Source organism: Nocardiopsis sp. CA-288880 (assembly GCF_050955985.1).
Lineage (GTDB): Bacteria > Actinomycetota > Actinomycetes > Streptosporangiales > Streptosporangiaceae > Nocardiopsis > Nocardiopsis tropica.
In genome coordinates this window covers 230687-285379 of the sequence record NZ_CP192105.1, presented here as the reverse complement: position 1 = coordinate 285379, position 54693 = coordinate 230687, and the positions used below count along the sequence as shown (strand labels likewise).

Sequence of the window (54693 nt, the reverse complement as noted above, 5' to 3'; positions counted from 1 at the left end):
GCATGATGGTCTGGTTGACGCCGAGCAGGATGGTGCGCCTGGCCAGGGGCAGCTGCACCTTGGTGAGGACCTGCCACGGCGTGGACCCCAGCGACGTGGTCGCCTCGACCGCGCCCCCGGGCACCTCGCGGATCGCCAGCGCCGTGATCCGGACCACGGGCGGGAACGCGTACACGGCGGTCACCACGGCCGCGGCCGGGTTGCCGATGCCGAACAGCAGCACGAACGGCAGCAGGTACGCGAACGCGGGCATGATCTGCATGAAGTCCAGCACCGGGCGCACGCCCCGGTGGAACCGGTCGCTGCGGCCCGCGAGGATGCCGAGCGGGATGCCGAACAGCAGGGCGATGAACACCGACGTGATGATCAGCGCCAGGGTGGTCATCGACTCGTTCCACAGCCCGGTCAGCGCGAACACCCCGAAGGCGGCGAGCACCAGGAGCGCCACGCGCCACCCGGCGACCCGCCAGGCGGTGAGCACCCCGAGGACGGTCACGCCCGGCCAGGTGAGGAAGTCGAGGAACTGGTCGATCAGCACGACGGCCGACCCCAGTCCCACGGACACGTAGTTGAAGAAGTACAGGAACAGCGGGCTGTCGTTGCGGTTGACGACGATCCACCCGTACACGCCGTCGAGCCACGCCATGAAGGCGTCCCCGACGGCGGTCGGGAAGGGGCCCGCCCACGCGGGGCCGCCCAGCGCGCGGGTCGCCCAGTACCCGGCCACGAGGACGGCGACGACCGCGGCGGCCTGCGCCCACGTGTTCCGCAGGAGGGAGGGGCCTCCTCCCCCGGCTCCACCCGGGGCGGCCTTCCCGGCGGCGGCGGGTCGGGTCACAGCGGCCATGTCACCCACCGCTCCCGGCCGTGGCGGACCCGCCGGGCCCGCCCTCGTCTCCGAGGTCCGCGACGTGGCTCGCCGACGCCGGGTCGGTGGCCCCGTCGGACAGCTCCTCCGACGTCTCCCCCTCGATGGCGGCGGCCGCCTCGGCGTTCTCCAGCTGGTCCTCCGCGATGGCGCGCAGCACGTCGTCCCGGCCCACGTAGCCCAGGAGGGTGCCGCCCTCCACGACCCGGACCGGCGCGGTGCTCGCGGCGAGCATCGGCAGGACCTCCGACAGGACCGTGCCGGGCTCGGTGGTCGGTCCGTCCGTGCGCTCCCCCGGGAAGGGCTCGCGCACCAGCCACCGGGCGGTCAGCACGGTGGTGCGGGCGACGTCGGAGGTGAAGTCGGCGACGTAGGCGTTGGCGGGGCGCCCCACCACCTCCTCCGGGGTGCCGACCTGGACGAGCTCGCCGTCGCGCATGATGGCGATGCGGTCGCCCAGCTTGAGCGCCTCCTGGAGGTCGTGGGTGATGAACACGGAGGTCTTGTTCAGCTCCCGCTGGAGCCGCACGACCTCGTTCTGCATATCCCGGCGGATCAGCGGGTCCAGCGCGCTGAAGGGCTCGTCGAACAGCAGGACCTGCGGGTCGACGGCGAGCGCGCGGGCCAGGCCGACCCGCTGCTGCATACCGCCGGAGAGTTCGCCGGGCCGGGAGTTCTCGTAGCCCCCCAGGCCGACCATGTCGATCATCTCGCGGGCCCGCGCGTAGCGGTCGGGGCGCGGCATACCCCGCACCTCCAGGCCGTAGGCCACGTTGTCGATGATCCTGCGGTTGGGCAGCAGCCCGAAGTGCTGGAAGACCATCGCCATCCTGTGGCGGCGCAGCTCGCGCAGCCTCTGCGGCCCCGCTTCCCCGATGTCCTCGCCGTCGAGGAGCACCTGCCCGGAGGTGGGCTCGATCAGCCGGGTCAGGCACCGGATCAGCGTGGACTTGCCGGAGCCGGACAGGCCCATGACCACGAAGGTCTCCCCGGTCCGCACGTCGAAGGAGACGTCGCGCACCGCCACGGTGCAGCCGGTCTCGTCCTTGATGCGGTCGCGGTCCGCGTGCTCCAGGTCCGTGCCGATGACGCTGTCGGCGTTCTTTCCGAAGATCTTCCACAGGTGGCGCACCGAGAAGGTCGTGTCGGAGGCGCCCTCCTGCGGGACGGCCTCCCCCTCCGCCCGCGTGCTCATCGGCTCTCCCCGTCCACGGCCCGCACGTCCTGCCGGATCAGGTCGGCGGCCCGCTCCCCGAGCGCCAGGACCATGACCATGGGGTTGGGGGTGGGGAGGGTCGGGAACACCGAGGCGTCGGCGACGCGCAGTCCGCGCAGTCCCCGGACGCGCAGGCGCGGGTCGACCACGGCGGTGTCGTCGGAGACCGCTCCCATGCGGCACGTTCCCGCGGGGTGGTAGACGGTGTGGGCCGCGCGGCGGCCGTACTCGGACAGCTCCTCGTCGGTCGTGACCGCGGGGCCGGGGGCGACCTCGCGTCTGATCCAGGAGCGGAACGGCTCCGCGGCGGCGACCTCGCGTGCGATCCTCAGGCCGTCCACGATGGTCTTCTCGTCGTAACCCTCGGGGTCGGTGAAGTACCGGAAGTCCAGGGCGGGCGGGACCGAGGGGTCCGCGCTGGTGAGGGAGAGCTTGCCGCGCGAGCGGGAGCGGGGGATGTTCGGCGTCATGCACACCGCCCAGCCGTCGGGCGGCGACTCGTAGCCCAGCCGCTTCGTGTTGTCGTCGAAGGGGACCTGGTAGATGTGGAACATCAGGTCCGGCCGCGGGTCGCTGTCGTCGCGCCGTACGAACAGGGCCGCGTCCGAGTGCATCACCGTGTTCTGCGGGACCGGCCGGTCGGTCTCCCACATGATGATCGACTCGGGGTGGTCGAGGAGGTTCTCGCCCACGCCGGGCAGGTGGTGGACGGGTTCGACCCCGACGGCGCGCAGCTCCTCGGCGTTGCCGATCCCGGAGAGCATGAGCAGGCGGGGGGTGTCGACCGCCCCGGCGCACAGGACGACCTCGCGGCGGGCGTTCACCGTGAGGCGCGTGCCGTCCGCGGCGGTGGCGCGGACCCCGGTGGCGCGGTCGCCGTCGAGGAGCAGCCGGTCGACCCAGGTCTGCAGCATGACGGTGAGGTTCTCCCGCACGTCCATGATCGGGTGCAGGTAGGCCACCGACGCCGACGAGCGGTGGCCGGTGTAGGGGTCGTAGGCGATGGACAGGAACCCCGCGCCCTCGGCGAAGCCGCCCCCGTGGGAGGTGAGCGCGTTGAAGTCCTCGACGACCGGGACGTCCGCGGCCTCGGCGGCCGAGGCGACCCAGTCCCGGACCATGGCGTTGCGGTCCTTCTCGGCGATCGGGACGATGTTGCACCTGATGCGGTCGGCGTAGGACTGCACGGTGGCGTTGTCCCAGCCCTCGGCGCCCGCCGCGACCCAGTCGTCCAGGTCCTCGGCGAAGGGCCGGAAGCTGATGAGCGTGTTGTGCGAGGAGCACCCGCCGAGCACGCGGGCCCGGGAGTGCAGGATGTCGGAGTTGCCGCGCGGCTGCTCGACGGTCGTGTACTGCATGTCGAGGTCGCCGCCGAGGACGCTCAGCCAGTCGCGGAGCCGGAGCACGTGCTCCAGGTCGCGGTCGTCGGGGCCGCCCTCGATGAGGCACACGGTGGTGCCGGGATCCTCGGTGAGGCGGTTGGCGATCACCGAGCCCGCTGTGCCTCCGCCGACGATCACGTAGTCGTAGGTGGTCTCTGTGGCCACGGTCCGATTCCTCTCGTTGTCTCTGGCCCGGGGGGATGCCGGGGAAACCGACCCGTGCGGGTTCTGTTGTCGTGCGGATGCGGAGCGGAAGCGCTCCGCGGTCGTGGGAGCGGGGCCCGCCGGCGCGGAGGACGGAACCGCGCCGGCGGGCGTCGGGCGCCCCGAGGGGGCGGGGCAGGGGCCTCAGCCGAACCAGCGCTGCGGTTCGGGCGCCAGGTTGCGGTAGATGTGCTTGGCCTCGCGGTACTCGTCCAGACCGGCCGGCCCCAGCTCCCGGCCGACGCCGCTGCGGCCGAAACCGCCCCACTCCGCTCCGGGGAAGTAGGGGCCGTAGTCGTTGATCCAGACGGTGCCGTGGCGCAGGGCCGCGGCGACGCGCTCGCCGCGGGCGGTGTCACCGGTCCACACGCCCCCGGAGAGCCCGTAGTCGGTGTCGTTGCCGAGCTCGACCGCCTGGGCCTCCGTCTCGAACCGCTCCACGGTGACGACCGGGCCGAACACCTCGTTCTGGACGATGTCCATGGACCGGTCGCAGTCCACGAACACGGTGGGCCGGTAGAAGTAGCCGTCGGCGAGCCCGGGGTCCTCGGGCCGCCTGCCCCCGGCGATGATGCGGGCGCCCTCCTCGACACCGCGCGCGACGGCGGCCTCGACCTTGGCGCGGTGCTCCGCCGACACCAGCGGTCCGCAGCGCACCCCCTCGTCCTGCCCCCGGCCGATGCGGATGGCCTCGGCCCGGCGGGCCAGCTCGGCGGTGAAGGCGTCGTGGATCGCGTTGTGCACGATGAGCCGCGCGCCGGCGGAGCACACCTGCCCGGAGTGGAAGAACGCGGCGCTGAGCGCGTAGTCCACGGCGGTGTCGAGGTCGACGTCCGGGAAGACGATGTTGGGGTTCTTGCCGCCCAGCTCCAGGGCGATCTTCTTGACGGTCCGGGAGGCCGCCGCCATGATCCGCCTGCCGGTGGCCAGACCGCCGGTGAAGGAGACCAGGTCCACATCCGGGTGCTCGGAGAGCGGTGCGCCCGCGTCGGGGCCGCTCCCCGTGACCAGGTTGACCACACCCGCGGGGATGCCCGCCTCGGTCGTGAGCTCGACCAGCTTGGCGGTGGTGACGGGCGTGATCTCGCTGGGCTTGACCACCATGGTGTTGCCCGCGGCGATGGCGGGGGCCATCTTCCAGGCCAGCTGGAGCAGCGGGTAGTTCCAGGGGGTGATCATGCCGCAGACCCCGACGGGCTCGTGGACGACCTTGCTGTGCACCCCCTCGGGGGCGGAGACGAGGCGGCCCGCGTCCTTGTCCGCGAGTCCGGCGTAGTAGCGGAAGACGTCGGTGACGTCGTCGACGTCGATCCCGCCCTCCTCGATGGTCTTGCCGGTGTCGAGCGACTCCATGACCGCGATCTCCGCGCGGTCGCGCTGGAGGAGGTCGGCGATGCGGTCGAGGACGCGTCCCCGCTCCCCGGCCGTGGTGCGGCGCCACTCCCCCGTGTCGAAGGCGCGCCGCGCGGCGGCGATGGCGTCCTCGGCGTCGGCGCGGCCCGCCTCGCTGACGATGGTCAGGACGGAGGCGTCCGCCGGGTCCAGGATCTCCCGGACACGGCCGTTCCGGGCCGCGCGCCACTCGCCGTCGATGTACAGGCTGGTGGCCGTCGCCGAGCCCGGCCCGGACAGGTACGGCACGGACGGCAAGGTTACGTAGGGTTCGTTCACGGGTCCGGTTTGCCCAAGATGCGTACTCACAAACTGCCTCGTCTCATAAGACGCACACGTCACAGCGCCCCCACAACCCCGACTGGGCTGGAGGAACTCCCCAGCCTTCGGGGACAGCCGTCGGCACGCCTCGCGCCGCACACAGGCAAATAACTACGCTGCGTGACGGCAGCCCTCGCGACGAACACCCGTACCTGGGGAATACCGGCCACAGTCTTTGACGTACATTGAGGTGTACCTAAGTGGGTTCGTCCGCACTTCGGCGCTCTCACGACACGGCCCGCACCGGAGCCGCGCCCGACCGCGCAACCCGTGAGGAAGCATGCTGCTCGAACAGGAACGCCGCGACGTCTGCCTGACCGCCCGCGCCCTCGCCGGCGGTCCCGGCACCGCCCCCGGGGAGGCGGGAACCGTCAGCGTCCGCAGCGGCGACCTCGTCGTGGTCACCCCCCACGGAGTCCCCCTCGACCGGATCCAGCCCGCCGACTGCCCGGTGATGTCGCTCGACGACCGGGTCCTGGAGGGGCGCCGCGACCCCGCGGCCGAGGCCACCCTGCACATCGCCGTCCACCGCCGCGCCGCCGAGGGCGGGCGTGACGTGACGGCCGTCGTGAACGCGTTCACCGCCGACACCGTCGCCGTGTCCTCCGTGCTCGCCGAACTGCCGCCGATCCACCACCGCGCCGCCGGCCTGGGCGGGGCGATCACCGTGACCCCCTACACGACCTACGGCAGCGGCGAGATCGGCGACCTCGCGGCCAAGGCCCTCAAGGGCCGCGACGCCGCCCTCCTGGCCGACCACGGCGGGCTCGCCCTGGGCCGCGACCTGGCGCACGCCCTGGAGAACCTCCGCCTCCTCGACTGGCTGTGCGCCGCCTACGTCAGGGCCCGCCGGATCGGTGAGCCCCGCGTGCTCTCCGAGGACGAGCTGGCCCAGGTGCGCCGGCGCGACGCCTACGGGTGGGCCGGCCCCGACGTCTGGTAGCCGCCGCGCCCCTCGGAGCGCCGTGCCGCCGCCCCGGGGCCGGGGTCCCGCGGGAGACGGACCGGATGCGCGCATCCGCCGTCGCAGGGGAGCCGTTCGCCGCCCCGGCGGGGCCGCGCCGTGACCGGGCCCACGCGAACCCGGCACGGATACCCGGTGACATGCCGCCCGGAAACGCCACAATGGTGGGGACGACCAACCCCGGCCGGTGGGAGGCTCCATGCGCTGCAGCTACATCAGGCTCCTCGTCAACGACTACGAGGCCTGTTTCCACTTCTACTCCGAGGTCCTCAGACTCCCCGTCCTCCGAGGGGACGAGACGAGCCGCTACGCCGAGTTCGACGTGGAATCGGGGACCCGGCTCGCCATCAACCAGCGTGAGGTGATGGCCGAGGCCCTGGAGACCGACACCGCCGACCCCGCGCTCCCCCACCAGGACCGGATCGCGGTGATCTTCGAGGTGGACGACGTCGACGTGACCGCCGCCAAGCTGGTCGCGGACGGCGCCCGACAGGCGATGGAGCCGCGTGACTGGACGGCCTGGGGCGTCCGCGCGGCGCACTTCCGCGACCCCGACGGCTACCTGCTGGAGATCAACCAGCCGCTGCTGCCCGACCTGGCGCTCTGACCCCGGGCGCCCTGCGCCGGTCCTCCGGGGACGACGGCCGCCGGAACCGGCTGCCGGAGCCGGGCCCCGCAGCCGGCGTGCGGCGCCGGACCGGGCCCCGGGGCTCCCGGTCCGCCCCTCAGCGGACGATGTGCTCCATCAGCAGCTCGTTGACCCGGTCCGCGCGCTCCACCCCTAGGAGGTGCGCGGCTCCGGGGACCACCTCGAACCGGGCGTCGGGGAGCCCGTCGGCGAGCCTGCGCCCGTGGCCCGGGGGCAGCAGCGGGTCGTGGGCGGCCGACGCGACCAGGGTGGGCACCCGTACTTCGGCGGCCAGGTGGCGCTGGTCCAGCTTCGCGACCGCGTCGCACACCGAGGCGTACCCGCCCGGGTCGAGCCGGCCGAAGTCCTCGGTGAACCTGGCCACGACCTCGGGTCGGTCCTCGGCCATGTCGGGGGTGAACCACGGCCGCATGACGTCGGCGGCCACCGACTCCAGGCCGACCTCCCGCACCCGCGAGGCGATCCGGTCCCACCTGTGGACGGCGGGCGTGCGCGGGGCCGCGGCGAGCAGCGCCAGGCGGTCCAGGCTCCGGGGTGAGTTCGCCGCGATCCACACCAGCAGCGCGGACCCCAGCCCCGCGCCGACGGCCGACACCCGTGAGAAGCCCCGGTCCTCGAGGACGCCGAGCAGGTCCAGGGCGAGGTCCGCCACCGTGCAGGGCCCCGCCGGGGCCGGTGAGGAGCCGTGGCCGCGGTGGTTGACCCGCAGGACCTGGAGGTCGCGGGTGAGCTCCGGCATCTGCGGCTCCCAGACCGACATCGTCGTGCCGAAGGGCGGCACGAGCAGGACGACGGGCGCGTGCCTGGGGCCGTCGATTCGGTACTGGAGCGGGATCAGGGCCATGGAACCTCCGGGTCGCCAGAACGCCAGGTTATCCGTTGTCCTCTCGGGGGTTCCAGGAAAGCCCCTGCCTACCGCGGCAAGTGGAGGACAGTGCTTGACCTCCACGGTTCCTAGGGTGGTGACCACGAGCTTCGGTGCGACGGAAAGCGGTGGTCATGACGGTGACGGCGACGGAGAAGGTCCTGGACGCGGAGCGCGCGTCCCTCCTCCGCTCCCTGGGGGAGCAGCGCGACTTCCTGCGCTTCACCCTCCGGGGGCTGGACGACGAGCAGGCGGCGCGGCGCACCACGGTGAGCGAGCTGACCCTCGGGGGACTGCTCAAGCACGTGGTGTCGACGGAGCGCAGCTGGGCCGACTTCATCCGGAACGGCCCCGCGCCGACGGCGGTGGACTACGAGGACCCGTCCACCTGGCAGGAGCACGCGGACAGCTTCCGGCTGCTGGACGGGGAGACCCTCGCCGGCGTCCTGGAGGACTACGAGCTGGCGGCCGGGGAGACGGAGCGGCTGGTGGCCGAACTGCCCGACCTGGAGGTCTCGCACCCGCTCCCGAGCGCGCCGTGGTTCCCGGAGGGGGGATCCTGGACGGCCCGCGACGTGCTGCTGCACATCATCCGCGAGACCGCGCAGCACTGCGGCCACGCCGACATCGTCCGCGAGGGCCTGGACGGCCAGAAGACCATGGGCTGACCCCGGCCCCCGACCGATCGCGGACACGCGACACGCTGTTTCATGGTGATGTACATGGCATATGCTCAACATGTACATCACCATGAAACGGAGTCCGACATGAGCCTGACCCAGGTCGACATCGACGACGAGGCCCTTCGTGAGGCCATGAGACTCTCCGGCGCCTCGACCAAGAAGGAGACGGTCAACCTCGCCCTCAGGGAATACGCGGCCAGACACCGTCGCATAGCCGCCCTGGAACACTTCTCCGCCCTCTCCCAGGACTGGGATTACGAGAGCTGGCAGAAGAGGCGCTCCGCAGAGAAGGGGGGCGGGGAGTGATCAGGTATCTGATCGACTCGTCCGCCCTGTGGCGGATCCTGAGGGACCCGAAACACAGGGACGCCTGGCGCGACGTCGTCGTCGAGGGGGCGGTGGGGTCCTGTGCCGTCCAACGTACGGAATTCCGCCGCTCCGCACGCAATCTCGACGAGTACGAGCAGTTCAACGAGATGTTCGGGATCCTGCACCCGGACGTGCCCACACCGAAGAGCGCCTGGCAGTGGGTGGAGTCCGCGCAATACCGGCTCCTCCGGGGCGGCGCGCACCGGGCGATGTCCTCGGTGGACCTGCTCATCGCCGCGACGGCGGCACACCACGGTCTTGTCGTCCTGCACGACGACAACGACTTCGCGACGGCGGCACACCACCTCACCGACCTGCGCGAGCGATCCGTCCGGAACACACCCTGAGACCGGCCGCGGACACGCGACGGGGCGGGCCCACCGACCGATGGGCCCGCCCCGGAAGAAAGGCGGCGAGGGTCGCTCCCGCATCCCCCCTCAAAGTACGGAAGCAACCCTCGCCTGGGAAGCGGCCAGCGACTCCTCCCCCCGGGAGTCGCGGCCTGTAAGGTCTGCCGCGGATCGACCCTGTCGTTCCGCGTTGATGACGACACTACCCACCCCAACCTCGAAGAACAACCCTCAGTCACGAGAAACTACTTAAAGTGATCGTCATTGCTGGGCAGGCCGCAGCCCAAGGGCTTCGGGGCATCGTCAACCAGGGGTCATGACGGCCCGCCCGGAGGCCGCGCATAGCCTGGACCGGTGAGATCTCCGCTCCTCAGCCCTCGCTGGCTCGGCATCCACCTGGTCGCCCTGCTGGTCGTCCTGGTGTGCGCCACCGGCACCTCGTGGCAGTTCGTCCGCGCCTTCGAGCCCGACCGGGAGGTGATCACCAACCCGGTCGAGGACCTGGCCTCCGCCCGCCCCGTCGAGGACCTGCTGGAACCCGGCGCGTACATGCACCCGGACTCCTTCGCGAACCAGGCGGTCGAGGCCACGGGCCGCTACGACACCGCCGAGCAGCTCCTGGTGCCCCGGGTCGTGGACGGGGTCCTGGGGCACGACGTCATCCTGCCGCTGGTCACCGAGGACGGCAGCGCCGTCACCGTCAACCGCGGCTGGGCCGAGGAGGGGCAGGACATCCCCGGGGCCCCCGGCGGCGAGGTCACCGTCACGGGCTGGCTGCTGCCGCCCGTCGGGGCCGAGGGGGTCGTCCCCGTCGAGGTGTCCGAGGGACAGGTCGAGCGCATCGCGGCGTCCGTCCTGGTCCAGGAGTGGGACCACCCCCTCTACGAGGGCTACGTCACCCTGCCCGGGCAGGACCCGGCCACGGACTCCCTCGTCCCGGTGCCGCCGCCCGAGCCGCCCACCGAGGTCGAGGTCAACTGGCGCAGCCTCAGCTACACGGTGCAGTGGGCGATGTTCGGCGTCTCAGCGGTGGTCTTCTGGATCATCCTCATGCGCCGGGAACTGGCGGAGGCCCGCTCCCGGCGGGAGCGGGCCTCCGACGGGGAGGGGCAGGAGGGTCAGCCCGCGGTCGCGGGCTCCTGAGCCCGCTCGCCCGCGGCAGCCTCCTTGGCCTGCTCGGACCTGACGATCCGGTGCTCGACGACGAACCCGACCACGGGGACGGTGCCGGCCAGGGCCACGCCGAGGGTGCGGGCGGCGCTCCAGCGCCGGTCCAGCGCGACCCACAGCACCGCGAAGACGTACACCATGTAGATGTAGCCGTGCGGCATGGCGATGAAGAGCATCAGCGGCGACTCGGGGCCGAACCAGTGCTCCAGCCCCTGCGGCGCCGGCATGAGGGAGAAGCGGGCCGTCTCACCGACCAGGTACTTGGCGGGCATGGCCACGAAGGTCAGCCCGATCAGGAAAACGCCGGTCACGTACGCGAGCACCCTGTACAGCCCGAACGACACACGCCTCTTGTCCACCGCTACCTCACACGCTTCGTCAGACTTCCGCCCCGAGGAGGGTCGGGGTCCCTCCTCGAGGCTAAACGCTGTCCGCGGCCACGGCCCCCCGGGGTGGACGAGGCCGGACAATCTCACATCGCCGCAGTTCAGCTCTTGTTGGACGTGCGGTCCGGGCTGCTCCACCGCCCGTCGGAGTCGGTGGTCCACGCCTTGGAGATCATGCGCAGCGACAGGTAGGCGTCCACCAGCCTGATCGGGAAGAAGAACAGGCCGTACAGCAGGTAGGACGGCCGCCGCCGGACCACGGTCAGCAGGCAGGTGAGCATGTAGTCCGGGATGAACAGGCCGATCGCGATCGCCGTCAGCGGCAGGAGCGCCGACACCGCCGTGAAGGCCCCTCCGAAGAACGGCAGCGTCCCGAAGGGCTCGCCGCCGAGCGTTCCCACGAGCACGAACACCCCGAGGAGCGCGGTGAGCAGCAGGACCGCGGAGACCAGCACGACCTCGACGACGTAGAGCGCGAGGAACGCCCAGAAGACGCTCGGCCAGATCCCGTGCCTGCGGATGGTCTGCCAGAAGCCGAGCGTCCACCGGCCGACCTGCTTGTAGTAGTCCCCGAACGTGAAGGGGTCCTGACTGTAGGCCTTGGTGTCGGGGTTCATCGAGATGCGCCCGAGGCGCTTGTGGTGCACCTCGAAGGTCATGTTGAAGTCCTCGATCACCAGCCCCGGGGGGTTGACGTCGATCTCCCGCAGAGCCTCGCTGCGGTAGACGCTGGCGAAGCCCGGCACGATGAACGCCGTGTTGGCGTGCCGCCAGGTCTGCCCGAACCGCATGAGGTACTGGAGCATGAAGTACAGGCGGTCCCGGTAGGCGGAGATGGTCCTGCCGACGAGGGTCCGCTCCCGCGGCTTCCACTCCGAGACGACGAAGCCCGCGACGGCGGCGACCGAAGGGTCCTCCAGCTGGCGCCTGGCCCCCTCCACGTACCCCGGGTCGAGTTCGGTGTCGGCGTCCAGGATGAGGACACCGCCGTAGTTCTCGGTCAGGGAGAACTCCTCGATGACCGCCTCGATGGCGCCGGCCTTGCCGCGGTTGGTGAGCAGTTCGAGCACGTTGACGCCGGTCCTGGCGGCGATCTCCGCCGTGGCGTCCTTGGAGGAGTCCGAGACCACGTAGACGTCCCAGCGGTCGAACAGGCTCAGCGCCGACCCGATGGCCGCGTGGATGACGGGTTCCTCGTTGTGCGCGGGGATGACGACCGCCAGGGAGATACCGGGGTCGTCGCCCCGCGCGCCCCCGGGCCGCCCGGAAGCGTGACGCCCCGCCGGCCGGACGGGACCGCCCGCTCCGGGGGGACCGGCTTCGGAGGCGCCGGCTTCGGAGGCGCCCGCGGCGACCAGGACCCGCTCCGGCGGGGCGGCCCCGACCGCCCGGCCCCGGCGGGCGCGCGGCCGCACCACCGCGCGGACCGAGTCCTCGCCCAGGCGCAGGAGGCCGGCGGCGGTCCACAGGAGGAGGTTGGCGCCGAACGCCAGCCACAGGAACACGTAGCCGAACGCGCCCAGTCCCGCGGCGGCCGCCATGTCCGCGGCGAAGGCGAACCAGTAGACGAAGAGTGCGACGGCAAGGACCAGGGCGATCAACCCGGTCAACAGGCCACCGATGAAACGCGCGATACGCACAGCCCTAGGACCTCTCCGAAAGATATCGGTTTTCGGACCGACATGAACCCGCAAATCCAGCGTTAGGTTGACGCCCTACGGCACTGAGTGGTTGACCCTGGTTCGCGTCCTATGTAGGCCACGCAAATCGTATACACGGGCTTGCGTGAGGTGGTACCCATTAGAAGATATTTGTGAGGAGGGCCGGGGTAGCGCGGTACGCACTTCGGTTTATACCGGGCTGCCCGAAAACTCGGACAATCCTCACCAAAGGTGCCCCACGGAGAGAAGGAGAACGCTCGGCGTGATCGGCGGCTTACCCTCCCCCTCGCCTGATCCGACCCGCGGCAAGCAGAACAGCAGGCCCATGAGCAACACTGCCACCAGTAACAACATCGGGGCACCCGACTCGGTCACGCGGGTGGCACTCCACCAGCCGCACTACCTGCCCTGGCTGGGCCTCATCGACAAGATCGACCGATCCGACCTTTTCGTCGTATTGGACACGGTGCAGTTTGAACGGCGCGGTTGGCAGAACCGCAACTATGTCGCGGGGCGTGACAAGCCCGTCCTGCTCACCGTGCCGGTCAACCAGGGCAACCGCGATGATCGCATACTGGACAAGCGCATTGACAACGGGCGCCGATGGAGGATCAGGCACTACAAGGCACTCTCGGAACACTGTTACCGCAGAGCGCCGTACTGGCGCGAATACCGCGACGAGATCGCCCATCTGTACGAAACGGAGTGGGACGGCCTCGCGGAGCTCGCCACGGAGACGACCCGCATGCTGATGCGCTGCTTCGGGATCGACACCCCGGTGCTGCTCGCCAGCGAGATCGGGGACTTCCCGGGGCGCAAGAGCGAGCTGCTCGCCCAGATCTGCGCCAAGACCGGCGCGGACATCATGCTCTCGGGGGACGGCGCCAGGGACTACCTGGACACCGGGGCCCTGCGCCGCTACGGGATCGGCGTCGAATGGCAGGACTTCCGGCATCCGGTGTACCCGCAGCACCTGCCCGCCGGCCCCGGCTTCGTGCCGCGCCTGTCGGCGATCGACCTCCTCCTCAACGCCGGGCCGGACGCGCTCCACGTGCTCCGGCAGGCACGGACACGGAGCTGACCGCGTGTCGGCACCCCTCCCGCGACCGCGGGCACGGGACCGCTCCACGGGTTCGGGACAACCACGATCGCCCCCACCTCGGCAAAGGACGGCACACCGGCATGACGACGGACTGGTCCCAGGAACGGATCCTGGTCTACGCCCCCCACCCGGACGACGAGACGCTCGGTTGCGGCGGCCTCATGAGCAAGGCCAAGAGCGCCGGAGCCGAGGTGTTCGTCCAGTTCCTCACCGTCGGGGACACCGCCGACCAGTCGCCGAAGGGCTTCTCCACCGCCGAGGAGCGCTACGCGGAGATCAAGAAGGTCTCCGACCACTTCCGCTGGGACGACTGGCACATGGCCCTCCCCGGCGACGCCCACCACCTGCGGCTCGACACCGTCGCCCGGGTGGACCTGACCCGGCTGATCGAGCGGGAGAGCCCCCTGTCGGTCGAACGGCTCCGGCCGACCGTGGTGCTCGCGCCGCACCGCACCAGCTACAACCAGGACCACCAGGCCACCGCGGAGGCCGTGCACACCGCCCTGCGCCCCTCCGACACCGCCCTGCGCCACCACCCGCGCCTGGTGCTGGCCTACGAGGAGGCCGCCGACCAGTGGCGGTCGGAGCCGGTGGCGCCGCCGAACCTCGTCGTCGAACTCGACGAGTCCCAACTGGCGGACAAGCTCCACGCCATGGAGCTGTACGGCTCGCAGAGCCACAGGCACCCGCACACGCGCTCCGAACCGACCCTGCGCAGCCTCGCCGTGCTCCGCGGCATGCAGGCCGGGGTCGCGCTCGGGGAGGGGTTCCACGTGCTCCGCTGCCTGGCCTGAACGACCGGGCCCCGTCCCGGTCCACCTACTTCTCCGACACGCGCCCCGCTCGCGCAACGCTGGAAGCACCTCAACGCACACCGCTCAGTGGAGGGGAAACCATGAAGGCTGTAGTGACCGGAGGAGCCGGGTTCATCGGCTCTCACCTGTGCGACCACCTGGTCGCGCAGGGACACCGGGTGACGGTCCTGGACGACCTGTCGACCGGTTCCGCCGCGAACCTCTCCCGGGTGGAGGGCTCACCCGGATTCCGCTTCGTGCGCGGGGACGTCCTGGACAGGGAGCTGGTCGACGCGCTGGTCGCGGAGGCGGACACCGTGTTCCACCTCGCCGCGGCCGTCGGCGTCTACAACATCGTCGACAACCCGCTGCGCTCCCTGCGGATCAACCTGCACGGGACGGAGAACGTGGTGGAGTCGGCGGTCGCGCACCGCGTGCCGTACATGATCGCGTCCACCAGCGAGGTCTACGGCAAGAACGACGCCGACGGGCTCAAGGAGGGCGACGACCGGATCTACGGGTCCGCGACCAAGAGCCGGTGGTCCTACGCCGCGGCCAAGGGGCTGGACGAGCTGATCGCCTACGTGCACGGGACCGAGTCCGGGGTCCCGTGCGTCATCGCCCGCTTCTTCAACGTGGTCGGCCCCCGGCAGACCGGCCGCTACGGCATGGTCGTCCCCCGGTTCGTCGACCAGGCGATGGCCGGGGAGCCGATCACCGTGTACGGCACCGGGACGCAGCGCCGCTGCTTCGGCTCGGTGTTCGACGTGGTGCCCGGCCTCCTGAGACTGATGGAGACCCCCGAGGCCTACAACCAGGCCGTCAACCTGGGGGGCCACGAGGAGATCTCGATCAAGGGCCTGGCCGACCGGGTCGTCGAGCTCACCGGTTCCGCGAGCCCGATCACCTACATCGACTACGAGGAGGCGTACGGGGAGGGCTACGAGGACATGCAGCGCCGCTACCCCGACACCTCCCTGGCCGGGCGCCTGGTCGGCTACCGGCCCGAGCGCGACCTCAACGACATCATCCGGTCGATCGTGGAGCACCGGAGCACGGCGCCGCCCGTGCCCGCCCCCGCGTAGGAACCCGGCCGGTCCGGCACGGGGCGCCTCCCCGCCCCAGCCGGCTCCGACGCAGGGACCCCGGACACCGCGCCCGGGAGGGGTTGCCGCCCGCTCCGGCGGACCCCCGGCGCGCGCCGCGCCCGCGGAGGGACAGGAGTGACGGCGCCGGACCCCGCCGACCAGCCCGACCAGGGCATAGGGGCAGGACGCCACGGGACGCCGGGACCGGCCCCTCAGGAGCCCGCCAGCACCGTCAGCACCAGGACCGCGCTCAGCGCGAGCACAGTCGAGCACAGGAGCGCCATGGCCCACGGCCTGGCGACGGACAGCGGGGGCCCGCCCGTCCCCGGGTCCCGGGTGCCGTAGCCGATCCGGCGCCAGCGCCACCACAGGTGGAAGCCGAGCACGGAGCACATGACCAGCAGCGCGGCCGCCGTGGCCACGCGCACCGGCGGGGACGCCTGGAGGACGCTGTCGACGTCGTTCGTGAGCGAGCCGCGCATGAACAGCAGGCCCACCACGGCGAGGAGGATGAGCGTCCGCTGCCACGACATCAGGGTGCGTTCGGGCTGCAGCCCGGGGTCGTCGCGGTCGACGGGCGCGTTCACAGGAGGTTGCCCAGCAGGACGAGGGCGCACACCAGCCCCACCGCGAACGTGGTGACCAGGGGGAGCAGGCTCAGCCGCAGGGTCCCGCCCCGGCTCATGATCCTCTGCACGCGGTACCAGCGCAGCGGCGCGTAGACCGTGATGACACCGGCGAGCGCCGCGAGCAGCAGGCCGACCGCGGTGCGGGGCCACTCCGCCCATCCCAGGGGGAGCAGGTGCAGCACCGCGACGGCTCCGGCGAGGAGGGCCAGGGACGTCCTGACCCAGGCGAGGAAGGTGCGCTCGTTCGCGAGGGTGAACCGGTAGTCGACGTCCCACTCCCGGGCGCCGTCCCCGGGCGCCGCATCGTCCTTCACGGCCACCCCCGTCCACCTGGCGCTCTGCGCGCTCCGTCCCGTCCGGCCACGGTTCCCCACGAGGAACCCGAGCCCCTCCGACCGACCCTAGTCGCCAGGCTCCTTTCCTCCCAAACAGGTATGCAACACGTGTTGTGTCGGAAACCTCTTGTCCTGGACACGGGTCCGTGGCCCCGGGAACGCATGCGGAACAAACGAGTGGGCACGACCGCTGTAGGACTGAGAGATGGCGGTTGGCCGACGGTCGACACCAACCAACGAAGAGATCAGGAGACCACGTGCCCACGGTCGAGCTCACCAAGGACAACTTCGCGGAGACGCTGAAGGACAACGACTTCGTCCTCATCGACTTCTGGGCGGACTGGTGCGGTCCCTGCCGGCAGTTCGCCCCGGTCTTCGAGAAGTCCGCGGACACCCACACCGACATCGTGCACGCCAAGGTGGACACCGAGGCGCAGCGCGAGCTGGCTTTCGAGTTCAAGATCCAGTCCATCCCGACGCTGATGATCGTGCGCGAGCGCACCGTCATCTACAACGAGCCCGGCGCTCTGCCCTCCGAGGCGTTGGAGAGCCTGATCACCCAGGCCAAGGAGCTGGACATGGACGAGGTGCGCCAGAAGATCACCGAGCAGGGCGGCGACGCCCCGGAGTAACCGGGCGGCGCCGGGAAGACCCCGCGCCCGGCCCTCCCGCGACGGCGGGAGGGCCGGGCGTCCGCGTGTCCGGGCACGGGACCGCCACGCCCGCGCCCGCCTTCGGTGACGGAAGGGCAACGTTCCGCGTTCGGAACGCCTCCGAGTTCACCGCCCACGTTCACCTTCGCCACGAGGATCGTTCACTCGGCCTTCATGTGGACGGATTTGCATGGTATTCGACCGCGCTCCGCCGGTTCTGCCCCCCATGACCGCGCAAGCACCGTCCGACCCGGAAGTGGACCCATGTCTGTCAGCAACACCGCGTCCCCTCGCGGCACCGATCGCGGCACCGAGTCCGGTCGCGGCGTCGCACCCGACACCGTCCGGTACAACCGCGAGGTCCCCGACCTCGGAGACCCCGTCTTCGACGTCTCCGGCCTCTCGATCCACTACGGGTCCAACAAGGCCGTGCGCGACGTGAACCTCAAGGTCGGACCGCGCCAGATCACCGCGATGATCGGCCCGTCCGGCTGCGGCAAGAGCACCGTCCTGCGGACCCTCAACCGGATGAACGACCTCATCCCGGGCGCCCGCATCGAGGGGCGGGTGACCTACCACGGCGAGGACCTGTACGCCTCGGAGGTCGACCCGATCGAGGTGCGCCGCCGGATCGGCATGGTCTTCCAGAAGCCCAACCCGTTCCCGAAGTCGATCTACGACAACGTGGCCTACGGCCCGCGCATCAACGGCGCCCGCGGCAACATGGACGACCTGGTCGAGGAGACGCTGACCAAGGCCGCCCTGTGGGACGAGGTCAAGGACAAGCTCAAGGAGAGCGCGTTCGCCCTCTCCGGCGGCCAGCAGCAGCGCCTGTGCATCGCGCGCACGATCGCGGTGAACCCCGAGGTGATCCTGATGGACGAGCCGTGCTCCGCGCTCGACCCCATCGCGACCCTCAAGATCGAGGACCTGATGTACCAGCTGGCCAGCGAGTACACCATCGTCATCGTGACCCACAACATGCAGCAGGCCGCGCGCGTGTCCGACCGGACCGCGTTCTTCACCGCCGGGGTGGACGACGCGGGCGACCGCTACGGCAGCCTCGTCGAGTACGACGAGACCACCACGATCTTCAGCAAGCCGTCCGACCAGAGGACCGAGGACTATATCGCTGGTCGTTTCGGCTGATCGGCCTGAGCCGTCCCCGCCGGGGCGACCAGCGATGGTGGGCCGCTTCGGCTGATCGGCTCTGCGGTCCTGACAGCCCCACCGGGGCGACCAGCGATGGTGGGCCGCTTCGGCTGATCGGCCCAAGCCGTCCCCAACGGGGCGACCAGCGATGGTGGGCCGCTTCGGCCGATCGGCCCGGGCGCCCGGCGACGGGACGGTCTGCCGGACCGGCCGCGACGGGGCCGCCCCTCTCACGCACCTTCGACGAAGTGGACCCCCATGCCCGCGCTCACGCCCTCCGCGTCCGTCCCCTCTCCCACCCCGGGCGCCCTGGGCGACGCGGACCCGGTCGAGCGCCCGGACCGGTGGGAGGGCCCGCTGCGGGTCCTGCTGGTCGAACCGGAGTCGGAGCAGTCCCACCAGCTGGTGCTGTCGCTGAGCGGCCACGACGTGGACATCACGGTGTGCGTGGACGGCGCGGAGGCGCTGCTGCGGGTGGGGATGATGCGTCCGGACACGCTGGTGACCAGCGCGAACCCGCCCGAGGTGGACCTGGAGACGCTGGTGCGGGTCACCCGCCGGGCGACCGAGATCCCGATACTCATCGGGGTGGGGCCGGGCGACTCCCAGCGGGCGATGAGGGCGCTGGCGGCCGGCGCGACGGCGTGCGTGAGCCGCCCCTACCGGATCCCGGAACTGGCGGCCCTGCTGCGCGGTTCGCTCCCCGGCGCGGACGGGGGCGGACCGGACGGCGGGGCGTCGCCGTCCGCGCTCCGCTCGGGGGCACTGGAGCTCGACGCCCTGGGACACCGGCTGTTCGTGGACGGCAACCCGGTCAACCTGGCCCTGCGCGAGTTCGGGATCATGGACTTCCTGCTGCGCAACAACGGACGGGTGGTCAGCCGCGAGGAGCTGTGGACCGAGGTGTGGCACAAGCCCCTGCCTCCGGTGAACAACACGATCGCCGTGCACATCCGCCGCCTGAGACACAAGCTGGGCGACTCCGAGGCCCAGCCCCGGTTCATCCACACGGTGCGCGGAATCGGCTACCGGCTCGATACCGCGAATGGTGGCTGACCACATACGAAAAGCTGCCGACGAACATCCAGGGTCCTCCAGCGGGCGCCGGAGCGACCCATTGTTCATGTAGGCGTCACTTCGCCGATCGACACACGTGAAGGTGAACCGAAGGGCAACCGGACACGTCACCTTCCTTGCCGGTCGGTCACGGCGAAAACCGCGCAGGAGTCGGCATACCCGCAGGTCATCACAGCGAGTCCCGGGCACATGACAGAAGTCGACAACCGCGGAAACGCCCGGCCGTTATTGAATGGTTACCCCCATTCACTTCGCATTCACCCGCCTTCTACCAACCGGCCTCCATTTCGATGTCAGCGCGACTTTCTGCACGCTTACTGTCGTTTTACGTCAGCCCCGACAGCGGTGATTCAACGAGGAGAACTACGACATGCGCAACGGGCGTTCCAAGCTCGCCGTCCTGGCAGCCATCCCCCTGCTCGCCACGGCGTGCGGTGGCGGCGGCGACGCGGCAGGCGACGGTGCAGACGGTGGTGGCGGCGGCGATCTCAGCGCGCAGCTGACCGGCGCCGGCGCCAGCTTCCCCGACCCCCTGTTCCAGGACTGGATCTACGAGTACTCCAACGGCGTGCAGCCCGGGGTCAGCGTCAACTACCAGAGCGTCGGCTCCGGTGCGGGCGTCGAGCAGTTCCTGGAGCAGACCGTCGACTTCGGCTCCTCCGAGGAGTTCCTGGGCGAGGAGGACCTCGCGGCCGCCGCCGAGGCCCGCGGCTGTGAGGCCGTGCAGTTCCCCGTCGTGTTCGGCGCGGTCGTCATCGCCCTGAGCAACCCCGACCTGGACGGCCTCGTCCTGGACGCGGAGACCCTCGCGGGGATCTACTCCACCGAGATCACCACGTTCGACGACCCGGCGATCGCCGAGCTCAACCCGGACATGGACCTGCCGAGCGACGAGATCATCCCGGTCCACCGCTCCGACAGCTCCGGCACCACCTACGTGTTCTCGCACTACCTGACCACCGAGGTCGAGTCGTGGGCGGACGAGTACGGCGAGGGCAAGGAGCTGGACTGGGCCGACGGCCTGGTCGGCGGCCAGCAGAACGACGGCGTCGCGCAGGGCATCACCCAGAACCCGGGCGGCCTGGGCTACGTGAACCAGTCCTTCGCCCAGGAGGCCGACCTGGCCGTCGCCCACATCGTCAACGAGGACGGCACCCCGATCGAGCCGACCCTGGAGTCGACGATCGCCGCCACCGGCGAGGCCGAGATCCCGGACAACTTCCAGTTCTCGATCGACAACATCGGCGGCGAGGGCTACCCGATCGCCGGATCCAACTGGATCTTCACCTACACCTGCGGCTACGACCAGGCCAACGCCGACGCGATCATCGACTTCTGGACCTGGGCCCTGACCGACCAGGGCGCCCAGGACCTGGCCGGCGAGCTGGGCTACGCCCCGCTCAACGAGGAGCTGACCGAGCGCGTCATCACCGAGCTGGAGCGGACCAACGCCGAGAACGGCGGCGGCGACGCCGAGGCCGGCGCCGAAGAGGACGCCGAAGCGACGGAGTAACCCTCCAGCGGGGCCGGGGCGCCCGTCGCCCCGGCCCCGCCCCCATCCCCTCCGTCCCGAGGCGCCGGGGCGGGCCGCTCTCCACTCCCACGAAAGCCACAGAGGAGAAGCACATGTCCACCGAGGCCCCCGAGGCCCCGCAGGCCCCCGAGGCCCCCCGGCGGGGGACGCTCACGTCCGGCAAGGGGCGCCTGGCAGACCCGATCTTCAAGTGGGTCGTCGCGGCCTGCGGCACCATCGTGCTGGTCATCCTGGCGCTGATGGTCATCCGGACCACGACCGAGGCCTGGCCCGTCTTCGCGAAGGAGGGGTTCTTCGGCTTCCTCATCGGGGAGGAGTGGACGGCCGGCGGCTCCCGCACGGAGATCACCGGCACCTACGGCGCCTGGCCGTTCATCTACGGCACCCTGATCACGTCGGTGATCGCGATCGCCATCGCGCTGCCGCTGGCGATCATGGTCGCCGTCTACCTCACCCACCTGGCGCCGCGCCGCATCGCCAAGCCGCTCTCCTACACGGTCGAGCTGCTCGCCGCGGTGCCCAGCGTCATCTTCGGCCTGTGGGGCCTGCACTGGTTCCTGCCCAACGTCATGCGGCCGTTCTTCGAATGGCTCGAAGGCGCGATGGGCTGGTTCTTCCTCTTCGAGGGCCCGGTGCGCGGCGTCGGCTACCTGCCCGCCGGCATCGTCCTCGCCATCATGATCCTGCCGATCATGACCGCCATCATCCGCGAGGTCGTCGCCGTCCAGCCGCTGGAGCAGCAGATGGCGGCCTACGCGCTGGGGTCGACCCGGTGGGAGGTCATCACCAAGGTGGTCCTGCCCGCCAGCTTCTCGGGCATCGTGGCCGCCGCGATGCTGGGCCTGGGCCGCGCCCTGGGCGAGACCATCGCCGTGCTGATGCTGATCGGCGGGTCCCAGGGATGGGGCGCGAGCCTGTTCGGCACCGGCAGCAGCATGGCGTCGCACATCGCCGCGACCTTCGGCGAGTCCTCGCCGGAGACCAGGACCGGGCTGATGGCGATCGGTGTCGCCCTGTTCCTCGTCACGATGATCGTCAACATCCTGGCCCGCGTCATCGTGTGGCGCCTGGGACAGTTCACGGGAGACGCCGCCGTATGAGCACCACGACCACCACCCCTCCGGCCGCACGGCCCGCCCCGCTGAGCCAGCGTCCCCCCGGCTCCGGGTTCCGCAGGTTCAAGAACCGCTCCGCGACGGTGGTCCTGACCGCCGCGATGGTCCTCGCCATGATCCCGCTGGTCCTCATCATCTTCGAGGTCACCCGGCGCGGCATCGGCGTGGTCAACCTGGACTTCTTCACCCAGACCGAGCCCCCGCCCCGCCGCGAGGGCGGCGGCTACGCGGCCGGCTTCGTCGGCACGCTGTACATCATGGCTCTGGCGGTCCTGATGTCGATCCCGTTCGGCATCGCGACGGCGGTGTACATCGTGGAGTACGGCCCGAACAGGCTGACCTCCTCGATCCGCTTCTTCACCGACGTGATGACGGGCATCCCCTCGATCTTCGTCGGCCTCTTCGTGTACGGCCTGCTGGTGATCGGCTGGGGCGGCATGGGCTTCGGCACGTTCGTGGGCGCCGTGGCGATCGCGGTGATGATGCTGCCGATCGTGACGCGCTCGGCGGAGGAGATGCTCCGCCTGGTGCCCAACGAGCTCCGCAACGCCAGCTACGGCCTCGGCGCGCGCAAGTGGCAGACCATCGTGCACACGGTGCTGCCCGCCGCCGCTCCCGGCCTGACCACCGGCTCGATGCTGGCGATCGCCCGCGGCATCGGCGAGACGGCTCCGCTGCTGCTGACGGCCTTCGGTTCGGGCCTGATCGTCACGGCCATGCAGGGCTCGCCGCAGGGCGCCGTGCCGATGCAGCTGTACCGGGGCGCCGCCCAGCCGTTCGAGGCCGGCGTCGACCGCGCCTGGGGCGCGGCCCTGTGCCTGTTCGTCCTGGTCGTGCTGTTCACCATCGTCGCGCGGTGGATCGGCTCGCGGGCGTCCGTGGGCTCCCGGTAGGAAGCAGCCGGGGAACACGGATCCAGGGGCCGCGCCGGTGCGCGCGGCCCCTTCCCGTGTCCGGGGCGTCCGGCGCTTCCCCGGAGCGCCGGGCCCCCGGTAGCCTTTCGCCGAACACACCCCGACCCCTGGAGCCACAGATGCCCACCACCGAGTACGCGGCCACGTTCGCCCTCGTCGACACCGACGGCGACGGGCGCATCTCCGCCCAGGAGCTGGCGTCCCTCATGCACAACCTCGGCGACGAGTGCACCGAGGAGCAGGCCGCCGAGGTGGTCCGCTCCATGGACGGCGACGGCGACTCCCGCATCTCCCTGGAGGAGTTCGCCCGCTACATGGCGCGGAACAGGGCCTGAGCCCGCCCGCCGCCGGGGGCCGGCGCGGCCGGGTCGGCCCCCGGCGGACCGGTCACGGGGCCTTGGGCCCGCTGACCAGGTAGACCACGTCCGGCACGCTGTGCGAGACCGTCACCTCCATGACCTCGACCTCCGCGAAGTGCCCGCGCAGCAGGACCTCGAAGCTCTCCACCTCGTTGGCGCTCCAGAAGGCCAGGACCCCGCCGGGCGCCATCAGGCGGGCGAGCTGCTCCAGCCCCGCCGCCTCGTAGAGGCGGTTGTTGTTCTCCACCACCGTCCAGTCGGGTCCGTTGTCGGTGTCCAGGCAGATCACGTCGTAGCGGGGAGGCTTCTCCTTCGCCGACGCCGCCGCCAGCCACGCGACGATGTCGGCGTTGTGCACGCGGCACCGCGGGTCCCGGTGCACGTACTCGGCGGCCTCCCCCAGTTCGCCGTCGTGCCAGGCGATCACCTGGGGTTCGAGTTCGACGACGTCCACGAGGGACACCTTGGGGTTCTCCAGGGCCTCCCTCGCCGAGAAGCCCACGCCCAGCCCCCCGATGAGGACGCGGGCACGGGAGCGGCCGTCCGGGAGGGCCGCCAGGCCGGCGCGCACCATCTCCCTCTCGGAGGTGCCGTCGCGGGTGTCCATGAGGAACACCCCGTTGCTGTAGATCTCGTAGTGGGCCCCCACGCGGCGGAGCACGAGGTCGCCCCCGGTCTCGCCGGTCACCCTCGCGAGGGTGACGGCACCGTCTTCCAGTGCGGAGAAGTCCGTGGAGGGGGCGGTGTCCGGGATTCGCTGGTTCATCTCCACATTGTGCCCGTGCCGCCCCTCGGCGCCGTACTCCTCCGCACCGGCGAGGGCCCCGGGCGCCCGGAAACACGTGTTACGGGAAAGTTCCCCCGGTGTTGAATCCGTGATCCAATCGGTGTCTTTGTGACGCCGGCTACAACGCCTCGCCTGGGCACGATGGTCGCTACCAGACCACCGGATCCTCCCTGGTGGTTGCCAGTAAGAAGAGGAGAATGATCGGATGTCCTCTGTTCCGATCAGTAGGCAGGCGGCGCAGCCGCCCAAGCCGAAGTGGACACCCCGGAGCATCGCCCTCTGGATCGCCGTCGCCCTGGTGGGAGCACTCGCGTGGGGCGTCATCGCGATCAACCGCGGCGAGGAGATCTCGGCCGCCTGGCTGATCTTCGCCGCGCTCTCGTCCTACGCGATCGGGTACCGGTTCTACGCGCGGTTCATCCAGTACAAGGTGCTGCTGACCGACGACACCCGGGCCACCCCCGCGGAGCGCCTCAACAACGGGGCGGACTTCCACCCGACCGACCGCCGGGTCCTGTTCGGCCACCACTTCGCGGCCATCGCGGGCGCCGGTCCCCTGGTCGGCCCCGTCCTGGCCGCCCAGATGGGCTACCTGCCGGGCACGATCTGGATCATCCTCGGCGTCATCTTCGCCGGCGCCGTGCAGGACATGGTGGTGCTGTTCTTCTCCACCCGGCGCAACGGCCGCTCGCTCGGCCAGATGGCCCGCGAGGAGATCGGCCCGGTCGGCGGCATCGCCGCGCTGATCGCCGTCATGGCGATCATGGTCATCCTGCTCGCCGTGCTCGCCATGGTCGTGGTCAACGCGCTCGCGGACTCCCCGTGGGGCTCGTTCTCCTTGATCATGACGATCCCGATCGCCCTGTTCATGGGGGTGTACCTCCGCTATCTGCGGCCGGGCAAGGTCATGGAGACCTCCGCCATCGGCGTGGTGCTGCTCCTGCTCGCCATCGTCGGCGGCGGCTGGGTGGCCGAGCACGCGGTGCTGCGCGAGGTCTTCCTGTTCACGCCGAACGAGCTGACCTTCGGCCTGATCGTCTACGGCTTCGTCGCCTCGGTCCTGCCGGTGTGGCTGCTGCTGGCCCCGCGCGACTACCTGTCGACCTTCATGAAGGTCGGCGTGGTCGTGCTGCTCGCGGTCTCGATCCTCGTGGCGATGCCGAAGCTCCAGCTCCCGCAGTTCACCGAGTTCGCGTTCAACGGCCAGGGCCCGGTGTTCGCCGGTTCGCTGTTCCCGTTCGTGTTCATCACCATCGCCTGCGGCGCCCTGTCAGGCTTCCACGCCCTCATCTCGTCGGGGACCACCCCGAAGCTCATCGAGAAGGAGGGCCAGGTCCGGATGATCGGCTACGGCTCGATGCTGACCGAGTCGTTCGTGGCGATCATGGCCCTGATCGCGGCCTGCATCATCGACCCGGGCGTGTACTTCTCGATGAACATGCCCGCGACCGCCCTGGGCGACAGCGTGGAGAGCGCCGCGCAGGCGGTGAGCCAGCTCGGCTTCACCATCGACGCCGCGACGCTCCAGCACACGGCCGACCTGATCGAGGAGGACTCGATCCTCGCGCGCACCGGCGGTGCGCCGACGTTCGCCCTCGGCGCCGCGTACATCTTCTCGGAGGTGTTCGGCGGGGACGCCATGATGGCGTTCTGGTACCACTTCGCGGTCATGTTCGAGGCGCTGTTCATCCTCACCACCGTGGACGCCGGCACCCGGGTGGGCCGCTTCATGCTCCAGGACACCCTGGGCAACGTGTACAAGCCCATGCGCGACCCGAGCTGGAAGCCCGGGGCGTGGTTCTGCAGCGCGGTGATCGTGGCCGCGTGGGGCTACTTCCTGTGGGCGGGCGTCAACGACCCGCTCGGCGGCATCAACCAGCTGTTCCCGCTGTTCGGCATCGCCAACCAGCTGCTGGCGGCGGTCGCCCTGGCGGTGTGCACGACGCTGCTGATCAAGTCGGGCCGCGCCAAGTACGCGTGGGTGACGCTGGTGCCGCTGGCGTGGGACGCGGTGGTCACGCTGACCGCCAGCTACCAGAAGGTGTTCTCGGCCGACCCGAAGATCGGCTTCTTCGCCCAGCGCCAGCAGTTCTCCGACGCCCTCGCCGACGGCGAGACCGGCGTCGGCGCCATCCAGGGCGAGGAGGCGATGCGCCAGGTCGTGGTGAACACGACCGTGGACGGCGTCCTGTCGGCCCTGTTCGCGCTGCTGATCGTCATCATCCTGGTCGACTCGGTCCGGGTGTGGATCAAGGCGCTGCGGGCCCCCGACGGTACGCTGCCCCTCACCGAGGCCCCCTACGAGGAGTCGAAGATCTGGGCGCCGTCCGGTCTCGTCCCCACCAGGGCGGAGAAGGAGTTCTCCGAGCGGCTCGCCGCCGTGGGCGCCGAGGGCGCGCGGGGCACGGACGGAGAAGCCGGGGGCGGGACCCCGGAAGCGAAGAAGGAGTAGGGCATGCGGGCACGCCCGGAGTTCGGGGCGAACCTGGCGCGCGGCCTCCGGGAGGCGTGGCAGATCGCCCGGGGCGTCGTGGGCGCGAGGGCCTACGAGATCTACCTGGAGCACCACGCCCGGGAGCACCCGGGCGAGGAGCCGATGACCGAGCGCGTCTTCTGGCGCCACCACACGGACAAGGGAGACACCGACCCCGGTGCGCGCTGCTGCTGAGGCGCCGGTCCCGTGAGGGCCCGGAACCCCCTTCGTGGGTTCTGGCGGTCCCCGCAACACCCTGGATTCCAGGGAGTTGCGGGGATCGTGGCTTTCGAGGGGGTGAAGGCGGGGTTCTCCGAGGCGCTGGACCGGGAGGACGGCGGTGTCCCGGGGCTGCCCGGGCAGCCGGGGTCCGGGCGGTGAGGCGGACCGGGCCCCGCGGGTCGCACGCGCGCCCCGGGGCGGAGCGGACCCCGGAGGCTACCAGCGAGTAGTTTGAGGCTGACCGGCGCGGACCCCAGCTCAGAAGGAGAGACCATGAACCCCTCGAAGCGGACCGGCCGCCTGCTGTCCACGGTGCGCGGAGCCGCCCCGTACGCGCTCGGCGGCCTGTTCGCGGCGTCGGGCGTGCTGCACTTCGCCGCGCCCGGGCCCTTCCGGGCGATCATGCCCCGGAGCCTGCCGAAGCCGACGGCGTGGGTGTACGGCAGCGGCGCCGCCGAGCTGGTCTGCGGGGCGGGCCTGCTCACGCGCAGGCGGTGGGCCGGTCCGGCGAGCGCCGCGCTGCTGCTCGCCGTGTGGCCCGCCAACGTGCGCATGGCCCTGGACGCGGGGTCGGGCAGGCTGCCCGGCCCCGCCGACGGCAAGCTGGTCGCCTGGGGACGGGTGCCGCTCCAGGTCCCGTTGATCTGGGCCGCGCTCCAGTCACGGCCGACCCCTCACCGGGCCGACGGCCCGCGGGGCTGAGGGCCCGCGGGCGCCGGGGTCAGTCCTTCCAGGAGGGGCCCCAGCCGGAGCTGTCCGAGACGCCCTCGGGGAGCGGGTCCATGTGGACGGCGCCCGGGGGCGTGGTCACCGCGTGCGCGGGGGCCGGACGGGCGCTCCGGTCCTCGGCCCCCGCGCCCGGCGGAGGCGGCGGAACGGACGCCGGGGACTCCCCCGCGAAGTCCTCACCCGGTCCCTGGGGGGACCCCCAGGACCCGTGCGGGGCGGGGACCGTGCGCTCGTCCGCCGGCGCGTCCCAGGTCTGCGACGGCACAGGCGTGTCCCACGGCTCCGGCGCCCCTGCCCGGTGACCGGGCTCGGCGCCGGGGACCCCGTGCCCCGGGGCGCCCCCGCCGTGGGCGGACGGCTCGCCCCAGGACCCGTGCGAGGCGGGGACCGTGCGCTCGCCCGCCGGCGCGGCCTCCCCCCGCCCGTCGTCCCGCGAGTGCCGCGCGACGCGGGCCGGGGCGGCCGTGTCCGGGGACCCGGCCCCCGGTGCGCGGTCGGTCCCCCCGTGGTCCGGGAGGGGCGGGGGCACGAAGTCGTGCCGGTACGCCTGGGGCACGCCCCACGGCTCCGCCGGGGCCAGCGGGGCCCCCGGTCCCGGTTCGGGCGCGGGCGGCGGGGCGGGGAGCATCGGGTGCACCACGGCGCCGGGCGGATGGGCCCGGTTCCACCACTCCGCCCCCTCCTCCGGGGACAGCTCCTCCTCGACCCGCAGCCAGCCGTCGATGTGCGGGTGGCGGCGACCGGTCCGCCAGCTGTGCGGGAGCGAGATCGGCTCCAGCACCACGGCGCGCTCGCCGTCCACGACGGGGACCGCGCCCGGGGCCGCCTCGCGGTCGACCCAGGTACCGCCGACGCCGACCAGGTCCCACTGGCCCTCGACGATCGACGTGCGCGGGTCGTCGCGGAGGTCGGTGGCGGAGGCCACCCACTCCGGGAGCGGGCGGCGTCCGGGGACGGCGAGCCCCTGGTCCCCGATCAGCGCGTCCTCCAGCAGGGTGTGCAGCTGGAAGTTGTCCGAGACCCCGTCGAACCGGACCCGGAAGACGCGGGCGGACTGCCGGTGGAGGACCACCATGCGGTCGGCCTCGGCCATGCGCAGCAGTTCGGCGATCTCGCCGTACTCCTCGACGTGCGGACCCAGCTGCCCGGCGATGACGACCAGCTCCCCCAGCGTCCGGGGGTCCTCGCGCAGGGCGGCGCGCACGCCGGGGTCGCACAGCATCGTCTTGGCGGCCAGGCCGTAGCGGTGCGACACCCACCAGCCGGTGGTGGCGAGAGGCGCCAGCTGTTCGAGCTCGGGCGTGACGCGCTCCTCCGAGGCCTCGCTGACCTCGCCGGGGTGGGGCGGGGCGTCGTCCCCGGTCTTCTGCCACACGTGCAGGAAGACCCCTGCCAGCTTGCCGTACTCGGCGAGCTGGCGCATGACCTCGACCCCGGCGGGCCCGGCGGGGACGCCGCTCTCCACCAGCGCCCCGCAGAGCAGGGCGATGTCGGCTGCGACGCCCGCCGACCACTGGTGGGCGCGCAGGGTCTCGGTCAGCACGGCGAGGCCCTCGACCCGGGCGTCGGCGGGAACCCGGTCGGCCAGCCGGAAGACCGCGCTGACGGCGGCGCGCAGCTGGGAGGGCTCGTTCTCGGCGGCTTCGGCCACGGCGCTGACGGCACCGCGGAAGTCTTCGATCATTCGGGCATCCTGACACAGACCACCGTCAAGCGGACTCGGCGGCCTCCACCGTCGCGCCCGCGCGGCGCCCCGCCGCCGCTCAGGGGTCCGGCCCGCGCACCGGGCCCCGCGACGGTCGTCGCGGGGCCCGTGTCAGGCGTGTGCCGCCGGAGGGGTCAGAGCCGGCAGGCGTATATGTCCGTGACCAGGATGGCGCGGGCGCCGAGCGTCCACAGGTCGTCCATGATCTGCTGGGCGGCCTTGCGCGGCACCATCGACCGGACGGCGACCCAGCCCTCCCGGTGCAGCGGGGAGACCGTCGGCCCCTCCATGCCCGGGGTGAGCGCGACCGCGGCCTCCAGGTGCTCGGCGTGCACGTCGTAGTCCATCATCACGTAGTCGCGGGCGACCAGGACGCCCTTCAGGCGGCGGATCAGCGTCTCGATCTTGGGGTCGTCCCCGGCGCCGGTCGGCCGGATGACGACCGCCTCGGACACCAGGATCGGCTCGCCGAAGGTCTCCATGCCGGCCTGGCGCAGGGTGGTCCCGGTGGAGACCACGTCCGCGACGGCGTCCGCCACGCCCAGCTGGACGGAGCTCTCGACCGCGCCGTCCAGGTGGATGACGCGGGCGTCGACGCCCTTCTCCGCCAGGTGGGCGCGCAGCAGCTCGTCGAAGGAGGTCGCGATGCGCTTGCCGTTGAGGTCGGCCAGCGTCATGCCCGCGCCGTTGGGGGCGGCGAACCGGAACGTGGAGCCGCCGAAGCCCAGCGCCAGGACCTCGTCCACGGGCGCGCCGGAGTCCAGCAGCATGTCGCGGCCGGTGATCCCGGCCTGGAGGATGCCCTCGCCGACGTAGACGGCGATGTCCTTGGGGCGCAGGAAGAAGAACTCGGTGTCGTTCTCCGGGTCGACCATGACCAGGTCGCGGCTGCTCTTGCGCTGCCGGTACCCGGCCTCGCGGAGCATCTCGACGGCGGGTTCGGAGAGCTGGCCCTTGTTGGGCACGGCGATTCTCAACATGTCGGGCATGTTCATGGCTTTCTGTGGGCTGTGCGTACGGGTGCGGAGACGTCCGGGCCGGTACGCGCCGCGGCGGGCGCGAGGACCGACCTACAGATGCTTGTAGACGTCCTCGAGCCGCAGGCCACGGGCCAGCATCAGAACCTGGAGGTGGTAGAGGAGCTGGGAGATCTCTTCGGCGGCCTGCTCGTCCGATTCGTACTCGGCGGCCATCCAGACCTCTGCGGCCTCCTCGACGACCTTCTTGCCGATGGCGTGGACGCCGGCGTCGAGCTGGGCGACGGTCCCGGACCCCTCGGGGCGGGAGCGCGCCTTCTCGGACAGCTCGGCGAACAGCTCTTCGAAGGTCTTCATGGTGTCTTTCCTCGACCGACAGATGCTGTACCAGGGTAGGCGCTCCGGAGCCCCGGCGCCGCACCGGCCCGGGGATGTCTCAGCATGTGGGCGGCGGTTTTCACCACACCGCACGCCGACCGGCCCGCGAACCTCCTCACCGGACGCGGCGGGCGGTGGCGCGCACGAGCGTTCGGGGCAGGAACCGGAGGATGCCGCTCGCGGCCTTGTACTGTCCGCCGGGGACCACGCTGGGACGGCCCGCCGCCCAGGCGACGAGCGACTCGCGGACGACCTGGTCCTTGGGGACGAACGCGAACGCGGGCAGACCGCTCTTCTGGACGCCCAGGGTCATGTCGGTGCGGACGAAGCCCGGCAGGACGACGGTGACGTGCACGTCGTGCCGCGAGACCTCGGCCGCGACGCTCTCGCTCCACAGGGTGACGAACTTCTTGCCCGCGCCGTAGACGGAGCCGCCGGGGTTCGCGGCGATCTCGCCCGCGAGGGAGGACACGTTGATGACGCCGAGCTTGGTCCGGGTGTCGCCCGCCTCGCGGCGGGCGATCTGCACCGGCAGGACCGCGCGGGCCAGGTGGAGGACGGCTCGCACGTTGAGGTCGAGCATGGAGTCGATCTCGTCGGGCTCCTGCTCGGCGAAGGTCCCGCCGTCCCCGCGCCCGGCGTTGTTGACCAGCAGGTCGACGGGGGGCTCGGCTCCGCTGCCGTCGGCCCGGAGCCGCTCGACGACGGGGGCGAGCCCCTCGTCGGTGCCGAGGTCGGCGGCGAGCGGCCGGACGTCCACGCCGTAGCGGTCGGCGATCTCCTCGGCGAGCGCGTCGAGGACGTCCCCGCGCCTGGCCACCAGGACGAGGGAGTAGCCGCGTTCGGCCAGCCTGCGGGCGTACTCCTCCCCGATACCGGTGGAGGCTCCGGTCACCAGGGCGGTCCGGGTGCGGGCGGGGGGCTCGGGGGACTTCGCCGGTTCGCTCATATCCCCAGGGTAGGGCGTTGCCGTGCGGGCGGCCGGGGCGCGGTCCGGGTCGCGCGCGCACGTGCGGAGGCGAGGGGCCGGGGGGTTCCCGATTCCCCCGTGTGGTTCTGCACACCCTGCCCTGACCTGGTATTCCGCCGGAAGGCGGTCGCGTCGCCTCCCCCTCCGGCAGCCGGAGGCGTTAGCGTTCGGGTATGTCCGAGATCCAGAGCCCCGCCGGACCCCTTTCCTCTCTCAGACTGGAGGAGCGCCTGCGCGACACCAGGCTGTTCTTCAGCCAAGCGCTACGCACGTTCCACGCGACCGGTTCCATCCTCCCCAGCAGTGCCGCGCTGGCGCACTCGATGGCGGAGTACGTCCGCAGCCGCCCCGTCCCCGACAAGCCCGTGCGCATCCTGGAGGCGGGCGCCGGGACCGGTGCGATCAGCCGGGGCATCGCGGCCGCGATGATCCCCGGCGACACCCTGGACCTGGTCGAGTCCAACCCCGAGTTCGCCGCCCATGTCGAGGAGCTGCTGAGGAGCGACCCGGCCATGGCGCCGGTCGCCGACTCCGCGACGGTGCACGCCAAGCTCGTCAACGACATGGGGAGGGACCGCAGGTACGACGTGATCGTGTCGGGCCTGCCCTTCGCCAACTTCACGGCGGACGCGGTCCGGGACATCCTCGACTACTACTTCGAGGTCCTCGAACCGGGCGGCACCCTCTCCTTCTACGGCTACCTGTACACGAAGGAGGTCAAGGCGGTCATCGCCCGGCGCGAGGACTACCTCCGCCAGGCCCGCACGAGCTGGCTGGTCCAGGACTGGATCGACCGGTACGGCATCCGCTCCGACAAGGTGTTCGCGAACGTCCCGCCCGCGTGGGTGCACCACCTGCGCAAGCCCGGGAAGACCGGCTGACCCCTCCCCGACCGCTCCGTCCACCGGGCCCGCCGCAGCCGCGGCGGGCCCGCTCACGTGTCCGGGCCCGCCGCGCGCCCCCGGCGGGGGCCGCACGGGGATCCGGGGCGCGGCGGGGCGGTTCCGCCGCGTCCCCGCGCCGGTCACCCGGCCCCGATCCGCCCGATCGCCTCCCGCACGTCGTCCACGAGCCGCCGGTCCCTCAGGGCGTCGCGCCAGCCCGCGTCGGTCCAGTTCGGCAGGGCCCTGCGGCCGGAGTCCCGGAGCGCGCGCAGCTGCGGCAGGGCCTCGGCCGCCTCCGGCCCGATCCGGCCCAGCAGCCGCACCGCCGGAGGGCCGACGCGGGTGGCCGCCCACGTGGTCAGGACACGGTTGCGCGGGGAGAGCAGGCACCGGAGGACGAACGGGGTGTCCCCGGCGGTGCTCCACAGGGCGCTCAGGGCGCGCGTCTCCCCCAGGCGGCCCGATGCCGGGTGGTCCTCCAGGTGGTCGCGCAGGAGGGGGGCGAAGCGGTCCGCCGGAGGGCCGATCCCGTCCAGGAGCACCTGGACCCGCTCGTCCCGCACGAGCCGCCGGCTCGGGGGCCCGAGAAGGTCGAGGGCGGTTCCCGCGTCGCCCGTGATCCGGTGGTGGGCGTGCGCCGCCTCCACCCCGCCCGAGGCCCGGACCCGGTCGGCGTGGGCGGCTGCGGCCGGACCGATCCCGGCCAGCACCCGCAGGGCCGCGCCGGCGAGCGCGCGGTCGTCGAGGAGGGCGGCCACGTCGTCGGCCAGCGGCGCCGCGGCCGGCCCCCACCCCGCCAGGGAGCGGAGCAGGACCTCCGTGTCCGGGTCCGCGCCGCGGAGCCGCTCGCGCAGGTGCGGCAGCAGGACGTCCGCGTGCGCGGGCAGCAGGCCGAGGACGTCCTCCGGGCCGGGCCCGGAGGTGTGGTGGGGGCCGCCCCGGCCGAACCCGAGGCGGGGCCGGTCGGCGCGCGCCAGGAGCAGCGTGGCGGCGCGGGCGTCGCCGACGAGCGCGAGGGTGAGCAGCGCCGTGTCGGAGCCCTCCCCGTCCGCCTCGGCGAGCGCGGCCAGGCGGTCCGCGCAGGGCCCGGCCGCACCGCCGGCCACGGCCAGGAGCTGGAGGCTCCAGGCGCGGACGCCGGGGTCGGGATCGTCGAGCAGCGCGCCCGCCGGCCCCGCCCACCGCTCCCCGGCCGAGCGGTACTCGGCGACGAGGTCGCGTGCGAGCCGCACGGCGCCGAGGCGCACGGGGGCGCGCGGGTGGTCGATCAGGGCGTCGGCGATCCGCTCCCTGCCCGGCCGGTCCCCGGCGAGGGCACGCGCGACGAGGAGGAGCCCGTGCCTGACCCGGAGGGCGTCGCCCGCCGGGGCGAGGGCGGCGACCTCCAGCCACAGCGGCCTCACGGCTGCGGGGCCGTCCCCCTCCGCGGCGATGCCCTCCAGGACCAGGGGCAGGGGGTCCTCCGGGACGAGGGCCGGGGAAGCGAACGCCACCACCATGCGCTCGTCCAGGTCCCCGCGCCTTCCGCGGTCGAGGAGCCAGGACCTGGCGTCCGGCGGGGTCGGCCCGGGTGCGGAGCCCAGCAGCCGGACGGCGCGGGTCAGCAGCCGGAGACGGGTCCGCCGGTCGGCCGCCTCCCCCGCCCCGGCGCCCGCGCCGTCGCGCCGCGGGGGCGCCCCGGCGCCCCCGGAGGCGTCCTGCGCGCCGTCCGCGCCGTGCCCGCCCTCCCCGACGGCCTCCCAGCGGTCGCGCAGCACTCCGAGCAGGCGGGGCGCCGTCCGGGGCTCGCGGGCGAGCGCGTCCACGGCGAGCAGGAGCACGGACGGGTGGGGGTCCCCGAGGAGGGCTTCGACACGCGGCCTCTGGTCGGCCCACGCCCCCGGCCACGCGGCGTCCAGGTGCTCCGGCCGGACCCTGTGGGCCAGGTCGGCCAGGTCGGCCACCAGGTTCAGCGCGGCCACACGGGCCTCGTCCGGGCGGTCGCGGTCGGAGGCGATCCGGACGAGGAAGGGCAGCAGCGCGGGGACGGACGAGGTGAGCACGTCGGGTTCGGGTACGGGGACCCACAGCCGCACCGTGGTGTCGACGCGGTCCGCGATCTCCTCGACCGCGTCGACGGCCTCCTGCGGGGAGGGGTCGAACGCCTGGACCAGCAGGCCCGGGATCCCGGTCGCGGGCCCGTCCAGGTCCTCCAACGTGTCCCAGGGCACGTCGTGCACGTCGGCGGCCCAGGTGAGGGGGTCGGTCATGGCGGATTCCTCCGTGGCGGCGGCTGATCGGGGGAGCGCGAGACCCGGTCGCGCGGCGTCCCGCACGACAGAGTGACACATTTGTGACCTGCCCCACTTAATCGTCATGCGCACAGACCCTTGGGGCGCGGGTAGTCTCGCGTTGACTTCCCAAGGGGCGGATCTTTGCGACTGGCATGACCAGATTGCCCGCACACAGGCTAAAAGTTCCTGAAATCCGGCTAAAGACCCTTGAAGTTCATCCCGCGCCACAAGCCCCGGATCTACCTTCATCACACCAGTCACGTGTGAACCGGAAGCATGCTCGCGGAACACTACATTTCACCCATTTCCCCAGGTCATCGTGGACCGATGGAGGAGGCAGCGTGACGCTCACCCAGGCGGTGGAGACGGCCCAGGAGACGCCGGAGGGCGGCATCGTCCCCGCAGGCATGTCCGTGGACGTCCGGCAACGCGTCTCAGCCCTGGCCAGAACCTCACGCCTCCTGGTCGCCTGCGACTACGACGGCGCCCTGGCCCCGTTCGACCCCTCCGACGGCGCGGGCGCCGCCAGGCGCCGCCCCGTCCCCGAGGCCGTCCGCGCGCTGCGCGACCTCGCCGACCTGCCCGGCACGGTGTGCGCGGTCATCTCCGCCCGCCCACTGCGCGACCTCGCCGCCCTGTCCCGGCTGCCCGCCGAGATCCGCCTGGTGGGCGCCTACGGCACCGAGTTCGACACCGACCTCACCATCGAGCCCGACAGCATGGAGACCGGCCCCGGCGCCCCTCCGGCCGACAAGGCCGCCGCCCTCGGCCTGCTCCGCGAGCAGGTCGAGGCCACCGCCACCCTGTACATCGGGGGCGGCGAGGGCGAGGAGCCCGTGTTCATGCAGCTGACCGGCGCCGACGCGGGCGTGCGGGTCGGCGAGGAGCCCACCGTGGCCTCCCACCGGGTGGCCGACACCCCGGCCGCCGCGTCCCTGCTGTCCGCGCTCGCGGCCGAGCGCCGCTCCTGGGTGTTCGGCGAGCGACCCACGCCCATCGAGCGCATGTCGATGCTGTCCAACCAGGCCTCCGTCGCCCTGGTCGGCCCGGACGCGCGCCTGCTGTGGTTCTGCCACCCCGAGCCCGACTCCAACGCCCTGTTCGCGGAGGTCCTGGGCGGCCGGTCCGCGGGGGTGTTCGCCATCGCGCCCGCCCACGGCGGACGCCCGCTCGGCCAGCGCTACCTGCCCGGAACCATGACGGTGCGCACCCGCTGGTCGCGGATGGACGTCACCGACTACCTCGCGCACGGCGCCCCCCGAGGCCGCACCGACCTGGTCCGGGTGATCAGCGGCGTCACCCCTGCCACCGTGGAGTTCGCGCCCCGCCCCGACTTCGGCAGGGCGCCGGTGAGCATGTCCGTCCAGGAGAACGGCCTCCTCGTGGAGGGCGCCAACTTCCCCATGGCGCTGTACTCCCCCGGCGTCGAGTGGGAGATCGACCAGGACGACGCGGGCGACATCGCCCGGGCGGTCGTGCACCCCCGCTCGGAGAGCCCCGTGGTGCTGGAGCTGCGCTGCGGCACCGACTCGCTCGTGCCGGGCACCCTGCCCGAGTCCGAGCTCCAGCGCACGTCCGGCGAGCACTGGTCCTCGTGGCTCGACGGCCTCAGCCTCCCCGAGACCGCCCGGCAGCTGTCGGCGCGCTCCGCCCTGACGCTGCGCGGCCTGTGCACGCCCTCCGGCGGCGTGATGGCCGCGGCGACCACGTCGCTGCCGGAGGAGATCGGCGGCGTCCGCAACTGGGACTACCGGTACTGCTGGCTGCGCGACGGCGCGCTGACCGTGCAGGCGCTGGTGTCCCTGGGCTCGACCGCCGAGGCGGAGGGCTTCCTGGACTGGGTGCACGGTGTCGTGGACTCGCTGCCGAGCCCCGAACTGCTCGCGCCCCTGTACTCGCTGCGCGGCACCTCGCTGGGGCCGGAGGAGGTCATCGAGTCGCTGTCCGGCTACGCGGGATCGCGGCCGGTCCGGATCGGCAACCTCGCCGACCGGCAGGTGCAGCTGGACGTGTTCGGCCCCGTCGTGGAGCTCATCACGCGGCTGTCGGCGGTGCGCGGCACCCTCGCGGACCGGGACTGGAACCTGGTGCGGGCGATGGCCGAGGCGGTGGCCCGGCGCTGGTTCGAGCCCGACCACGGCATCTGGGAGGAGCGGGACGAGCCCCGCCAGCGCGTGTACTCCAAGGTGATGTGCTGGGTGACGCTGGACCGCGCCGTCTCCCTGGCCGGTTCGTACGGCCGCGAGGCGGACCCCTCCTGGCGCGGGCTGCGCGACGAGATCGCGGCCGAGGTGCTGGAGAAGGGCTGGAACGAGGAGGCGGAGTCCTTCACGACCGCCTACGACGGCACCGACCTCGACGCGGCGTCTCTGCACATCGGCCTGTCGGGGCTGATCGACCCGGCCGACGAGCGGTTCCAGGCGACCGTGACGGCGATCGAGGCGGAGCTGCGCAGCGGCCCGACCGTGTACCGGTACCACCGCGAGGACGGCCTGCCCGGCGGCGAGGGCGGCTTCCACCTGTGCACCACGTGGCTCATCGAGGCCTACCTGCTGACCGGGCGGCGCGCCGAGGCCGAGGAGCTGTTCAAGCACCTCGTGGACGCCGCCGGTCCGACGGGGCTGATCCCGGAGGAGTTCGACCCGGTCACCGAGAGGGCCCTGGGGAACCACCCGCAGGCGTACTCGCACCTGGGCCTGATCCGCTGCGCCCAGCTGCTCGACCGCCTGTAGGCGGACGACGCGCGTACGAGGGGGCCCGACGACCGACTGTCGGGCCCCCTCGCTATGTTCCGGCCATGGCGGAATGCGTGTTGGCGGCAGGGGCGTGGCCGGGCTCGCGGGCGCGGGGCGGGCTCCTCCCGGGGTTGCGCCCGGCCGGGCACGGTGCGCCCCCGACGGCCCCGGCCGGACCCCCGGGGAACCGCGGCGGGAGGCCCGGACGGAGCGTCCGCGCCCAGGACGCCGTGAGCGGGGCCGGACGCCCGGACCCGCGCCGCGTGGTCCCGGCCGGCGCGGCTCCCGGCGCCTGAGGGGCGTCCGCTCCCGCCCGCCCCGGCGCCGGGCGCCGTACGGGTCGCACCCGCGCCCCCGCCCCCGGGGAACGCGGTGGAGCGGCGGGGCCCGCCGACAGGAGCGCCCCCGGCTTCGCGCGGGCCGCATGAGCGGACGCGCCCGTGGGAGCCGCCCGCTCCGCCCCGATCCCTTCCCGCACCCATCCCACCCCGGCTCCGCGCGCACCTGTCGCGCGGACGGAGAACCTGGAGGACCACGATGTACGCGATTTCCCTGGATGACGAGGGCTCGGAACTGCGCCCGCTGGAGCCGTGGCGGGCCGAGGAGTTCCTGGAGCACATGGACCGGGGCCGGGAGTTCATCGGCCGCTTCGTCGGGCTGGCGGACGCCGTCACGGACCTGGATTCGAGCCGGAGGTTCCTCCAGGGATACGCCCACAAGGCCGCCAACGACACCGGGCGCCTCTACGGCATCTGGACCGGCGGCGAGCTGGCCGGCGGGGTGCTCTTCCGAACGTTCGACACGAGGTTCGGCGTGGCCGAGGCCGGCTGCTGGCTGGAGCCGTCGGCGGCGGGCCGTGGGCTGGTGACCCGCGCCTGCCGCGTGATCATCGACTGGGCGATCGAGGAGCGCGGCATCCACCGCGTGGAGTGGCACGCCGCCTCGGGGAACGCGGCCAGCATCGCCGTGGCCCGCCGGCTCGGGATGACGAGGGACGGCGTGCTCCGGGAGAGCTACCCGTACAGGGGCGAGCGGCACGACATGGAGGTGTGGTCCGTGCTCGCCCCGGAGTGGCGCGCGGCCGACCGGACCCCCTGAGCGGCTCACGGCGTGGTCCGGGCCGCGGCGGAGCCTCCGTCGGGGGGCACGGCGCGGCCGGGGACCGGCCGGCCCCCACCGGCGCCGGGACCGGGGCGGGCGCGGATCAGACGAGGAGCACCGCGAGCAGGGCCACGGCCAGGAGCACGACGTAGGCCACCGCGTGGACGCGGTCGGGGATGCGGCCCACGACCCGCCGCGCGAGGGCGATGGTCGGCAGCGACCCGGCCAGGAGCGCGGCGGCGGCCACCGCGTCCACGTAGCCGACCTGCCCGGACGCGCCCCCCGCCGCGTCCGGGCCGCCCGCCAGGGCGTACACGGCCGTGCCGACGACGGCGACCGGGAGGCTGAGCGGGTTGGCCATCGCGGTGGCGTAGGCCATGGGCAGCCCCCGGCGGCGCAGGAGCGGGACCGTCAGCACGCTTCCGCCCACGCCCAGACAGCCGGCCGCGGCGCCGATGCCGACCCCGCCGACCGTGGTGGTGACCGGCCCCAGGCCGCGCGGCTCGGTGCCCGGACCCGTGAGGAAGCCCTTCCGGACCACGCTGTCCACGATCGTCGCGGCGAGGTAGGCGGCGAAGAGGAACCGCTGCACGGTGTCGCCGACGGCGAGGGCCCCGGCCGCGCCGAGGAGCGCCCCGAGGCCCACGTAGAGCACCAGCGGCCACAGGTACTCGCGCCTGAGGCGGCCCGCCCGGTACTGGGCCGCGGTCGCGCCGAGGGAGTTCACGACCATGACCGCGGTCGAGGTGGCGACGGCGACGTGCATGGGATCGCCGCCCGGCCCGCTCTGCGCCTGGGCGAACGCGTACACGACCGGCACGGTGACGAAGCCGCCGCCGAACCCGAAGAGCACGGTGGTCAGGCCGGTCAGGACGCCGAACGCGAGGAGGGGGAGGACGTGGTCGATCACCCGCTCCACGCTAGGGGCGCGGGCGCTGTCCGGCATTCGACGGAACGACGTGTTCCTTCGCGGAACGGACAGCGCGGGTAGACTCGCCCGCGTGCGGAACACCCCTGTGGACGAGGTGGACGGGATCGACCGCCCCGTCCTGGCCCTGGGCACCGACTACCCCACCGGCCACGTGCTGGAGTTCCACCGGCACCGCCGTGTCCAGTTCCTGTACGGGGCGACGGGGGTCATGCGGGTGGAGACGGCGGACGGCTCCTGGACGGTTCCGCCCCACCGCGCCGTCCTCATCCCCGCGGGGACCTGGCACCGGGTCGCCATGACGGGGGTCAGCACCCGGAGCCTGTACGCGGAGCCGGAGGCCGTGCCGTGGTTCCCCCGGACGTGCCGGGTCGTGGACGTCTCGCCGCTGCTCCGGGCGCTGCTCCTGTCGGCGGTGGACATGCCGCCGAGGTACGACCCGCACGGCCGCGACGGGGCCCTGGCGGCGCTGCTGCTGCACGAGATCAGAGGTCTCGTGCCGCTTCCGCTGGACCTGCCGCTCCCGGGGCACGCGGGGCTCAGGTCGCTCTGCGAGCGGTTCGCGGCGGCCCCGGCGGTCCACGAGCCGCCCGCCCGCTGGGCGGAACTGCTGCACGTGAGCGAGCGCACCCTGCACCGGATGTTCCTGGCCGGGACGGGGATGGGGTTCGCGCGGTGGCGGCAGCGCGCCTGCGTGCTGCACGCCCTGCCGCTCCTGGCGCGGGGCGTGCCGGTCGCCAGGGTCGCCTCCGACCTGGGGTACGCGAGCCCGGCGGCGTTCGCGACGATGTTCTCGCGCGTTCTCGGTGCGCCTCCGCGGGACTTCCGTCCCGCACCCGGGTGAGCGGGGCGCTCCACACCTCCCGGACCTGCGCGTGGCGGGCTTTCCGCCCCCGCCCGGGCGAGGGCCCGCCTCCCGCCTCCGAAGCCCTGCTCCGGTGACGCCCTTCGGTACCGGGACGCCCGGGCCCGCTCGCCGTCCCTGCGGGTCCGGCGCTCCCGCAGGGAAGAAACCTGGTCGGCCAGGTGCGGAAATGCGGAGGCACGAGGGTTCCGGGGCGTCCGGAGAGGAAACATCCTAGGCGGCCACGTCGAGTGATGACCGTGGCACTCACGGTTCCCCCCTCCTCGGAAGGAAACCCCCCATGCCCCCTCCTGTCCACGACGCGCGGCTTCGGCGGTCGCCGCCGTCCTCACGGGCACGCTGCTCGCCCCCGCACCGGCGTCCACCGCGGCGCCCGACTGCGACACGTACACACACGCGGACGACCCGGACCTCGGGATCGCCGCCTGTCGCGACCCCGTCGGCCAGGGGCAGACCTTCCGCGCCGCCCTCACCTGCGGCCGGGATCCGGACGTGAACGGCGCGCGGGCCGCGGTGGGCCGGGGCGGTCACGAGGCGTCCCGGGCCAGGTGCGCCCGGTTCGGCAGCGGTGTCGGCGCGATCGGTGTGAACGGGCGCACGGTCTGAGAGACAGGGCCGCGCCACCCGACGGGGCAGCCTGGCCGACCACCTGACCAGTGAGGCGCCAGCCGCCCGGAGGACGTTCGGAGTGCGGTCCGGCGGGTCGGCCCCTACTGGGGCGGGGGCCGACCCGCCACCCCGGCGCCGCCCGTGCCCGACCGTCCCCGGTCGGGCGCCGGCGGGGCACCGACACCGCCCGGCCGTGGCCGGGAGGGCCCCGCGCAGGCGGCACGCCACAGGGTGCGGGGCCGGTACGTGGTCGGCGCCAAGCCGACGCGAGGCCGATGGAACACCACCGGACGAGGCCGCATATAGGGTGCGGCCATGCATCAATGGTCCCCTCATCACCAGTACCAGCACGGCTACCACCAGGGGCCGCCGCCCCCGGCCGGACTCGCGGGGACACCGGTCTGGTTCGACACCCGCCCGTTCCAGCAGGTCAAGGAGAACGTGTGGATCGACGCCGCGGGCGACGCCGTCGTCCTCGACCGCTTCGACATGGCGCCGAACCTCCCCGCGCCCCTGGAGGACGTGGCGGCCCTGCGCGCACGGACGAGCGCCAACACGGCGGAGGCCGGGATGGGCCTGGTGGACCTCGACGTGATCGGGCTGGACGGGATGGCCGTCATCCGGCAGATGGTCAAGGGCGACCACCCCCACCAGGAGCGGGGCACTGCCTACCTCGGGACGTACACGATCCCGAGGGTGGGCTCCAGTGTCGTCGTGAAGGTCCAGTGCCTGGAGGGGCAGCCCACGGGCGTGCGGGAGGCGTCCGTGCTGCCGGGGTTCCTCCAGCGGTACAGGGGCGGCCAGGCCTCGCCGGACGAGGCGATGGCGGCCTGGGCCCAGCACCCCTACGCCTACGGGATCACGGGCGGAGTCCCGCGCAACCACGCCGACGACCCCGCGTGGGACCCCCACTTCCCGGACCACCCGCTCTCGCGCGCCCGGCGGCTCCTGGGGTCGCTGGCGTACTCGATCAGGATCGACGCGGCCTTCAAGGCCCAGCCCGCGTTCTGGCCCCGGTACTGACGGACGTCCGGCCGGCGCCGGGCACGGGGACCGGCCCGTCGCACGAAGGCACGAAGGCACGAAGGCACGAAGGCACGAAGGCACGAAGGCACGAAGGCACGAAGGCACGAAGGCACCGACGGATGATCACTCATCGGAACCTTCTGGACACACCGGGTGGTCTACAGTGCTGTGCGCCCCCTGCCGCGGTGGAGCGTCCGGCGACCCGCCCCCGCACGCCCCCGGCGCCGCGCCCGGCGCACGGGCGGCCCGTCCGCCGTACCGAACCGGTGTGCCCGCGGGTGCCCGGCGCGCCGAACGCGCCCGGTCCGCGGGGTGGCCGGGGCCGCCCCGTCCGGCCGCCGGGGCCGCGGAACGATCGAGGAGGACGAGGATGCACGTGATCGGGGCGGGTCTCCCGCGCACCGGGACGACGTCGATGAAGGCCGCGCTGGAGCAGCTCGGCCTCGGCCCCTGCCACCACATGTTCGAGGTACTGGCCTCACCGGACCTGGCCCGGCGCTGGGCCGGCACCGTGCCGCCGGTCCCGGGGGGCGTCGACTGGGGGCACGTGCTGGAGGGGTGGCCGTCCGGGGTGGACTGGCCGCTGTCGTTCTTCTGGCGCGAACTGGCGGAGGCCTACCCCGGCGCGAAGTTCGTGCTCACCGTCCGCGACCCGCACCGGTGGTACACGAGCATGCTCACCACCATCTTCGAGCTGACGCGCAAGGCCTGCGCGGAGGACGCCGACGCCCGGGTCCCCCTGGAGTTCCGGCGGATCCGGCCCCTGCTGGACCACATGTGGCAGGCGTCCTTCGGCGTTCCCTGCGGCGCGGTGCCCTCGGAGGAGGTCGCCGTCGCGGCCTTCGAGCGGCACGCGGAGCAGGTGAGGGCCGAACTCCCGGCCGACCGGCTCCTGGTGTACCGGGCCGGGGAGGGGTGGGAGCGGCTGTGCGCGTTCCTCGGGACACAAGTCCCGGACGGGCCGTTCCCCCACCTCAACGACACCGAGGCGATGCTCAGGCAGCACGAGGCGTGGTTCGGCGGCGCCACCGCCCCCTGAGCCCTCCACCTGAGCGCGCGCCCCGCCTCCCGTGCCCCACCGGGGCACCGGCTCGCACCACGGGTATCCGCGTTCCGCGCCGGCGCCGCGGCCACTAGGCTGCGCACCCGGCGGGCGCACCACGGCGCTCGGCTCGCGTGGAGGACGTGGTCGGATGAAGAGCGCACTCGGAGCCGGTCTCTCTGCCCTGGCCCTCCTCGGGGCCTCCTCCTGCGACCCCGCCGAGGAGGAATCCAGGAACGTGACCGTGGTCGGGCTTCCACCGGCGCCGGTCGACCCCCGCCAGGACCACAGTCTGGTGTGGACCGGCCAGGAGGTCCTGGTCTGGGGCGGGCACGGCGCGGACCAGCACGCCCCCTTCTCCGACGGCGCCGCCTACTCCCCCGACACGGGCGCCTGGCGCTCCCTGGCCGACAGCACCCTGGAGCCGAGAACCCGTCACAGCACCGTCATGGTCGGGGATCGGATGCTGGTCTGGGGCGGGTTCACCCCGACCCACTCCGGTGGCCCGGACGGTCACACGGCTCGGGACGGGGCCTTCTACGACCCGGAGGACGACTCCTGGGAACCCGTCGCGCAGGCGCCGGAGGGCAGGTCCCTGGCGCGAGGGGCCGTCTCGGGGGGACACGTCGTCTTCGGCGGCGGGCACAGCGAGCAGGGCGACGAGGGCTTCCTCGTGTACTCGGTGGAACAGGACGCCTGGCGCACCGTCCCCCTCAGAGGCGGGGGCGAGGGCTTCGCCGTGTACGACCTCGTGGTCGCGGACAGCACCGTCGTGGCGGTCGGCGGTTCCCCGGGGGGCATGGCCGTGACGGTGTTCGGTGTGGACGACGAGGCCGCCCCGGCGCGCGAGCTGGTCGGGCCCACCGAGGCCGCGGAGCAGAACGTCTCCGCCGGCCTGGCGGTCTCCCCCGAAGGATCGGTACTCCTCGCGGTCCGGGGAGGCCGGAGCGCGGGGGTCTACGAGATCGATGGGAGCGGGCAGGCGGAACTCGTGGGCTCTTCGGAATACGCCGACTTCCGGCCTCCCGTCTCGGCGGCCACCCTCCCTCTGGACGCGGGAGGGATGGACGTCGTCGACGGGCTGGGCCTTCTCGCGACCGGGCCCGGGGATGTCAGCATGTGGGACCCGGCGACCGGATGGACCCAGCGGATCCAGACCGAGGCTCTCGCCGACCACTGCGGCCCCCTAGTCCCCGCCGACGACGGCGTGGTGTTCGGGTGGGGCGGCTGGGGGTGCGGCTCAGGAGTCAGGGTCGACATCGACCTGTGACGGTCGGTGAGGTCGGTGGCCGCGCGGAAGCCGGGGGCTTCGGGACCCGGAGACCGACCGCCGCATCGACCCGGCCGAACACCGACGCGGGCCGGTCCCGTGCCCGCTGGCGGCGCCACCGCCCCCGGGCCTCGGCGGGGCGGTCCGGATGCGGACGGACAGGGGCGGGGCGGCGACCCCCGGCGGAAGCCGCCCCGCGTTCGGGGCCGGGCTACGAAGGCTCGGCGATGGCCGCGACGAGTCCGCCGTCGATGATGAGGTCCTGGCCGTTGACGTAGGCCGCGTCCTCGGAGGCGAGGAACGCGACCGTCTTCGCGACGTCCTCCGAGGTGCCGAGGCGGCCCGCCGACACGGCGGCCACGACGTCGTCCTGCTCCTCCTCGGGGATGGCCTCGTGGAACATCGGGGTGTCGATGTAGCCGGGGCTCACGGAGTTGACCCGGATGCCCTTCGGGCCCAGCTCCGCGGCGAGGGTGTGCGAGAGGTTGTGCACCGCCGCCTTGGTGGCCGCGTACAGGGAGGCGCCGGCCATGCCCCGGTGCAGCGTCCACGACGCGTTGATGACGATCGCCCCGCCCTCCGTGAGCAGGGGCAGGGTCTTCTGGACGGTGAAGAACACGCCCTTGAAGTTGATGTCCGCGACCCGGTCGAACTCGGCCTCGGTGATGTCGCCGATCGGCAGGAACGAGCCGACGCCCGCGTTGGCGAAGACCACGTCCAGGCGTCCGAACCGGACCTTGACGGCGGCGGTCAGCGTGTCGAGGTCGTCGAGGTTCGCCGCGTCGCCGCGCACCGCGAGCACGCGGTCGCCGCCGTCGAGGTCCTTCACCGCGGCGTCGAGGCGGCCCTGGTCGCGCCCGGTGATGACCACCCGCGCCCCCTCGTCCAGGAACCTGCGCGCCGCCGCCTGGCCCATGCCGCTCGTGCCGCCGGTGATGAGTACGGTCTTGCCGTCGAATCGTGCAGTGTGGTTCGTCATGGGTACGAGCGTTGCAGTACCCGTGCGAAGGGAACAGGGCTCGTTTATCCGGGGTGTGCGACCACCAGGCTCGGGCCCCGGCCCGGCCCCGCGTCCCGGGACGGGGTGGCGCGTATGGGCGCCCCCGTGCTGCCACCTCCGCGGCCTTCTGTTTCCATTGACAGAAAGGCTACGTTGCATACGCACATAGTGAAACATCAGCGTCGCGATACCCTGACATTTACACAGGCAGATTCCATAGGAACGTTGCGTTTAGCCGACAGTCAGCGCAACACCCCCCATCACGCACGTTGCAACGAATGAGCACTGGACGCTAGGGTGGGCACCCCCACGGACCACGGAGGAGCCCGCGATGCCGGGAGGCAGACTCACCCAGCAGGAACGCCGGCAGATCGCCCTGGGGCTGGCCGAGAACCTGGCCTACGCGGAGATCGCCAGGGGCCTGGACCGCCCGACCTCGACGGTCACGCGCGAGGTGATGCGCAACGGCGGCCCCACCGCCTACCGCGCCGACCTGGCCCAGCGCGCCACCGAGCAGCGCACCCGCCGGCGCAGGAGGACCGCGTCCCCGGGGTCGCAGGCGCCCCCGCAGCCCCACGGGCGCGACGCCGGGGCGGTGCTCGCGTACGAGGAGGCGTTCGCCACCGTCTTCATGGAGGCGGGCCTGCCCAAGATGACGGCCCGGGTGCTGGTCAGCCTCCACACCGCCGACTCGGGCAGCCTCACCGCCGCCGAACTCGTCCAGCACCTCCAGATCAGCCCGGCCTCGGTCTCCAAGGCGGTCACGTACCTGGAGGGCCAGGGCCTGCTCCGCCGCGAACGCGACGAGCGCCGCGAGCGCTACGTCGTCGACGACGACGTCTGGTACCAGTCGATGATCGCCACCGCCCAGGCGCACACACACCTCGTCGAGGTCGCGCGCCAGGGCGTCGGCGTCCTGGGTCCCGGCACTCCGGCCGCCGCACGCCTGGAGAACATCGCCCGCTTCGTCGACTTCGTCCGCGAGAACATCATCCGCGCCGCGGAGCAGGCCCGCGAGGTCCTGCACACGAAACCCGGAACGGACCCCTCCGACGGCACCGCCGAGCCGGGCCCGGACCGCGGCTAGAAGGCCCCGTCCCCGGAGGGCGGCGGCGCCGGGGGTCAGGCCGGGGTGGCGGCGGGAGCGTGCGCCAGCAGGGCGAGGCGGTCCTCCGTCCCGGTGCCCGGACGCGGGTTGTACAGCTCGAGGGTCCAGTCCGGGCGGTCGGCCACCTTCAGGGTCGTCTTGTCGAAGACCAGGTCGCCGGCCTCGGGGTGCAGCACCGCCTTCACCGTCTGGACGTGGTCGCCGACGTCGTGGCGCGCCCACAGTTCGGCGAAGTCGGGGCTCACGGTGCTGAGGTCGTCCACCAGCCGGTCGAACTCCGTGTCGTCGGGGTACCGGGCCGCGTCGGCGCGGAAGGCGGCGACGACGTCCGGCGCGACCGACGCCCAGTGGACGTGCATGGCGCGGTACCGGGCGTTGGTGAAGAACGTGACGAGGCAGTTGTGGTCGGTGTCACCGTAGCCGAACACTGCCCGGGCCGTGCCGTTGAGGACGAGCAGGTTCCAGTAGCGGTCCCGCAGCATCGCGGGGCGCGGCATCCACGCCTCGATGAGGTTGCGCAGCTCGGGGGTGACGGAGGTGGCCCGGGGCCCGCCGTCGCGCGGCGGGTTGACCCCGGCGAGCGTGTACAGGTGGATGCGCTCGGGGCCGTTCAGGCGCAGCGCCCCGCTGATCGCGTCGAGCACCTCGACGGAGACGTTGATGTCGCGGCCCTGTTCGAGCCACGTGTACCAGGAGACCCCGACCCCGGCGAGGACGGCGACCTCCTCGCGCCTCAGGCCGGGTGTCCGGCGTCGCCCCCCGGCCGCCATGCCGACGTCCTCGGGGGTGAGCCTGGCCCTGCGGGTACGCAGGAAGTCGCGGAGCTGGTCGCGGCGGGTCCGGGCCGCTGCGGGGGTTTCGCTGGCCATGCGTCATGGTAACCGGGCGGTGCCGGGCGACCGGTGACCGGGAAGCGGGGCGGCCGTGGGCGCGGGCCCACGGCCGGTACGGGTGTCCACCTGACGATCAGTCGAAGAGCTGCTCGGGGCTCTGGACGCTGACGGCCTTGGTCACCCAGCTCTCCAGGACGTCCAGATCGGAGCAGGATTCGATCCGCTCACGAACCTCGTCGGAGACCGTGAAACCGAGCGCGACCAGGACCGCGATCACGCTGAGAGCCACACCCTCCTCACGGCCTTCCTCGCGGCCTTCCTCGCGGCCCTCCTCACGGCCGAGACCGACGTACTTCCGGGCGAAGTCACTCTGCCATTCGTAGGTGTCCACGGACATCAAGCCCTCCAGGTCCTGACGGGCGGCCTCGTTCAGACCGGCCAGTACGTAGTCATAGTAGAACGCGCGGTGTTCGGGAGCGGTGGATTCCAACGCCTCCACCACGGCTTTCAGGGTTCCCGGCTGGGTGTTGCCGTGCGCGTAGGCGGAGAGCACGGCCAGCTCGGGCAGTGCTCGGGCCTGTTCCAGATCGGTGACCACGGGGGTGGTGCCGGGGCCGATGACCAGCGGGGTCAGCACGAACCCGGGGTGCCCGATCTCGATGGGTGTGGCGCACCAGCGCACCATGGCCTCGTCGGGGCACAGGACCACGAGTACGGCCGGGCACTTGAGGCGAAGGTTGAGGGTGGTCAGGTAGGCGGGCCAGCTCGCCCGCTTGCCGGAGTCGCGTCCGTGCTGGCGCTCCACCACCACGGCGAGGACGGGTCGGGTGCCGTCACGGAGCAGGGTGGCGCCGTCGCTGTTGAGTTCCTTGGGGTCGCAGTTGGTCAGGACCGAACTGGTGGAGACGGCCTCCGTGTGGTGGGGAACGTCGATGCCCAGGGACTCCCTGAGGAGCACGGGGACCATCGCGGGCTGGTTCTGGATGATCCGCAGGGGGATCTCGTGGGCTCGGCTCGGCATGTGGTTCCTTCGCCGTCGGAGGAGTTAGGAGGGGTGGAGGGCCGGGGAGGGGCTCCCCGGCCCGGCGGGCGGGTCATGCGGTGAAGGTGGCCCGGACGAGGGTTCCGAGACCCGACCGGGGCGGCCAGGAGTAGTGGCCCCAGGCGGCGGCCAGGCGGGTGATGAGGAGGAGGCCGCGCTGGCCCTCGGCCCGGTCCCATTCGGTGGTGGTGCGCTCCACGGGCACCCTGGGCACGGGCGGGACGGCGCCGGGGGCGTGCCTGTTGTGGACGGTCAGGGTCAGCGTCCCGTCGTGGGCGCGGGACAGGTGGCGGACGACGGGCGCGTGCGGGTGGCCGTACTTGCAGGCGTTGGCGTGGAGTTCGTGCAGGCACAGGCGCAGGGTGTCGACCAGGTCGGGGTCCAGGCCGGGGGCCAGGGCGTCGAGGTCGAGGGTCAGGTCGCGGCGGGCGGTGGACAGGTCGGCGAGCGCGCGGGTGTAGGTGCGGGTGAGCATGCGGGTGGTCAGGGAGATCACGCGGCCGCCCCCGTGCTCCGGTGCTGCGCCTCGCCCCGGGGCCGGGCCCGGCGGTGGTGTTCCCGCTGGGCGAGCCAGGTGCGGGTCAGACGGGTGAAGGTGCGCCAGTCGTCGGGGTCCTCACAGTCGGGGCGCGGCGCCCGCAGGGCGGGGACCGCTACGGGTGTCGGATCGGGGGCCAGGAGGTCGCTGCAGGGCGGGACCTCGCGGTGGGCCCAGTCGCAGAGACGGGCGGTGGCGGCGGCCCGGACGCGGTCGAGTTCGAGTTCGCGGGCACGCTCGCGCGCGGTGGCGCCCCGGTGCTCCCACGCGGAGTAGTAGGACCTGACCAGGACGGGGTCGTCGGCCGGAGGCGGTGCGGGAGCGGGAGCCAGGCGGGGCGCCGGGACCCGGACGGGGTCGGGCGCGGGGGGAGGGGACGCGTTCTCGCGCGTCACGGCCTGGGGGAGCGGGGCGTAGCGGCGCCCCCGGGTCGAGCGGTGGCGGCGGCGGGCGTGGCGACCACGGGGTGCGAGGAGGAGGGCCTTCACGAGGCCCAGGGCAGGGCTGAGGAAGGCAGCGCTATACTGGCGCATGCTGGCAATTCCTTTGGTTAAAGGGTGGATGTTGCTGGCCACGGCCCCGAACGGATCTAACCGTTGCGGGGCCATCGTGTGGATTGAGTTGTGTGAGTGGGATAAATGCTAGGGCATGGGTGGGGTGGGTGTGTGCATTACCGAGAGGTAATGTGTTCGGATTTTCGAGTTGCCGCGTTCTGCCAGGCCGAACATGCGGCGTCCATCCTTTTCACTTCGGTGGAATTAGTGACTTTCGCCCGAATTAATAGCTTTTTCCGGACTCACTGAACGGCGGGAAACGGCCGCTCTGTTTCCGCACTCCGCTCCGGCCCAGAACCCCCGCCCGGGACGGAAACCCGGCCGCCCGCCGACCGGGGCGGCGGACCGGCCGATGGACCTTGCGCGCCGCCGCCGGACCTGCCTAGCCTGGAGGGCCGCGCGCGGGCGGATCCGGCACGGGCCCCGCTCCCGGACCCCGGGGACGGCCCGGAGCCGGACCGGCCCCGGCGCGACGCCCCCGCCGGAGACCGGCGGACGACCTGAGGAGAGTGACGTGATGGGCCTGCCAACCTAGCCGCCCGCCCGGAGAGACCGGGAGCACGGGCGGCGGTTCGGGTGAGGAAACCATGTCCCGTACGGACAAGACGAAGCCGGTGTGGGTCCGCTGTGCCGAGCACGACCCCAGGCCCGTCCACGACCACCGCCACGGCGGCTGCGACCTGCCTCCCGCTCCGGCCCGGGAGGACTCCGGCACGCGCTGCCGGTGGGAGCACAGCACCGGCATCACCTGCTGCATGGGCCCCAACGGCCGTGCGGCCAAGAGGGAGATGGGCGAGATGAACCGGGCCGAGAACCGCAGGAACCGCCAGGCGGCCCGTCGCGAGGCCCGCCGCCGCGCCGCGGACGAGAACGGCGGCTGATCCTCCGGGCGCGCTCCGGAGGGACCGTTCCGCGATCCCGCCGGGGCCGCGGGCCGCCGCCTCCGGGCGGCGGCCCCGCCCGTCCGCGCGAAGGACCCCGGGAAGGTCCGCGCGGGCCCGCGGCCCTGCGCCCGCGAAGACGCCCGCGATCCGCGAACCCCGGGCCGGTAGCCTGGCCCCATGCCGGAACCACCTCCCTTCAGCCCCACCGTCGCCCTGCTCACGGTCGGCCGCGTGTGGGAGGCCTCCTTCAACCAGGCCCTGAAGCCCCTCGGACTGACCACCCGCAAGTACGGGCTCCTGGGACACGTCCGCGGGACCCCGGGAATCTCCTTCAGCGAGCTGGCCCGGCGCTCGCGGATCACCGTGCAGAGCGCCCACTCCGCCGTCGCCGCGTTCGTCCGAGCCGGCCTCGTCGACGACGGGACCGCGCACGCCGGCTCCGCGTCGAGCCTGCGGGTCACGGCCGAGGGGGAGGCCCTGCTCGCCCGCGCCGCCGAGGTGGTGTCCCGGCTCGACGCGGAGTTCGCCGAACGGCACCCCGAGCTGACCGAGGCGCTGCGCGCCCAGATGGCAAGGGTGGTGTCGGGCGCCGACTAACCTTCAGCTAGCCTGAAGGTTATGGAAGCCTTCTTGCTGTCCGTCCATGTCGTGGCGGGCATCCTCTTCGTCGGCCCCGTGGCCGTGACCACCAGCCTGTTCCCCCGCTACGCGCCCGTGGCCGCCGCACCCGCGGGAGCGGACCGGGCGGAGCGGAGCACCGACACCGCCCGGCTGCTGCACCGCATCACCCGCGTCTACGGCGTCCTGGCGCTCACGGTCCCGGTCGTCGGCCTGGTGCTCGCCTTCGTCCAAGGCCGCACGTCCGAGATCTGGATCGTCGTCGCGATGGTGCTCACCGCCGTCGCCGGCGCCCTGCTCGCCCTCCGGATCGCACCGCTCCAGCGGGAGGCGCTCGACTCCCCCGACGACGGCGCCCGCCTGCGACGCCTGGGCATGCTGACCGGCCTGTTCAACCTGTTGTGGGTGGTCGTCGTCGTGCTCATGATCGTGCGTCCCGGATCGAGCTACCCATGACCCCGCTGCTGCGCACGCTCTCCGTGCTCTCGGCGCTCGAACTCGTCAGCGTGCTCGGACTGCTGCTGAACCTCGCCACCGTGCACCACGACGCGGTCTCGAGCGTCCTCGGCCCGACCCACGGCGCGCTCTACCTGGCCACCGCCGTCACGGCGCTCCTCGGCGGCGGCCTGGCGACGCGGACCCGCCTCGGCGCGCTCGTGCCGGTGCTGAGCGGCCCGCTCACCATGGTCAACGTGCGACGGGAGGCCCGGAACCCGTGAGCCTGCGACACCACCTGCGCCGCCCCCCGGCCGTCACCGCCGCCGAAGCGGTCCGCCTCGTCTCGGAGGGCGCGCTCGTCGTGGACGTGCGCCGCGGGTTCGAATGGAACCGGACGCACATCCCGGGGGCCGTGCACATGCCGCTGGAGCAGCTGCCCGAACGCTCCGTGGAACTCCCCGAGGACCGCCTGCTCATCACCTTCTGCACCGGGGGCATCCGGTCGGCCGGAGCGGCGAACCTGCTGGTGGAGTACGGCTTCGACGCGGTCAACATGAGCCGCGGCCTCGTGGACTGGCGCGCTGCCGGCGGACCGCTCACCGGCCGGTGAGCGGTCGCGGCCCCGCCCACGCGAGGACACAGAAGAATATCGAAGCGCTTCGCGACGGAACCGGCGCCGCGTCCACCAGGTCTGTCACCCCGTCAGGTCCCACAACCTTCAGGAGGCCGCGATGCGGCAGACCAGACGTCAGCGAGTCGTCACCGGAGCGGTTCTGGGCGCCCTGCCCCTGCTCATGGCCACCGGCTGCTCCTTCAGCTTCGGCGGCCCCGGCGCCGTCGGGGCCGAAGAGGTCGCCCAGAGGTCCAGCGAGATGCTGGCCGAGCAGGTCGGCCAGACCCCCGACGACCTCACCTGCTCCGACGACCTCCCCGCCGAGGTGGGCGCCGAGATCCGCTGCGAGCTGACCAACGGCGGCGAGACCCTCGGCGTGACCGTCACGACGACGGCGGTGGACGGCTCCGACGTCCAGTGGGACGTCCAGGTCGACGAGCAGGCGGCCGACGGCGCCTCCGGTGAGGACGAGGCCGCGGAGGAGACCCCGGCCGCCGGGGCGAGCGGTGGCGCCGTCGACGCCGCCCAGGTCGCCCAGAGGTCCAGCGAGATGCTGGCCGAGCAGGTCGGCCACGCCCCGGAGGACTTCAGCTGCTCCCAGGACCTGCCCGCCGAGGTGGGCGCCGAGATCCGCTGCAACCTCGTGGACGGGGGCACGAACTACGGGGTGACCGTCACCACGACCGCGGTCGAGGGCTCCGACGTCCAGTGGGACATCCAGGTGGACGACGCGCCCCTGTAGGGAGGCGGGAGGCCGGTCCCGGACGGAGCCGCCCGGGACCGGCCTCCCGACGACCACCGCGGTCGACCGCCTCTCCGGTCAGCCGCGGCGGTCCGGCCCTAGGGCGTGTTCTTCACGCCTCGCAGGAACACGGACCAGGCGTCGGCGGTGTACTCGACGTGGCCGAGAAGGCGGTTCCGGGTGTCGCGCACCAGCACCCGCTCCCCCTCCGCCACCTCCACGCAGCTTCCCTGTCCCGAGCTGTAGCTGCTCTTGTGCCACACGCGCCTGTCGAGGCCATGCTCACTCATCAATGCCCTTCCTGACCTTCCTGACCAGTTCGACGGAGGCCGCCATAGGCAACGCCTCGGCTTGCAGGAAACCGAAGATGGTCATGCACTTCTGCACGGTATCCAGGTCGTCGATCAACACCTCGCCGGCCGTGTACTCGGCCGAGGCCAGGGCCGGTCTGTCGGGGAAGGTGTAGATCCGGAACGGGCCGGCCGTCCCGTAGTGGTTCCGTACATCCGTCGGCACGACCTGGAAGCGGATCTTTCCCCTCTCCGCGAGCTCGAGCACGCGATCCAGCTGGGCAGCCTGAATGCTTTCATCCCCTATCGCACGACTCAGGACGAATTCCTCGACCACGATGGTCACCAGAGGGGAGCCGTCCTTCGCCAGGAGGGACCGACGGCCCGTGCGGGATGTGACCATCTGCTTGACCTCGGTGTCGGAGGCCCACGGCAGAGCGTCCCTGATGGCCGCCCGGGCATAGGCGTCCGTCTGGATCAGCCCCGGGACGAGCTGGCACTGGTACTCCCTCAGCTCAGAAACCCGCTGTTCGATTTCGGGAACCTGCCCGTACCACTTTGGGAGATTTTCAGGCGTTTCCGCATTCTCGTACACCCGGACGAGGCGGCCGTTCGCATTGAGCGCGCGATCGAGCGCGAGCGCCTGCGCCGCGCTCATCCCCCGAATGCCGTTCTCCCACGCCGACACCTGGGCGGGAACCACCCCGGCGTGGGGCGCCACGTCCTTCTGCCGCAGGTTCGCACCCGTGCGCAGGGCCCGCAGCTCACCGCCCACCTTGCGCCATTTCGCCTTGCCGCGCTTCTTCTCCATGTCCGCCCGATCGCCCGAGGGGAAAACCAGTAGGACCACACTGCCGTAGACCTGCAACCGGCAACAACCGATTCCCTGATCGCGCACCAACCTGGTTGTTTCCCTTTCCCTCCCGGCCGGGACGGTCCATTGTGTTTCCTATGGGCCGGACCCCATCCGCACCGCCGACGTCAGGGCAGCTCACAACCGGCCCTCCACCAGTCGGGAACTCTCGGGCCCCGCATTTCGGAGGCCCCGAAACGGGGATTCAAGTGGGATCAGTGATCCGTATGGAGCAACGGCGGGACAACCAGGTGGAGAGCAGCGCCCCTCCGCGCCTCCCCCGGAGGACCACCGATCCCCGCGACCGCGCGGCCATCCTGGTGGAACCGGACCCCGTGGGCATCGGCCACTCCCTCACCCTCGCGGGGGTCCCGGAGACGGCCTCGATCCTGCGCCGGCGGCTCGCCTCGCTCGCCTCGCTGCCGCCCCGGTCCACCGAACTGCTCCAGTGCCTCGCCTCGGAGCTGTTCAACAACGCGATCACCCACTCGCTGAGCGGCGCCGAGGGCGGCGAGGTCGTCGTCACCCTGCACCGGCTCCGGGGCCGGGTCCAGGTCAGGGTCACCGACCAGGGGCCGCGCACCGAGGGCGCCGCCTCCCCGCACGTGCGCCCCCTGGCCCCGGACCGGGTCGGCGGCCGGGGCCTGCGCCTGGTCGCGCTGCAGTCCGACCGGTGGGGCACGCTGCACGAGGACGGACGGACCACCGTGTGGTTCGAGCTGGACCGCCCCGGAGCCCCCACGGCGCGCCACCCCTCCGTCCCCGGGGCCGCGGAGGCACGCGGGACCATCAGGGTCGCCGGGCCCTCCGAGGTCACGAGGACCGCCGGGGCCGTCGGAGCCGCGCCTCCCGGTCCGGCCTCCCCCGCCTCCGACAGCGGTGGCGGCCGGTGAGGACGGGCGACGGCCGCGCCCCCGGGACGGCCGCCCCGGCAGGCGGGACGGCGGGAAGCGGGGAGGCGTGCGGGGGCTGAC

The 54693-nt window shown here is 72.6% G+C and carries 57 protein-coding genes (1 of these 57 running past the window's edge); 34 read left to right on the top strand and 23 right to left on the bottom strand.

All coding sequences use genetic code 11. The features are described 5' to 3' along the window. The 4 genes from ACQPYD_RS01355 to ACQPYD_RS01340 form a co-directional block, all read right to left on the bottom strand. A protein-coding gene (locus ACQPYD_RS01355) for an ABC transporter permease (protein ID WP_433699419.1) crosses the window boundary here: on the bottom strand, positions 1-847 show its 5' portion. 1115 nt of this gene lie to the left of the window's left edge; the window shows 847 of its 1962 coding nt (coding positions 1-847); the start codon lies at positions 845-847; its stop codon lies off the left edge, out of view. Between the two features lies 1 nt (position 848). Beyond that, on the bottom strand, positions 849-2063 hold the full coding sequence (locus ACQPYD_RS01350) for a quaternary amine ABC transporter ATP-binding protein (protein WP_433699418.1): 1215 nt from the start codon (positions 2061-2063) through the stop codon (positions 849-851). Next, the gene (locus tag ACQPYD_RS01345) at positions 2060-3631 is read right to left on the bottom strand and encodes a GMC family oxidoreductase (protein WP_433699417.1); all 1572 of its coding nucleotides are present in this window, start codon (positions 3629-3631) and stop codon (positions 2060-2062) included. Before ACQPYD_RS01345 ends, ACQPYD_RS01350 begins: the two co-directional genes overlap by 4 nt. Before the next feature lie 183 nt (positions 3632-3814). Continuing rightward, the gene (locus ACQPYD_RS01340; protein WP_433699416.1) at positions 3815-5341 is read right to left on the bottom strand and encodes an aldehyde dehydrogenase family protein; all 1527 of its coding nucleotides are present in this window, start codon (positions 5339-5341) and stop codon (positions 3815-3817) included. Positions 5342-5663: 322 nt separating this feature from the next. Between ACQPYD_RS01340 and ACQPYD_RS01335 the strand changes: the two genes are divergently transcribed. Both ACQPYD_RS01335 and ACQPYD_RS01330 read left to right on the top strand, forming a co-directional pair. Continuing rightward, a complete protein-coding gene (locus ACQPYD_RS01335) occupies positions 5664-6326 on the top strand; it encodes a class II aldolase/adducin family protein (protein ID WP_433699415.1) in 663 nt (220 codons plus the stop codon). Between the two features lie 220 nt (positions 6327-6546). Further along, positions 6547-6954 (top strand): VOC family protein, encoded by a 408-nt coding sequence (locus tag ACQPYD_RS01330; protein WP_267947590.1) that lies wholly within the window; start codon positions 6547-6549, stop codon positions 6952-6954. Between the two features lie 118 nt (positions 6955-7072). Here the strand turns inward: ACQPYD_RS01330 and ACQPYD_RS01325 are convergent, their stop codons facing one another. Further along, a complete protein-coding gene (locus ACQPYD_RS01325) occupies positions 7073-7840 on the bottom strand; it encodes an alpha/beta fold hydrolase (protein WP_433699414.1) in 768 nt (255 codons plus the stop codon). A 149-nt stretch (positions 7841-7989) separates the two neighbouring features. Here ACQPYD_RS01325 and ACQPYD_RS01320 point away from each other — a divergent pair, with 149 nt between their 5' ends. The 4 genes from ACQPYD_RS01320 to ACQPYD_RS01305 all read left to right on the top strand — a co-directional run bounded on the left by ACQPYD_RS01320 (position 7990) and on the right by ACQPYD_RS01305 (position 10406). Then, complete coding sequence (locus ACQPYD_RS01320) at positions 7990-8529, top strand: DinB family protein (RefSeq protein WP_433701913.1); 540 nt, start codon at positions 7990-7992, stop codon at positions 8527-8529. 99 nt (positions 8530-8628) lie between these two features. Further along, complete coding sequence (locus ACQPYD_RS01315) at positions 8629-8850, top strand: type II toxin-antitoxin system VapB family antitoxin (protein ID WP_402915099.1); 222 nt, start codon at positions 8629-8631, stop codon at positions 8848-8850. Further along, a complete protein-coding gene (locus ACQPYD_RS01310) occupies positions 8847-9260 on the top strand; it encodes a PIN domain-containing protein (protein ID WP_433699413.1) in 414 nt (137 codons plus the stop codon). Before ACQPYD_RS01315 ends, ACQPYD_RS01310 begins: the two co-directional genes overlap by 4 nt. A 357-nt stretch (positions 9261-9617) precedes the next feature. Then, positions 9618-10406 carry an SURF1 family protein gene (locus ACQPYD_RS01305; protein WP_433699412.1) on the top strand — a complete coding sequence of 263 codons (789 nt, stop codon included), beginning with the start codon at positions 9618-9620 and terminating at the stop codon, positions 10404-10406. On the opposite strand, the gene ACQPYD_RS01300 is transcribed toward ACQPYD_RS01305, so the two are convergent. After that, entirely contained in the window at positions 10382-10792 is a 411-nt protein-coding gene (locus ACQPYD_RS01300) for a DUF3817 domain-containing protein (protein WP_267947584.1), read from the bottom strand. The genes ACQPYD_RS01305 and ACQPYD_RS01300 overlap by 25 nt on opposite strands. A gap of 128 nt (positions 10793-10920) precedes the next feature. Next, positions 10921-12459, bottom strand: coding sequence for a glycosyltransferase family 2 protein (locus ACQPYD_RS01295; RefSeq protein ID WP_433699411.1), 1539 nt, complete (start codon positions 12457-12459; stop codon positions 10921-10923). 346 nt (positions 12460-12805) lie between these two features. Between ACQPYD_RS01295 and ACQPYD_RS01290 the strand changes: the two genes are divergently transcribed. From ACQPYD_RS01290 to ACQPYD_RS01280, 3 genes are all read left to right on the top strand, one after another. Continuing rightward, the gene (locus tag ACQPYD_RS01290; protein WP_433699410.1) at positions 12806-13561 is read left to right on the top strand and encodes a WbqC family protein; all 756 of its coding nucleotides are present in this window, start codon (positions 12806-12808) and stop codon (positions 13559-13561) included. Positions 13562-13662: 101 nt separating this feature from the next. After that, positions 13663-14376 (top strand): PIG-L deacetylase family protein, encoded by a 714-nt coding sequence (locus tag ACQPYD_RS01285; RefSeq protein WP_267947582.1) that lies wholly within the window; start codon positions 13663-13665, stop codon positions 14374-14376. 101 nt (positions 14377-14477) lie between these two features. Then, a complete protein-coding gene (locus ACQPYD_RS01280) occupies positions 14478-15461 on the top strand; it encodes an NAD-dependent epimerase/dehydratase family protein (RefSeq protein WP_433699409.1) in 984 nt (327 codons plus the stop codon). Positions 15462-15676: 215 nt separating this feature from the next. On the opposite strand, the gene ACQPYD_RS01275 is transcribed toward ACQPYD_RS01280, so the two are convergent. After that, the gene (locus tag ACQPYD_RS01275) at positions 15677-16051 is read right to left on the bottom strand and encodes a DUF202 domain-containing protein (protein ID WP_433699408.1); all 375 of its coding nucleotides are present in this window, start codon (positions 16049-16051) and stop codon (positions 15677-15679) included. Beyond that, positions 16048-16413 carry a YidH family protein gene (locus tag ACQPYD_RS01270; RefSeq protein WP_433699407.1) on the bottom strand — a complete coding sequence of 122 codons (366 nt, stop codon included), beginning with the start codon at positions 16411-16413 and terminating at the stop codon, positions 16048-16050. The genes ACQPYD_RS01275 and ACQPYD_RS01270 overlap by 4 nt, the downstream gene beginning before the upstream one ends. Positions 16414-16685: 272 nt before the next feature. Between ACQPYD_RS01270 and trxA the strand changes: the two genes are divergently transcribed. The 7 genes from trxA (at position 16686) to ACQPYD_RS01235 (ending at position 23208) form a co-directional block, all read left to right on the top strand. After that, positions 16686-17060 (top strand): thioredoxin, encoded by a 375-nt coding sequence (gene trxA / locus ACQPYD_RS01265; protein ID WP_267947578.1) that lies wholly within the window; start codon positions 16686-16688, stop codon positions 17058-17060. A 285-nt stretch (positions 17061-17345) separates the two neighbouring features. Continuing rightward, on the top strand, positions 17346-18230 hold the full coding sequence (gene pstB, locus ACQPYD_RS01260; RefSeq protein WP_433699406.1) for a phosphate ABC transporter ATP-binding protein PstB: 885 nt from the start codon (positions 17346-17348) through the stop codon (positions 18228-18230). Positions 18231-18491: 261 nt separating this feature from the next. Next, positions 18492-19289, top strand: a complete 798-nt coding sequence (locus tag ACQPYD_RS01255; RefSeq protein WP_433699405.1) for a response regulator transcription factor — start codon at positions 18492-18494, stop codon at positions 19287-19289. Positions 19290-19680: 391 nt separating this feature from the next. Beyond that, positions 19681-20823 (top strand): phosphate ABC transporter substrate-binding protein PstS, encoded by a 1143-nt coding sequence (gene pstS / locus ACQPYD_RS01250; protein WP_433699404.1) that lies wholly within the window; start codon positions 19681-19683, stop codon positions 20821-20823. A gap of 113 nt (positions 20824-20936) precedes the next feature. Continuing rightward, complete coding sequence (gene pstC / locus ACQPYD_RS01245) at positions 20937-21944, top strand: phosphate ABC transporter permease subunit PstC (protein ID WP_433699403.1); 1008 nt, start codon at positions 20937-20939, stop codon at positions 21942-21944. Continuing rightward, positions 21941-22852, top strand: coding sequence for a phosphate ABC transporter permease PstA (pstA, locus tag ACQPYD_RS01240; protein WP_344181177.1), 912 nt, complete (start codon positions 21941-21943; stop codon positions 22850-22852). Before pstC ends, pstA begins: the two co-directional genes overlap by 4 nt. 140 nt (positions 22853-22992) lie before the next feature. Beyond that, positions 22993-23208: an EF-hand domain-containing protein gene (locus tag ACQPYD_RS01235; RefSeq protein WP_267947572.1), complete on the top strand. Its 216-nt coding sequence runs from the start codon at positions 22993-22995 to the stop codon at positions 23206-23208. 52 nt (positions 23209-23260) lie between these two features. Here ACQPYD_RS01235 and ACQPYD_RS01230 read toward each other — a convergent pair whose 3' ends face one another. Beyond that, positions 23261-23998 (bottom strand): spermidine synthase, encoded by a 738-nt coding sequence (locus ACQPYD_RS01230; protein WP_344181179.1) that lies wholly within the window; start codon positions 23996-23998, stop codon positions 23261-23263. Between the two features lie 226 nt (positions 23999-24224). Here ACQPYD_RS01230 and ACQPYD_RS01225 point away from each other — a divergent pair, with 226 nt between their 5' ends. From ACQPYD_RS01225 to ACQPYD_RS01215, 3 genes are all read left to right on the top strand, one after another. Continuing rightward, a complete protein-coding gene (locus ACQPYD_RS01225; protein WP_433699402.1) occupies positions 24225-26471 on the top strand; it encodes a carbon starvation CstA family protein in 2247 nt (748 codons plus the stop codon). 3 nt (positions 26472-26474) lie between these two features. Then, complete coding sequence (locus tag ACQPYD_RS01220) at positions 26475-26687, top strand: YbdD/YjiX family protein (RefSeq protein WP_267947569.1); 213 nt, start codon at positions 26475-26477, stop codon at positions 26685-26687. Positions 26688-26987: 300 nt separating this feature from the next. Continuing rightward, positions 26988-27416: a DoxX family protein gene (locus ACQPYD_RS01215; protein ID WP_433699401.1), complete on the top strand. Its 429-nt coding sequence runs from the start codon at positions 26988-26990 to the stop codon at positions 27414-27416. 19 nt (positions 27417-27435) lie between these two features. Here the strand turns inward: ACQPYD_RS01215 and ACQPYD_RS01210 are convergent, their stop codons facing one another. The 4 genes from ACQPYD_RS01210 to ACQPYD_RS01195 all read right to left on the bottom strand — a co-directional run bounded on the left by ACQPYD_RS01210 (position 27436) and on the right by ACQPYD_RS01195 (position 31452). Next, positions 27436-29127 (bottom strand): hypothetical protein, encoded by a 1692-nt coding sequence (locus tag ACQPYD_RS01210; RefSeq protein WP_433699400.1) that lies wholly within the window; start codon positions 29125-29127, stop codon positions 27436-27438. A 155-nt stretch (positions 29128-29282) separates the two neighbouring features. Next, positions 29283-30137, bottom strand: a complete 855-nt coding sequence (gene hisG, locus ACQPYD_RS01205) for an ATP phosphoribosyltransferase (protein WP_355013118.1) — start codon at positions 30135-30137, stop codon at positions 29283-29285. Between the two features lie 81 nt (positions 30138-30218). Next, positions 30219-30482: a phosphoribosyl-ATP diphosphatase gene (locus tag ACQPYD_RS01200; protein ID WP_014913038.1), complete on the bottom strand. Its 264-nt coding sequence runs from the start codon at positions 30480-30482 to the stop codon at positions 30219-30221. A 136-nt stretch (positions 30483-30618) separates the two neighbouring features. After that, complete coding sequence (locus ACQPYD_RS01195) at positions 30619-31452, bottom strand: SDR family NAD(P)-dependent oxidoreductase (RefSeq protein ID WP_433699399.1); 834 nt, start codon at positions 31450-31452, stop codon at positions 30619-30621. A gap of 194 nt (positions 31453-31646) precedes the next feature. On the opposite strand from ACQPYD_RS01195, the gene ACQPYD_RS01190 reads away from it, so the two are divergent. Continuing rightward, entirely contained in the window at positions 31647-32354 is a 708-nt protein-coding gene (locus ACQPYD_RS01190) for a class I SAM-dependent methyltransferase (protein ID WP_433699398.1), read from the top strand. Between the two features lie 143 nt (positions 32355-32497). Here ACQPYD_RS01190 and ACQPYD_RS01185 read toward each other — a convergent pair whose 3' ends face one another. After that, a complete protein-coding gene (locus ACQPYD_RS01185; protein ID WP_433699397.1) occupies positions 32498-34606 on the bottom strand; it encodes a hypothetical protein in 2109 nt (702 codons plus the stop codon). A gap of 365 nt (positions 34607-34971) precedes the next feature. Here ACQPYD_RS01185 and ACQPYD_RS01180 point away from each other — a divergent pair, with 365 nt between their 5' ends. Then, complete coding sequence (locus tag ACQPYD_RS01180; RefSeq protein WP_433699396.1) at positions 34972-37362, top strand: trehalase-like domain-containing protein; 2391 nt, start codon at positions 34972-34974, stop codon at positions 37360-37362. 540 nt (positions 37363-37902) lie between these two features. Next, the gene (locus tag ACQPYD_RS01175) at positions 37903-38463 is read left to right on the top strand and encodes a GNAT family N-acetyltransferase (protein ID WP_433699395.1); all 561 of its coding nucleotides are present in this window, start codon (positions 37903-37905) and stop codon (positions 38461-38463) included. A gap of 106 nt (positions 38464-38569) precedes the next feature. Here ACQPYD_RS01175 and ACQPYD_RS01170 read toward each other — a convergent pair whose 3' ends face one another. Further along, positions 38570-39376, bottom strand: a complete 807-nt coding sequence (locus ACQPYD_RS01170; RefSeq protein WP_433699394.1) for a sulfite exporter TauE/SafE family protein — start codon at positions 39374-39376, stop codon at positions 38570-38572. Between the two features lie 91 nt (positions 39377-39467). Between ACQPYD_RS01170 and ACQPYD_RS01165 the strand changes: the two genes are divergently transcribed. From ACQPYD_RS01165 to ACQPYD_RS01150, 4 genes are all read left to right on the top strand, one after another. After that, positions 39468-40238 (top strand): AraC family transcriptional regulator, encoded by a 771-nt coding sequence (locus tag ACQPYD_RS01165; protein ID WP_433699393.1) that lies wholly within the window; start codon positions 39468-39470, stop codon positions 40236-40238. A 945-nt stretch (positions 40239-41183) separates the two neighbouring features. Continuing rightward, positions 41184-41891: a hypothetical protein gene (locus ACQPYD_RS01160; protein ID WP_433699392.1), complete on the top strand. Its 708-nt coding sequence runs from the start codon at positions 41184-41186 to the stop codon at positions 41889-41891. A 373-nt stretch (positions 41892-42264) separates the two neighbouring features. Further along, on the top strand, positions 42265-42933 hold the full coding sequence (locus ACQPYD_RS01155) for a sulfotransferase family protein (protein ID WP_433699391.1): 669 nt from the start codon (positions 42265-42267) through the stop codon (positions 42931-42933). Positions 42934-43087: 154 nt separating this feature from the next. Then, the gene (locus ACQPYD_RS01150; RefSeq protein WP_433699390.1) at positions 43088-44206 is read left to right on the top strand and encodes a Kelch repeat-containing protein; all 1119 of its coding nucleotides are present in this window, start codon (positions 43088-43090) and stop codon (positions 44204-44206) included. 211 nt (positions 44207-44417) lie between these two features. Here the strand turns inward: ACQPYD_RS01150 and ACQPYD_RS01145 are convergent, their stop codons facing one another. Beyond that, positions 44418-45185, bottom strand: coding sequence for a glucose 1-dehydrogenase (locus tag ACQPYD_RS01145; RefSeq protein ID WP_433699389.1), 768 nt, complete (start codon positions 45183-45185; stop codon positions 44418-44420). A 352-nt stretch (positions 45186-45537) separates the two neighbouring features. Between ACQPYD_RS01145 and ACQPYD_RS01140 the strand changes: the two genes are divergently transcribed. After that, positions 45538-46293, top strand: a complete 756-nt coding sequence (locus tag ACQPYD_RS01140; RefSeq protein WP_433699388.1) for a MarR family transcriptional regulator — start codon at positions 45538-45540, stop codon at positions 46291-46293. Between the two features lie 35 nt (positions 46294-46328). Here the strand turns inward: ACQPYD_RS01140 and ACQPYD_RS01135 are convergent, their stop codons facing one another. From ACQPYD_RS01135 to ACQPYD_RS01120, 4 genes are all read right to left on the bottom strand, one after another. Beyond that, positions 46329-47183 carry a helix-turn-helix transcriptional regulator gene (locus tag ACQPYD_RS01135; protein WP_433699387.1) on the bottom strand — a complete coding sequence of 285 codons (855 nt, stop codon included), beginning with the start codon at positions 47181-47183 and terminating at the stop codon, positions 46329-46331. Between the two features lie 97 nt (positions 47184-47280). Beyond that, positions 47281-48168 (bottom strand): hypothetical protein, encoded by an 888-nt coding sequence (locus ACQPYD_RS01130; protein ID WP_433699386.1) that lies wholly within the window; start codon positions 48166-48168, stop codon positions 47281-47283. A 73-nt stretch (positions 48169-48241) separates the two neighbouring features. Then, a complete protein-coding gene (locus ACQPYD_RS01125) occupies positions 48242-48685 on the bottom strand; it encodes an ATP-binding protein (protein WP_433699385.1) in 444 nt (147 codons plus the stop codon). Next, positions 48682-49260 (bottom strand): hypothetical protein, encoded by a 579-nt coding sequence (locus ACQPYD_RS01120; protein ID WP_433699384.1) that lies wholly within the window; start codon positions 49258-49260, stop codon positions 48682-48684. Before ACQPYD_RS01120 ends, ACQPYD_RS01125 begins: the two co-directional genes overlap by 4 nt. Before the next feature lie 608 nt (positions 49261-49868). On the opposite strand from ACQPYD_RS01120, the gene ACQPYD_RS01115 reads away from it, so the two are divergent. From ACQPYD_RS01115 to ACQPYD_RS01090, 6 genes are all read left to right on the top strand, one after another. Then, on the top strand, positions 49869-50162 hold the full coding sequence (locus ACQPYD_RS01115; protein ID WP_433699383.1) for a hypothetical protein: 294 nt from the start codon (positions 49869-49871) through the stop codon (positions 50160-50162). A gap of 180 nt (positions 50163-50342) precedes the next feature. Then, positions 50343-50762, top strand: a complete 420-nt coding sequence (locus ACQPYD_RS01110) for a MarR family winged helix-turn-helix transcriptional regulator (RefSeq protein ID WP_330156812.1) — start codon at positions 50343-50345, stop codon at positions 50760-50762. Between the two features lie 21 nt (positions 50763-50783). After that, a complete protein-coding gene (locus tag ACQPYD_RS01105; protein ID WP_433699382.1) occupies positions 50784-51239 on the top strand; it encodes a hypothetical protein in 456 nt (151 codons plus the stop codon). Then, positions 51236-51502, top strand: coding sequence for a hypothetical protein (locus ACQPYD_RS01100; RefSeq protein ID WP_433699381.1), 267 nt, complete (start codon positions 51236-51238; stop codon positions 51500-51502). Before ACQPYD_RS01105 ends, ACQPYD_RS01100 begins: the two co-directional genes overlap by 4 nt. Next, the gene (locus ACQPYD_RS01095; RefSeq protein ID WP_433699380.1) at positions 51499-51831 is read left to right on the top strand and encodes a rhodanese-like domain-containing protein; all 333 of its coding nucleotides are present in this window, start codon (positions 51499-51501) and stop codon (positions 51829-51831) included. The genes ACQPYD_RS01100 and ACQPYD_RS01095 overlap by 4 nt, the downstream gene beginning before the upstream one ends. A gap of 121 nt (positions 51832-51952) precedes the next feature. Continuing rightward, positions 51953-52576, top strand: coding sequence for a DUF4333 domain-containing protein (locus ACQPYD_RS01090; protein WP_433699379.1), 624 nt, complete (start codon positions 51953-51955; stop codon positions 52574-52576). Between the two features lie 98 nt (positions 52577-52674). On the opposite strand, the gene ACQPYD_RS01085 is transcribed toward ACQPYD_RS01090, so the two are convergent. Together ACQPYD_RS01085 and ACQPYD_RS01080 are read right to left on the bottom strand one after the other, a co-directional pair. Further along, a complete protein-coding gene (locus ACQPYD_RS01085; RefSeq protein ID WP_433699378.1) occupies positions 52675-52866 on the bottom strand; it encodes a DUF397 domain-containing protein in 192 nt (63 codons plus the stop codon). Beyond that, the gene (locus ACQPYD_RS01080; RefSeq protein ID WP_433699377.1) at positions 52859-53764 is read right to left on the bottom strand and encodes a helix-turn-helix domain-containing protein; all 906 of its coding nucleotides are present in this window, start codon (positions 53762-53764) and stop codon (positions 52859-52861) included. Before ACQPYD_RS01080 ends, ACQPYD_RS01085 begins: the two co-directional genes overlap by 8 nt. 182 nt (positions 53765-53946) lie before the next feature. Here ACQPYD_RS01080 and ACQPYD_RS01075 point away from each other — a divergent pair, with 182 nt between their 5' ends. Continuing rightward, positions 53947-54612, top strand: a complete 666-nt coding sequence (locus tag ACQPYD_RS01075) for an ATP-binding protein (RefSeq protein ID WP_433699376.1) — start codon at positions 53947-53949, stop codon at positions 54610-54612. The last annotated feature ends 81 nt before the right edge of the window (positions 54613-54693 follow it).

Bases quoted from the DNA above. Each gene is read 5' to 3' on its own strand.
- ACQPYD_RS01350 (WP_433699418.1), bottom strand. From the start codon at position 2,063: ATGAGCACGCGGGCGGAGGGGGAGGCCGTCCCGCAGGAGGGCGCCTCC.
- ACQPYD_RS01335 (WP_433699415.1), top strand. From the start codon at position 5,664: ATGCTGCTCGAACAGGAACGCCGCGACGTCTGCCTGACCGCCCGCGCC.
- ACQPYD_RS01330 (WP_267947590.1), top strand. From the start codon at position 6,547: ATGCGCTGCAGCTACATCAGGCTCCTCGTCAACGACTACGAGGCCTGT.
- ACQPYD_RS01325 (WP_433699414.1), bottom strand. From the start codon at position 7,840: ATGGCCCTGATCCCGCTCCAGTACCGAATCGACGGCCCCAGGCACGCG.
- ACQPYD_RS01315 (WP_402915099.1), top strand. From the start codon at position 8,629: ATGAGCCTGACCCAGGTCGACATCGACGACGAGGCCCTTCGTGAGGCC.
- ACQPYD_RS01290 (WP_433699410.1), top strand. From the start codon at position 12,806: ATGAGCAACACTGCCACCAGTAACAACATCGGGGCACCCGACTCGGTC.
- ACQPYD_RS01285 (WP_267947582.1), top strand. From the start codon at position 13,663: ATGACGACGGACTGGTCCCAGGAACGGATCCTGGTCTACGCCCCCCAC.
- ACQPYD_RS01280 (WP_433699409.1), top strand. From the start codon at position 14,478: ATGAAGGCTGTAGTGACCGGAGGAGCCGGGTTCATCGGCTCTCACCTG.
- pstB (WP_433699406.1), top strand. From the start codon at position 17,346: ATGTCTGTCAGCAACACCGCGTCCCCTCGCGGCACCGATCGCGGCACC.
- ACQPYD_RS01255 (WP_433699405.1), top strand. From the start codon at position 18,492: ATGCCCGCGCTCACGCCCTCCGCGTCCGTCCCCTCTCCCACCCCGGGC.
- pstS (WP_433699404.1), top strand. From the start codon at position 19,681: ATGCGCAACGGGCGTTCCAAGCTCGCCGTCCTGGCAGCCATCCCCCTG.
- pstC (WP_433699403.1), top strand. From the start codon at position 20,937: ATGTCCACCGAGGCCCCCGAGGCCCCGCAGGCCCCCGAGGCCCCCCGG.
- pstA (WP_344181177.1), top strand. From the start codon at position 21,941: ATGAGCACCACGACCACCACCCCTCCGGCCGCACGGCCCGCCCCGCTG.
- ACQPYD_RS01235 (WP_267947572.1), top strand. From the start codon at position 22,993: ATGCCCACCACCGAGTACGCGGCCACGTTCGCCCTCGTCGACACCGAC.
- ACQPYD_RS01230 (WP_344181179.1), bottom strand. From the start codon at position 23,998: ATGAACCAGCGAATCCCGGACACCGCCCCCTCCACGGACTTCTCCGCA.
- ACQPYD_RS01225 (WP_433699402.1), top strand. From the start codon at position 24,225: ATGTCCTCTGTTCCGATCAGTAGGCAGGCGGCGCAGCCGCCCAAGCCG.
- ACQPYD_RS01220 (WP_267947569.1), top strand. From the start codon at position 26,475: ATGCGGGCACGCCCGGAGTTCGGGGCGAACCTGGCGCGCGGCCTCCGG.
- ACQPYD_RS01215 (WP_433699401.1), top strand. From the start codon at position 26,988: ATGAACCCCTCGAAGCGGACCGGCCGCCTGCTGTCCACGGTGCGCGGA.
- ACQPYD_RS01210 (WP_433699400.1), bottom strand. From the start codon at position 29,127: ATGATCGAAGACTTCCGCGGTGCCGTCAGCGCCGTGGCCGAAGCCGCC.
- hisG (WP_355013118.1), bottom strand. From the start codon at position 30,137: ATGCCCGACATGTTGAGAATCGCCGTGCCCAACAAGGGCCAGCTCTCC.
- ACQPYD_RS01200 (WP_014913038.1), bottom strand. From the start codon at position 30,482: ATGAAGACCTTCGAAGAGCTGTTCGCCGAGCTGTCCGAGAAGGCGCGC.
- ACQPYD_RS01195 (WP_433699399.1), bottom strand. From the start codon at position 31,452: ATGAGCGAACCGGCGAAGTCCCCCGAGCCCCCCGCCCGCACCCGGACC.
- ACQPYD_RS01190 (WP_433699398.1), top strand. From the start codon at position 31,647: ATGTCCGAGATCCAGAGCCCCGCCGGACCCCTTTCCTCTCTCAGACTG.
- ACQPYD_RS01185 (WP_433699397.1), bottom strand. From the start codon at position 34,606: ATGACCGACCCCCTCACCTGGGCCGCCGACGTGCACGACGTGCCCTGG.
- ACQPYD_RS01175 (WP_433699395.1), top strand. From the start codon at position 37,903: ATGTACGCGATTTCCCTGGATGACGAGGGCTCGGAACTGCGCCCGCTG.
- ACQPYD_RS01160 (WP_433699392.1), top strand. From the start codon at position 41,184: ATGCATCAATGGTCCCCTCATCACCAGTACCAGCACGGCTACCACCAG.
- ACQPYD_RS01155 (WP_433699391.1), top strand. From the start codon at position 42,265: ATGCACGTGATCGGGGCGGGTCTCCCGCGCACCGGGACGACGTCGATG.
- ACQPYD_RS01150 (WP_433699390.1), top strand. From the start codon at position 43,088: ATGAAGAGCGCACTCGGAGCCGGTCTCTCTGCCCTGGCCCTCCTCGGG.
- ACQPYD_RS01145 (WP_433699389.1), bottom strand. From the start codon at position 45,185: ATGACGAACCACACTGCACGATTCGACGGCAAGACCGTACTCATCACC.
- ACQPYD_RS01140 (WP_433699388.1), top strand. From the start codon at position 45,538: ATGCCGGGAGGCAGACTCACCCAGCAGGAACGCCGGCAGATCGCCCTG.
- ACQPYD_RS01135 (WP_433699387.1), bottom strand. From the start codon at position 47,183: ATGGCCAGCGAAACCCCCGCAGCGGCCCGGACCCGCCGCGACCAGCTC.
- ACQPYD_RS01130 (WP_433699386.1), bottom strand. From the start codon at position 48,168: ATGCCGAGCCGAGCCCACGAGATCCCCCTGCGGATCATCCAGAACCAG.
- ACQPYD_RS01120 (WP_433699384.1), bottom strand. From the start codon at position 49,260: ATGCGCCAGTATAGCGCTGCCTTCCTCAGCCCTGCCCTGGGCCTCGTG.
- ACQPYD_RS01115 (WP_433699383.1), top strand. From the start codon at position 49,869: ATGTCCCGTACGGACAAGACGAAGCCGGTGTGGGTCCGCTGTGCCGAG.
- ACQPYD_RS01110 (WP_330156812.1), top strand. From the start codon at position 50,343: ATGCCGGAACCACCTCCCTTCAGCCCCACCGTCGCCCTGCTCACGGTC.
- ACQPYD_RS01105 (WP_433699382.1), top strand. From the start codon at position 50,784: ATGGAAGCCTTCTTGCTGTCCGTCCATGTCGTGGCGGGCATCCTCTTC.
- ACQPYD_RS01100 (WP_433699381.1), top strand. From the start codon at position 51,236: ATGACCCCGCTGCTGCGCACGCTCTCCGTGCTCTCGGCGCTCGAACTC.
- ACQPYD_RS01090 (WP_433699379.1), top strand. From the start codon at position 51,953: ATGCGGCAGACCAGACGTCAGCGAGTCGTCACCGGAGCGGTTCTGGGC.
- ACQPYD_RS01085 (WP_433699378.1), bottom strand. From the start codon at position 52,866: ATGAGTGAGCATGGCCTCGACAGGCGCGTGTGGCACAAGAGCAGCTAC.
- ACQPYD_RS01075 (WP_433699376.1), top strand. From the start codon at position 53,947: ATGGAGCAACGGCGGGACAACCAGGTGGAGAGCAGCGCCCCTCCGCGC.